At 72.4% G+C, this 56,902-nt stretch carries 46 protein-coding genes and 2 pseudogenes (1 of these 48 cut by a window edge); 20 read left to right on the forward strand and 28 right to left on the reverse strand.

Annotation, left to right across the window (positions count from 1 at the left end):
* The 4 genes from AB0P03_RS33545 to AB0P03_RS33560 all read right to left on the reverse strand — a co-directional run.
* Positions 1-250 (reverse strand): thiamine pyrophosphate-binding protein (locus AB0P03_RS33545; protein ID WP_363632352.1); only part of this gene is annotated, 250 nt, incomplete at its 3' end.
* A 258-nt stretch (positions 251-508) separates the two neighbouring features.
* Complete coding sequence (locus AB0P03_RS33550; protein ID WP_363632354.1) at positions 509-1,729, reverse strand: MFS transporter; 1,221 nt, start codon at positions 1,727-1,729, stop codon at positions 509-511.
* 78 nt (positions 1,730-1,807) lie between these two features.
* Positions 1,808-2,287, reverse strand: coding sequence for an Rrf2 family transcriptional regulator (locus AB0P03_RS33555; RefSeq protein WP_363587036.1), 480 nt, complete (start codon positions 2,285-2,287; stop codon positions 1,808-1,810).
* Between the two features lie 134 nt (positions 2,288-2,421).
* On the reverse strand, positions 2,422-3,408 hold the full coding sequence (locus AB0P03_RS33560) for an NADPH:quinone reductase (protein WP_363587037.1): 987 nt from the start codon (positions 3,406-3,408) through the stop codon (positions 2,422-2,424).
* Positions 3,409-3,681: 273 nt separating this feature from the next.
* Between AB0P03_RS33560 and AB0P03_RS33565 the strand changes: the two genes are divergently transcribed.
* Positions 3,682-4,911, forward strand: a complete 1,230-nt coding sequence (locus AB0P03_RS33565) for a transposase (protein ID WP_363632356.1) — start codon at positions 3,682-3,684, stop codon at positions 4,909-4,911.
* Positions 4,912-4,949: 38 nt separating this feature from the next.
* On the opposite strand, the gene AB0P03_RS33570 is transcribed toward AB0P03_RS33565, so the two are convergent.
* Entirely contained in the window at positions 4,950-6,878 is a 1,929-nt protein-coding gene (locus tag AB0P03_RS33570) for a helix-turn-helix domain-containing protein (RefSeq protein ID WP_363632358.1), read from the reverse strand.
* Positions 6,879-7,139: 261 nt separating this feature from the next.
* On the opposite strand from AB0P03_RS33570, the gene AB0P03_RS33575 reads away from it, so the two are divergent.
* The 6 genes from AB0P03_RS33575 to AB0P03_RS33600 all read left to right on the forward strand — a co-directional run bounded on the left by AB0P03_RS33575 (position 7,140) and on the right by AB0P03_RS33600 (position 13,943).
* The gene (locus AB0P03_RS33575; protein ID WP_363632359.1) at positions 7,140-7,889 is read left to right on the forward strand and encodes a 50S ribosomal protein L11 methyltransferase; all 750 of its coding nucleotides are present in this window, start codon (positions 7,140-7,142) and stop codon (positions 7,887-7,889) included.
* Between the two features lie 495 nt (positions 7,890-8,384).
* On the forward strand, positions 8,385-9,557 hold the full coding sequence (locus tag AB0P03_RS33580; RefSeq protein WP_363587041.1) for a 3-deoxy-7-phosphoheptulonate synthase: 1,173 nt from the start codon (positions 8,385-8,387) through the stop codon (positions 9,555-9,557).
* Between the two features lie 122 nt (positions 9,558-9,679).
* Positions 9,680-10,450: a 2,3-dihydro-2,3-dihydroxybenzoate dehydrogenase gene (locus AB0P03_RS33585; RefSeq protein ID WP_363587042.1), complete on the forward strand. Its 771-nt coding sequence runs from the start codon at positions 9,680-9,682 to the stop codon at positions 10,448-10,450.
* A gap of 42 nt (positions 10,451-10,492) precedes the next feature.
* Positions 10,493-11,122, forward strand: coding sequence for an isochorismatase family protein (locus tag AB0P03_RS33590; protein WP_063346539.1), 630 nt, complete (start codon positions 10,493-10,495; stop codon positions 11,120-11,122).
* A complete protein-coding gene (locus AB0P03_RS33595) occupies positions 11,119-13,050 on the forward strand; it encodes an anthranilate synthase family protein (RefSeq protein WP_363632361.1) in 1,932 nt (643 codons plus the stop codon). Before AB0P03_RS33590 ends, AB0P03_RS33595 begins: the two co-directional genes overlap by 4 nt.
* Before the next feature lie 35 nt (positions 13,051-13,085).
* On the forward strand, positions 13,086-13,943 hold the full coding sequence (locus AB0P03_RS33600; RefSeq protein ID WP_363632363.1) for an arylamine N-acetyltransferase: 858 nt from the start codon (positions 13,086-13,088) through the stop codon (positions 13,941-13,943).
* Between the two features lie 56 nt (positions 13,944-13,999).
* Here AB0P03_RS33600 and AB0P03_RS33605 read toward each other — a convergent pair whose 3' ends face one another.
* The 7 genes from AB0P03_RS33605 to AB0P03_RS33635 all read right to left on the reverse strand — a co-directional run bounded on the left by AB0P03_RS33605 (position 14,000) and on the right by AB0P03_RS33635 (position 22,639).
* A complete protein-coding gene (locus tag AB0P03_RS33605) occupies positions 14,000-15,568 on the reverse strand; it encodes a class I adenylate-forming enzyme family protein (protein ID WP_363587045.1) in 1,569 nt (522 codons plus the stop codon).
* Between the two features lie 73 nt (positions 15,569-15,641).
* Positions 15,642-17,129 (reverse strand): 3-carboxy-cis,cis-muconate cycloisomerase, encoded by a 1,488-nt coding sequence (pcaB, locus tag AB0P03_RS33610; protein ID WP_363632365.1) that lies wholly within the window; start codon positions 17,127-17,129, stop codon positions 15,642-15,644.
* Positions 17,126-19,117 carry an FAD/NAD(P)-binding protein gene (locus AB0P03_RS33615; RefSeq protein WP_363587047.1) on the reverse strand — a complete coding sequence of 664 codons (1,992 nt, stop codon included), beginning with the start codon at positions 19,115-19,117 and terminating at the stop codon, positions 17,126-17,128. The genes pcaB and AB0P03_RS33615 overlap by 4 nt, the downstream gene beginning before the upstream one ends.
* 73 nt (positions 19,118-19,190) lie before the next feature.
* Complete coding sequence (locus tag AB0P03_RS33620) at positions 19,191-20,762, reverse strand: class I adenylate-forming enzyme family protein (RefSeq protein ID WP_363587048.1); 1,572 nt, start codon at positions 20,760-20,762, stop codon at positions 19,191-19,193.
* Between the two features lie 228 nt (positions 20,763-20,990).
* On the reverse strand, positions 20,991-21,536 hold the full coding sequence (locus tag AB0P03_RS33625) for an SRPBCC family protein (RefSeq protein WP_363632367.1): 546 nt from the start codon (positions 21,534-21,536) through the stop codon (positions 20,991-20,993).
* Between the two features lie 181 nt (positions 21,537-21,717).
* On the reverse strand, positions 21,718-22,119 hold the full coding sequence (locus AB0P03_RS33630) for a GNAT family N-acetyltransferase (RefSeq protein WP_363632369.1): 402 nt from the start codon (positions 22,117-22,119) through the stop codon (positions 21,718-21,720).
* A 106-nt stretch (positions 22,120-22,225) separates the two neighbouring features.
* The gene (locus AB0P03_RS33635; RefSeq protein WP_363587051.1) at positions 22,226-22,639 is read right to left on the reverse strand and encodes a transcriptional repressor; all 414 of its coding nucleotides are present in this window, start codon (positions 22,637-22,639) and stop codon (positions 22,226-22,228) included.
* A 200-nt stretch (positions 22,640-22,839) separates the two neighbouring features.
* On the opposite strand from AB0P03_RS33635, the gene katG reads away from it, so the two are divergent.
* Positions 22,840-25,074, forward strand: coding sequence for a catalase/peroxidase HPI (gene katG, locus AB0P03_RS33640; RefSeq protein WP_363587052.1), 2,235 nt, complete (start codon positions 22,840-22,842; stop codon positions 25,072-25,074).
* Between the two features lie 181 nt (positions 25,075-25,255).
* Here the strand turns inward: katG and AB0P03_RS33645 are convergent.
* From AB0P03_RS33645 to AB0P03_RS33655, 3 genes and pseudogenes are all read right to left on the reverse strand, one after another.
* Positions 25,256-25,357, reverse strand: a pseudogene (locus AB0P03_RS33645) (DNA-binding response regulator); the annotation flags it as partial.
* A gap of 103 nt (positions 25,358-25,460) precedes the next feature.
* Positions 25,461-26,018 carry a histidine kinase dimerization/phosphoacceptor domain-containing protein gene (locus AB0P03_RS33650; protein WP_363632371.1) on the reverse strand — a complete coding sequence of 186 codons (558 nt, stop codon included), beginning with the start codon at positions 26,016-26,018 and terminating at the stop codon, positions 25,461-25,463.
* A 556-nt stretch (positions 26,019-26,574) separates the two neighbouring features.
* On the reverse strand, positions 26,575-27,159 hold the full coding sequence (locus AB0P03_RS33655) for a hypothetical protein (protein WP_363632373.1): 585 nt from the start codon (positions 27,157-27,159) through the stop codon (positions 26,575-26,577).
* 367 nt (positions 27,160-27,526) lie between these two features.
* Between AB0P03_RS33655 and AB0P03_RS33660 the strand changes: the two genes are divergently transcribed.
* The 3 genes from AB0P03_RS33660 to AB0P03_RS33670 all read left to right on the forward strand — a co-directional run bounded on the left by AB0P03_RS33660 (position 27,527) and on the right by AB0P03_RS33670 (position 33,470).
* Positions 27,527-27,706, forward strand: a complete 180-nt coding sequence (locus AB0P03_RS33660) for a hypothetical protein (protein ID WP_063346527.1) — start codon at positions 27,527-27,529, stop codon at positions 27,704-27,706.
* A 179-nt stretch (positions 27,707-27,885) separates the two neighbouring features.
* The gene (locus AB0P03_RS33665; RefSeq protein WP_363632374.1) at positions 27,886-31,113 is read left to right on the forward strand and encodes a type 2 lanthipeptide synthetase LanM family protein; all 3,228 of its coding nucleotides are present in this window, start codon (positions 27,886-27,888) and stop codon (positions 31,111-31,113) included.
* A 377-nt stretch (positions 31,114-31,490) separates the two neighbouring features.
* Positions 31,491-33,470, forward strand: a complete 1,980-nt coding sequence (locus AB0P03_RS33670; RefSeq protein ID WP_363632376.1) for an ABC transporter ATP-binding protein — start codon at positions 31,491-31,493, stop codon at positions 33,468-33,470.
* Between the two features lie 311 nt (positions 33,471-33,781).
* Here the strand turns inward: AB0P03_RS33670 and AB0P03_RS33675 are convergent, their stop codons facing one another.
* Together AB0P03_RS33675 and AB0P03_RS33680 are read right to left on the reverse strand one after the other, a co-directional pair.
* Positions 33,782-34,801 carry a cupin domain-containing protein gene (locus tag AB0P03_RS33675; protein ID WP_363632377.1) on the reverse strand — a complete coding sequence of 340 codons (1,020 nt, stop codon included), beginning with the start codon at positions 34,799-34,801 and terminating at the stop codon, positions 33,782-33,784.
* A gap of 39 nt (positions 34,802-34,840) precedes the next feature.
* On the reverse strand, positions 34,841-35,887 hold the full coding sequence (locus tag AB0P03_RS33680) for a cytochrome P450 (RefSeq protein ID WP_363632379.1): 1,047 nt from the start codon (positions 35,885-35,887) through the stop codon (positions 34,841-34,843).
* A gap of 473 nt (positions 35,888-36,360) precedes the next feature.
* Here AB0P03_RS33680 and AB0P03_RS33685 point away from each other — a divergent pair, with 473 nt between their 5' ends.
* Positions 36,361-36,813, forward strand: a complete 453-nt coding sequence (locus AB0P03_RS33685; protein WP_363587060.1) for a DUF5990 family protein — start codon at positions 36,361-36,363, stop codon at positions 36,811-36,813.
* 73 nt (positions 36,814-36,886) lie between these two features.
* Here the strand turns inward: AB0P03_RS33685 and AB0P03_RS33690 are convergent, their stop codons facing one another.
* Positions 36,887-39,172 carry a M9 family metallopeptidase gene (locus AB0P03_RS33690; RefSeq protein ID WP_363632381.1) on the reverse strand — a complete coding sequence of 762 codons (2,286 nt, stop codon included), beginning with the start codon at positions 39,170-39,172 and terminating at the stop codon, positions 36,887-36,889.
* 207 nt (positions 39,173-39,379) lie between these two features.
* On the reverse strand, positions 39,380-40,432 hold the full coding sequence (gene tsaD / locus AB0P03_RS33695; protein WP_363587079.1) for a tRNA (adenosine(37)-N6)-threonylcarbamoyltransferase complex transferase subunit TsaD: 1,053 nt from the start codon (positions 40,430-40,432) through the stop codon (positions 39,380-39,382).
* Positions 40,433-40,607: 175 nt separating this feature from the next.
* On the opposite strand from tsaD, the gene AB0P03_RS33700 reads away from it, so the two are divergent.
* Positions 40,608-41,210, forward strand: coding sequence for a superoxide dismutase (locus AB0P03_RS33700; protein WP_363587062.1), 603 nt, complete (start codon positions 40,608-40,610; stop codon positions 41,208-41,210).
* 55 nt (positions 41,211-41,265) lie between these two features.
* On the opposite strand, the gene AB0P03_RS33705 is transcribed toward AB0P03_RS33700, so the two are convergent.
* The 3 genes from AB0P03_RS33705 to AB0P03_RS33715 form a co-directional block, all read right to left on the reverse strand.
* Positions 41,266-42,426, reverse strand: coding sequence for an XRE family transcriptional regulator (locus AB0P03_RS33705; protein ID WP_363632383.1), 1,161 nt, complete (start codon positions 42,424-42,426; stop codon positions 41,266-41,268).
* A 226-nt stretch (positions 42,427-42,652) separates the two neighbouring features.
* On the reverse strand, positions 42,653-43,840 hold the full coding sequence (locus AB0P03_RS33710) for a methyltransferase domain-containing protein (protein ID WP_363632384.1): 1,188 nt from the start codon (positions 43,838-43,840) through the stop codon (positions 42,653-42,655).
* Complete coding sequence (locus AB0P03_RS33715) at positions 43,837-44,013, reverse strand: hypothetical protein (RefSeq protein ID WP_363587065.1); 177 nt, start codon at positions 44,011-44,013, stop codon at positions 43,837-43,839. Before AB0P03_RS33715 ends, AB0P03_RS33710 begins: the two co-directional genes overlap by 4 nt.
* A 268-nt stretch (positions 44,014-44,281) precedes the next feature.
* Between AB0P03_RS33715 and AB0P03_RS33720 the strand changes: the two genes are divergently transcribed.
* The 3 genes from AB0P03_RS33720 (at position 44,282) to cyaB (ending at position 46,672) form a co-directional block, all read left to right on the forward strand.
* Positions 44,282-45,394: a helix-turn-helix domain-containing protein gene (locus AB0P03_RS33720; RefSeq protein ID WP_363587066.1), complete on the forward strand. Its 1,113-nt coding sequence runs from the start codon at positions 44,282-44,284 to the stop codon at positions 45,392-45,394.
* Positions 45,395-45,407: 13 nt separating this feature from the next.
* Positions 45,408-45,989 carry an HD domain-containing protein gene (locus AB0P03_RS33725; RefSeq protein ID WP_363632386.1) on the forward strand — a complete coding sequence of 194 codons (582 nt, stop codon included), beginning with the start codon at positions 45,408-45,410 and terminating at the stop codon, positions 45,987-45,989.
* A 113-nt stretch (positions 45,990-46,102) separates the two neighbouring features.
* The gene (gene cyaB, locus AB0P03_RS33730; protein WP_363632388.1) at positions 46,103-46,672 is read left to right on the forward strand and encodes a class IV adenylate cyclase; all 570 of its coding nucleotides are present in this window, start codon (positions 46,103-46,105) and stop codon (positions 46,670-46,672) included.
* 21 nt (positions 46,673-46,693) lie between these two features.
* Here the strand turns inward: cyaB and AB0P03_RS33735 are convergent, their stop codons facing one another.
* The 3 genes and pseudogenes from AB0P03_RS33735 to AB0P03_RS33745 form a co-directional block, all read right to left on the reverse strand.
* On the reverse strand, positions 46,694-47,167 hold the full coding sequence (locus AB0P03_RS33735) for a hypothetical protein (protein WP_363587080.1): 474 nt from the start codon (positions 47,165-47,167) through the stop codon (positions 46,694-46,696).
* Positions 47,168-47,272: 105 nt separating this feature from the next.
* Positions 47,273-47,497 (reverse strand): annotated as a pseudogene (locus tag AB0P03_RS33740) (antibiotic biosynthesis monooxygenase); the annotation flags it as partial.
* 3 nt (positions 47,498-47,500) lie between these two features.
* Positions 47,501-48,841, reverse strand: a complete 1,341-nt coding sequence (locus AB0P03_RS33745) for a hypothetical protein (protein ID WP_363632389.1) — start codon at positions 48,839-48,841, stop codon at positions 47,501-47,503.
* A gap of 168 nt (positions 48,842-49,009) precedes the next feature.
* Between AB0P03_RS33745 and AB0P03_RS33750 the strand changes: the two genes are divergently transcribed.
* From AB0P03_RS33750 to AB0P03_RS33760, 3 genes are all read left to right on the forward strand, one after another.
* A complete protein-coding gene (locus tag AB0P03_RS33750; protein ID WP_363587070.1) occupies positions 49,010-49,489 on the forward strand; it encodes an ATP-binding protein in 480 nt (159 codons plus the stop codon).
* A 318-nt stretch (positions 49,490-49,807) separates the two neighbouring features.
* Positions 49,808-50,626: a hypothetical protein gene (locus tag AB0P03_RS33755; RefSeq protein WP_363587071.1), complete on the forward strand. Its 819-nt coding sequence runs from the start codon at positions 49,808-49,810 to the stop codon at positions 50,624-50,626.
* A 114-nt stretch (positions 50,627-50,740) separates the two neighbouring features.
* Positions 50,741-51,214, forward strand: a complete 474-nt coding sequence (locus tag AB0P03_RS33760) for a DIP1984 family protein (protein ID WP_363587072.1) — start codon at positions 50,741-50,743, stop codon at positions 51,212-51,214.
* Between the two features lie 297 nt (positions 51,215-51,511).
* On the opposite strand, the gene meaB is transcribed toward AB0P03_RS33760, so the two are convergent.
* Genes meaB through AB0P03_RS33775 form a run of 3 tightly spaced genes read right to left on the reverse strand, consistent with a single transcriptional unit; the run spans position 51,512 to position 56,595 of the window.
* Complete coding sequence (gene meaB / locus AB0P03_RS33765; RefSeq protein WP_363587073.1) at positions 51,512-52,513, reverse strand: methylmalonyl Co-A mutase-associated GTPase MeaB; 1,002 nt, start codon at positions 52,511-52,513, stop codon at positions 51,512-51,514.
* A gap of 12 nt (positions 52,514-52,525) precedes the next feature.
* A complete protein-coding gene (scpA, locus tag AB0P03_RS33770; RefSeq protein WP_363587074.1) occupies positions 52,526-54,730 on the reverse strand; it encodes a methylmalonyl-CoA mutase in 2,205 nt (734 codons plus the stop codon).
* The gene (locus AB0P03_RS33775; protein WP_363632391.1) at positions 54,727-56,595 is read right to left on the reverse strand and encodes a methylmalonyl-CoA mutase family protein; all 1,869 of its coding nucleotides are present in this window, start codon (positions 56,593-56,595) and stop codon (positions 54,727-54,729) included. The genes scpA and AB0P03_RS33775 overlap by 4 nt, the downstream gene beginning before the upstream one ends.
* Before the next feature lie 302 nt (positions 56,596-56,897).
* Here AB0P03_RS33775 and AB0P03_RS33780 point away from each other — a divergent pair, with 302 nt between their 5' ends.
* Positions 56,898-56,902, forward strand: partial view of an NlpC/P60 family protein gene (locus AB0P03_RS33780; protein ID WP_363632392.1) — the 5' end (the start) only. It continues 1,066 nt past the right edge of the window; the window shows 5 of its 1,071 coding nt (coding positions 1-5); its start codon is at positions 56,898-56,900; the stop codon falls past the right edge of the window.

Consider the following 56,902-nt stretch of genomic DNA (forward strand, 5'->3'; position numbering starts at 1 on the left):
CGTGCCGGACCAGGATGTGGCGCACCTTGGCCGAGTCCATCAGCGGGTCGTACGCGGGAAGGATGGCCCCGCCCGGGATGCCGAAGACGGTGTCCACTCCGACCTCTTCGAGTGAACGGATCAATGCCTGGGCGCCGGTCATCGCGGACTCCACGGGCCCGGTCCGGGCGTCGGGGGTGAACGGCGCTGGGGTCGATCCGGTGGTCTCGGTGCTGTGGGTGGTCACGGGGGACTCGCTCAACTGGGTCATCTGGCAATCTCTCGGTTTCGTCGACGTGGTGGTCCGGCGGGGAGTGCCGGGTGGTGTCCGTGGCCGGGGCCGCTGCGGTGCGCGGCGCCGTTGGGCGGCCAGGGACGTGTCGGGGAAACCGGGGCAGCAGGGTCTGTCTCCGCGCCGGTCGTCGGTCGTCGCGTGCTGAGGGGTGTTTCAGCGCTCGGTGCGACGCCGTGCCGTCAGGAAGCGTTGGCCGGAAGGGAGTTGCCCGGCCCGCAAGGAGTGTCTCGCGTCTCAGCCCTTGTTCGTGGGCGAGTGGTGGGTGAAGAGCAGGAAGACCAGGGCGATGGCGGCGATGGCCGCGCCGAGGCCGTACACGGTCGCGGCGCCGGCGCCGAGGGTGGCGCCGCCGATGATGGTGCCGAGGCCGATTCCGAGGTAGATGGAGGAGGAGTTGAGGGAGACCACCAGCGGGGCCTCCTGGGGGGCGACCTCGATCAGGCGGTGTTGCTGCGGGGGTGTCTGGCACCAACTGCTGGCGCCCCAGAGGAGGACCAGCAGGCCGACGACGGGCTTGAGGTCGGAGTCGGAGGCGGCGAGCCAGGCGAGGGACCCGAGGGCGACGACCATGGCGGTGTAGCCGACGATCAGGACCTTGGTGGAGCCCCAGCGGTCGGTGGTGTAGCCCGCGGCGAGGTTGCCGATGACGGCGCCGAGGCCGTACAGGAAGAGCATCCACAGGATGGAGCGCTCGGGCACCTTGACGGCTTCCAGCATGGGCACGCTGTAGGCGTACGCGGTGTAGCTGGCGCCCATGCCGAGGACGGTGAGCGGCAGGACGGCGAGGACGGCCGGCCGGCGCAGGACGGCGAGGCGGGTGCGTAGCGGCACCCGGACGTTGCCGGGGAGCCACGGCATGATCAGGCGCAGTATCACGGCGACGAGCAGGCAGAGTCCGGCGACGAGGCCGAGGGCGGTGCGCCAACCCAGCCAGTGGCTGGCGGCGTTGCCGAGCGGCACGCCGAGTGCGGTGGCGATGGTGAGGCCGCCGATGACCACGGCGAGGGCTCGGGCCCGCAGTTCGGGGCGGACGAGGGAGGCGCTGACGGCTCCGGCGTTGGGGGTGTAGGCGGCGGCGCCGGCGGCGGCGATGATGCGGCTGATGATCAGCACGGCCATGTTGGGGGCCAGTGCCGAGCCGAGGTTGGCGATGCCGAGCGTGAACAGTGCGGTGATCAGCAGGGTTCGGCGGGGAAGCCGGGCGAGGAGGGTGGCCAGGACGGGGGAGAGGACGGCGTAGGCAGCGGCGAAGACGGTGATCGACTGGCCGGCCGTGGCCGGGGAGACGTGCAGGTCCTGGGCCATGGAGGGGAGGAAGCCGGCCACGACGAAGGCGTCCGTGCCGACGGCGAACGTCCCTAAGGCGAGGACGAGGGTGGAGGACAGGCCGCCCTGGGGTGGTGAGCCGGGTTCGGCCGGAGCTTTCCGGTCGGCCGGAATCGAGACACTGGACATCCAGATTCTCCTTGCGGGTCGGTGCGCGTGCTGTGGTGTCGCCGCGCGGTGAGGCGGTCGGACCGTCGGGCGGTGCGGTCAGCCGGTCATGCGGGCGTAGTGGCGTCGGGTGCGGTCGGCGGCCCCGCCCGGCGCGGCGGCCATGAGGTCGGCCACCGTCTGCCCGGCGAGTTCGCGGCGCCAGGCCAGTTCGGCCTTGCGCATCGCGGTGGCGATCCCGCACGGCTGTCGGAACTCCCGTGCGATGGCGCCACCGCCGTCCGCGCGCTGGCGGATCTCGGTGCAGCGGAACACGTCGTCGGGGCCCTCGATGGCGGCGACCACGTCCATCAGGGTGATCTTCTCCGGCCGTCGGCCCAGCCGGAAGCCGCCCTTGGAGCCCGGTGTCGAGCTCAGGATGCCGGCCCGGACCAGTGCCTGTAGGCGCTTGGTCAGGTAGGCCGGCGGCAGGTCGAACCAGGCCGCCAGCCGTGCCGTCGGAACCGGTTGCTCACTGTCGAGCCATGCCAGGGTGAGGCAGCAGTGCAGGCCCCACTCGACTCCTTCACCCATTCGCATAACCAGGACAATACACGTCCAGGTTCTGCGACGCAGGCCGGACACGCCGGAGGTCCGGAATATGTCAAGTCGCGGCCCGACGAGGGCGTTGCGGCCCTGCCGGACCTCCGGTACAACGGTTAGCAGCCGACCGGTCAGGCCCGCGAATCGGGCCTGAGGACCACCCGTCTGCCGTGCAGCTCGCCGCGTTCCATTCGGCCGTGGACCTCGGCGGCGGCGCTCAGCGGAAGGGTCTCGACCACCAGGGGGCGCAGCCGTCCGGCCGCGAGCAGACGGTTGATGCCGACGGCGGCCTCGGCCAGTTCGGTGCTGGTCGCATGCGAGATCACGAAGCCGGCGATCGAGCAGTCCTTCATGTAGAGCGGCCCGACCGGGAGGATCGGCCGCGAGCGGGCGCCGGCCAGCAGGACGATCCGTCCGCGCGGGGCGAGCAGGTCGACGGCGGTGGCCAGGTCGTTCTCCCCGGACGTGTCGAGGTGGAGGTCGACGCCGCCGGGGCAGGCCTGGGCGAGCCGTTCGGCGAGGTCCGGATCGCGGTAGTCCAGGGCCTCGGCCGCACCCAGGGCGAGGCACTGTTCCAGGTCCCGGGCGGAGGCGGTGGCGACGACCCGGGCCCCGGCGTCGACGGCGAGGGTGACCAGCGCGGAGCCGACGTTCCCGGCCGCGCCGGCCACCAGGACGGTCTCACCGGCCCGCAGGCGGCCGTGTGTGAACAGGCCGAGGTAGGCGGTCGCGGCCGGATGGACGACGGCGACGGCCTCCTCGGGGAGGACGCCCTCAGGGAGGTGGTAGAGGCGGTCGGCGGGGACGACGACCTGCTCGGAGGCGGCGCCCTGGCGCCCGCCGTGGCCGAGGCTGTTGGTCCACACCCGGTCGCCGACGGCGAAGCCGGGGGCGGCCGGCCCGGCCGCGGCGACGGTGCCGACCAGGTCGCGGCCGATCACGAACGGGAACGCGACCGGGGTGCGGAAGAGGCCGGAGCGGACGAAGGTGTCCACCGGATTGACGGTGGTGGCCGTGACGTCGACCAGGATGTCGGTCGGCCCAGGACGGAGGGAGGGAAGTTCGCCGTAGCGGATGTTCTCGGGCGGCCCGAGGGCCTCGATGAAGGCTGCTCGCATGCTCGGAGAGTCTTCCACCGGTCAACGCCGGGGTGCCGCACGGAAGCCGTTTGTTCGTCAACTCGCGCGCGGTCGGCCCGCCCCTGATGGCCCCGGCACACCCCACCGGGCGGCTCCGGGGGCGATCGCGCCTGCTCGCGCGCTCTGTCCGGTGGTCCGGCCATAGGCCGCGCGTGCAGCCGTGTGCCCGGTGCACCTGGGCCCGGCCTGAGCCCTCTGCATACCGTCGACCCATCTGAAGATGCGTCTGCCATGTAGAGGTTGGGGATCTCGATGAGCGACTTCGCCCTGCACATCAGGGACACGCGAACACCCGGGCGCACGCCGGGCGTTGGCAGTTCCCACGACATCGTCCTCTCGGAGCTGTGCCCGGCGCTGTTCGCGTCGCTGCCCCGGGCGGACCAGCGCCGCAAGGGTGTGGAGTACCTGCGCGGACTGCTGGGCGCGGAGGGCCGCAAGTCGGTGCGCAACATCGCGCGGCTGATCGGCGGGCAGGCCACGGAGCAGAACCTGCACCACTTCATCAGCAGCTCCACCTGGGAGTGGGACCCGGTGCGCGCCGCGCTGGCGCACTACGTGACGTCCGTCGCGCCGCCGCAGGCCTGGGTGGTGCAGCAGACGGTCATCCCGAAGGCCGGGGAGCACTCGGTGGGCGTGGATCGCCGGTTCATCTCCTCGCTCGGCCAGGTGCTCAACGCGCAGCAGGCGGTGGGCGTCTGGGCGGCGTCCGAGGAGGTGAGCATGCCGGTGAACTGGCGGCTGCACCTGTCCCGGGCGTGGCTGGACGACGTGCCGCGGCGCAGCCAGGCGTCCATCCCGGCGAGTGTGGACACCCGGACGCTGGGCGACTGCTCGGTCGAGGCGGTGCTGGAGCTGACCTCGGACTGGCGGCTGCCCACGCTGCCGGTGGTGATGGACGTCCGGGAGCTGGACGGGATGAAGGCGCTGCGGCGGCTGCGCGCGGCGGGGGTGCCGTTCCTCGTGCGGATCAACAGCACGCTGCCGCTCCGCCCGGCCGAGGGGGCCGGGCACGGCGCGGAGGCGATGCCGGCCCACCGGATCATCGGGGCGTGCCGGGACCGCAGGCGGATGGTGACCTGGACCGACCACGGCCAGGACGCCGGGCTGCGTACCGCGCTGGTCGGTGCCGTCCGGGTGCGGACGGTGACCGGGGCGGCCCGCTCCCTGGGAGTGAGCCGCAGGCCGGACGGCCCGGCCCGCGACCTGCTGCTGCTCGGCGCGGGCAGCTCCGGCCGGCGCTGGCCGCAGGAGCTGTGGCTGGCCGACGTCCCGGACGCCACGCCGGCCCAGCTGTTCCGGCTGAGCCTGCGGATCGGCCGGGTCGAGCGGGACTTCGACGAGATCGCGGACCGCACCGGCATCCGCGACTACACCGGCCGTTCCTTCAACGGCTGGCACCGCCATGTCACCCTCGCCTCGGCCGCACACGCGGTCGTGGCCCTCTCCCACACCGGCGGCCGCTCGCTCCGCCGCGTGAGCTAGGGGCACTCTTCCGGATCACGCCCGCGCCCCGACAGGCACTAGGTCGCTTGGTCGACTCCCGCCGACGGGCCGTCCTTGACGAGGAGGTCGCGGACGCGCGAGAGCCGTAGGGCGAGCTGGACTTCGAGCGCTTGGCCGGGGTCCTGCCAGTCGGGGCCGAGCAGTTCCGCGACGCGTTCCAGGCGGCGGGCGACGGTGTTCGGGTGGACGTGCAGCTTCTGGGCGGCCCGGGTGGGGCTGGCTCCGGTCTCGAAGTAGGCGTCCAGGGTGCGGCCGAGGTCGGTGAACCGCTGCCGGTCGTACTCGAGCACCGGACCGATGACCGAGTCGACGAAGGAACGGACGTCCCGGTTGTCGGCGAGCAGGACACCGAGGAAGCCCAGCTCCCGGGGGGAGGCCGAGCGGCCGGTGGCGTCGAGGGCGATCATCGCCTCCAGGCAGCGCAGCGCCTCCTGGTGGCAGTGGTAGACCGAGGCGGCGTCCGCGACCGGCCCGGCCGCCGCCACCGTGACCGGTTCGCTCAGCAGCGGGGCGAGTTCGTTCAGGACGGCCCGGGCCGTCGTGCCGGCGTCGGTGCCGGGCAGCAGCAGCACGGCGTTGCCGCCGTGCCCGACCCGCAGCCCGTTCAGTCGCTGGGCCAGGCCCGTGGCCAGGGCGCAGGCCCGGCCGACCGCTCGGGCCTCGGGACGGACGACCACCACCACGTGCGGCGTGGCCAGGTTGATGCCGAGCCGGCGGGCGCGCTCCTCCAACTGCTGCGGCGGGCGCTGGGCGCTGGTGAGCAGGTCCTCCATCAGCTCGCCGTGGGCGCGGCCCTGCACGACGGTGGTGTCGCCGGTGCGCAGCAGCTGCACCGCCACCGCCTGGGCGGCCAGGTGCAGCAGTTCGTCGATGCCGGCCGCGGGGAGGTCCTCGGGGCGGAACACCAGGGTGCCGAGTATCTCGCCTCCGGCGGTGACCGGGGCCGCCCAGAGGCCGTCCGCGGTGTGGACCGGGCGTTTGGCGGCGTGCACCTCCGCGGCGGCGGGTCCGGTCTCGGGCATCCGGCCGGTGGTGGTCAGGACGGTGCCGTCCGCCGCGTGGATCCGCAGCGCGCCACCCAGGTTCCGGCTCACGGCTTCGGCGAGACCGTGGAGTTCGCAGTCGGTCAGCGCCCGTTCGATCAGTTCGTGATGGATGCGCCGGTGCTCGCTGAGCTCCCGCAGCGACTCGGTGGTGCGTCCGTGCTCCTCGCGCAGGGTCTGCGCGGTGGCCTTGGCGTCGTCGAGGACGAGGGCGCGCTGGACGGCCAGGCCGGCGAGCTCGCCGAGCAGGTTCGTGGTGGAGATCTCCTCCGGGGTGTAGTGCCGCACGTTGCGGTCGGCGACGTAGAGCGCGCCGAAGGGGTGTGGGCCGTAGCTCAGCGGGACGGCCATGATCGCGCGCAGCGCCTCGGCCCGGACCACCTCGTCGATGTCGGTGCTGTGCTGGATCCGGTTGTCGTCGAGGTAGTCCGGGGTCCAGACCGGCGCGAGGTTGGCGACGGCGGCGTGGCCGAGTCCGGAGCCGCCGGTCAGCTGGAGGCCGACGTTGAGCGTGGAGGTGTGGCCGTCCGACGCCCGGATGTAGGACAGGCCGTCCTCTGGTCCGGGGAAGCTGACGTACGCCATGTCCGAGCCGAGGAGCAGGCGCGAGCGCCGGGTGACGACCTTGAGCACCCCGTCGAGGGTGTCGGGGACGAGGAGGTCCCGGGCGGTGTCGAGCAGCGCGGACAGGCCCGCCTCGCGTTGCTGGCGCCCGCGGCGCTGGGCGCAGATGTCCAGTCCGAGCCGGACGGCCCGCTCCAGTGCGGCCGTCTCGGCCTCGCGGGCGCCGCCGCGGGCGGCCTCGGCAAGCAGTGACTCGATGCGCGCCGGTGGTGCCTCCGCCACCAGCAAGGTCAGTACCGTCAGCGCGTCAGGCCGCTTACGGACCCCCTGTTGGGCCATGCCCTACCCCCACCCGTGCACATCAGCCTTTTTGCCTGGCACATGCCAGGTAATGCAAAGTGTTTATCATGTCACTTTGGGTGGGGCTCGGATGATTCCACGGTTTGGACGGTGGAGGGGGCACCGCCGAGTGGCCCCGATGTGTTGCCGGGTCACCTTCCCGCCGCCCGTGCCGGTTGAGGAGGATGACGTGGTGGCCACCGGGGAGGTGGTCCGGGCGACAACGCCCAGCTGGCGCGGTGGGGGGCACAGGCGGACGACATGAAGGCGCTACAGGACTACCGCCGTTCGCTGGAACGGAGCAGGGCCGCGCTGGAGCACCCGCACCGGCCCGCGACCTTCCGGCTCTGCGGCCGTGAATGGGACCTGCTGCCAGGGATTTTCGCCCCGGTCTACTCGCCCACCAGCGAGATCTCCATGCGCCTGCTCGGTCTGGACGACCCGCGGGCCGCCGGGCGCTCCGGCTCGCTGCTGGAGATCGGCTGCGGCACCGGCGTCATCGCGGTGGCCGCAGCACTGGCCGGGCATGCACGGGTGGTGGCCGGCGACATCAACGAGGCCGCCGTCCGCAACACCGAGATGAACGCCCACCGGCACGGCGTCGCCGACCGCGTCCACAGCGTGCACAGCGACCTGTTCGCCGCGCTCGCGCCCGAGGAGCGCTTCGACACCGTCTTCTGGCACTCCAACTACGTGCTCGCGCCGGAGGACTACCGCTACCGGACGATGCACGAGCGCGGCTACGTCGACCCGGGCTACGCCGCCCACCGCCGCTTCCTCGTCGAGGCTCCGGGCCGGCTGGCTCCGGGCGGCTCGGTGCTGCTGCACTTCAGCGAGCGCGGCGACCTGACGGCGCTCCTCCGGATCGCCGAGGAATGCGGGCGCACCCTGCGGGTGGTGCGCAGCGGCGTCTTCCCGGAGGGCGAGGAGGAGGTCGCGCACATGTTGATCGAGGTGACCGTGGCGCGCGGCCGGTCCGGCGGCGAGACGGCACCTGGTACCGGCTTCTGACGTCCGAGCCCGGCGGCCCGATCTGCCACGCCGACTTCGGCACATGCCACGAGGTGCCGGCGCACGGTGGTCCGCCCACCCCGGGGGATGCGTGGGCCACCGGAGTCCGGCCGTGCTGTACGGCGTCCAGATGGGGCGCGCGCCCGAGCCGTTCCATGGCCGGATCTCGCCGGTCCGCCACCTCGGGACGGACCTCGTCGAGGGTCCGCCGTCACCGTTCTCGGTCGCGCCGGGGCGACATCTGACGGAGTGTGCCGCCACCTGATGGAGTATCCGCCACCTGACGAAGTGCGGGGGCGGGCGTTGGCGACACCTGGTGGCACGCCACAAGATCTGGAAGAGCCTCAGCCGTTCGGCGGCCGGCGGACCGCTGCCGGACCGGGACCCGGCCCGCGGGCCGGCCGCTCCTCCCTGACCCGTGCCATCCACAGCCTCGCCACGACGCCCTTCCGTGCGCGCCGCCGAGCCGGCGCACCTTCGCCCCGGGAGACCCCCATGGTCACCGCCCTGTCCGCGCTCCTGTCCCGGCCCGCACTCCATCAGCCCGACTGGGCCGACCACGAGCACCTTCCCGACATCAAGGACCGGCTGGCCGGTCTGCCGCCGCTGGTCGGCCCGGCCGACGTCCGGCGGCTGCGCTCCGTGCTCGCCGACGTCGCGGCCGGGCGGGCCCAGGTCGTACAGATCGGCGACTGCGCCGAGGACCCGGCGGAGTGCACCGCGGGCGACGTCGCCCGCAAGACCGGCCTGCTGGACGTCCTGGCCGGCATCGTCACGATGGCCACCCACCGGCCGGTGGTCCGGGTCGGCCGGATGGCCGGCCAGTTCGCCAAGCCCCGCTCCAAGCCGACCGAGTTCGTCGGGGGCCTGGAGATCCCGGTCTTCCGCGGCCACCTGGTCAACAGCCCCGAACCCGACCCGGAGCTGCGCCGCCCCGACCCGCGGCGGCTGCTCGGCTGCTACTGGGCGGCGGCCGAGGCGATGACCCACCTCGGCTGGTCGGATCCGGACCGTCGCTCGCCGCTCAGCCCGCCGGTGTGGACCAGCCACGAGGCGCTGCTGCTCGACTACGAAATTCCGATGATCCGTCAGATCGGTTACACCGAAAGCCTCTTGACGTCCACACACTGGCCGTGGATCGGCGAGCGGACCCGCGACGTGGCCGGCGTCCACGTCACGATGCTCGCGTCCGTGGCCAACCCGGTCGCGTGCAAGGTGGGACCCGGCATGGCACCCGAGGAACTGCTGGAGCTGTGCGCGCGGCTCGACCCGCACCGCGAGCCCGGGCGGCTGACCCTGATCGCCCGGATGGGCGCCGAGGTCGTCGCCGACCGGCTGCCCGCGCTGGTCAGGGCCGTCCGGGAGGCCGGCCACCCGGTCATCTGGCTCACCGACCCGATGCACGGCAATACCGTCACCACGCCCGGTGGGCTGAAGACCCGCTTCGTGGAGACCGTCGTCCGGGAGATCCAGCACTTCCAGTACGCCGTCCGCTCCGAGGGCGGCGTGGCCGGCGGCCTGCACCTGGAGACCACGCCCGACGACGTCACCGAGTGCGCCCACGACGCCTCCGGGGTGGCGCACGTCGGCGACAAGTACACCAGCTTCTGCGATCCCCGGCTCAACCCCGGCCAGGCCATCACCGTGGTCTCCGCCTGGGAGGGCTGACCCGCCGGGCCCGGAACGGCGCCACACGCCACCACGCCGAGAGCAACCGAGAGCAACCGAGCAACCGAGAGCAACCGAGAGCAACGGGCCGGCCACGCGTCGGCCCCGAGGGAGGTCCGGCAGTGACGAACACGATCGCCCTGGTCACCGGGGCAGCAGGCGGCATCGGCGCGGCCGTGGTCCGCGCCCTGGCCGAACAGGGCACCGCGGTGGCCGCGGCGGACCGCGACGAGGAGGGCCTGCGCAAGACCGTGGCCGCCCTCGCCGAGGAGGGCCTGCGGGCCGAGGCCTACCCGGTGGACGTCAGCGACCACCGCGCCGTCGACCTGCTCGTCGACCGGGTGGAGCGCGAACTCGGGCCGGTGGACCAACTGGTCAACGCCGCCGGGGTGCTGCGCCTCGGCGAGGTCCGGGACTTCTCCGTCGAGGACTGGACGGCCACCTTCGCGGTCAACGTCAACGGCGTCTTCCACGTGTCCCGCGCGGTGGTCGACCGGATGATCCCGCGCGGGCGCGGCGCCATCGTCACCGTCGCCTCCAACGCCGCCCGCACCCCGCGCACCGAGATGGCCGCCTACGCCGCTTCCAAGGCCGCCGCGACGATGTTCACCAAGAGCCTCGGCCTGGAGGTCGCCAGGTACGGCATCCGCTGCAACCTCGTCGCCCCCGGATCCACCGACACCCCGATGCTCACCTCGATGTGGCACGACGAGTCCGGCCCGCAGGGCACCCTGCACGGTCGCGCGGACGCTTTCCGGGTCGGCATCCCGCTCAACAAGCTGGCCAGCCCTGCCGACATCGCCGCCGCCGTGCTCTTCCTGCTCTCCGACGCGGCCGGCCACATCACCCTGCACGACCTCACCGTCGACGGCGGCGCCGGCCTCGGCGCCTGACCGGCCCGCCCAACTCACCATTCCCCCAGGAGAGTCCACCGCATGGCAGGCATTCCGACCATCGAGCCCTATCCGATGCCGACCGCGGGCGAGCTGCCCGACAACACCGTGTCGTGGACCGTCCGCCCGGACCGCGCGGTGCTGCTCGTGCACGACATGCAGCGCTACTTCCTGCGCCCCTTCCCGGCGGACGAGGCACCCGGCCGGGAGCTGCTGCACAACGCCGCCCTGCTGCGCCGCCAGGCCGCCGAGCTCGGCGTGCCGGTCGCCTACACCGCCCAGCCGGGCGGCATGACCACCGAACAGCGCGGGCTGTTGCTGGACTTCTGGGGCCCCGGGATGCGGATGGACCCGGTCGACCGCGAGGTCGTCGAGTCGCTCGCCCCGGCCCCCGGCGACTGGCTGCTCACCAAGTGGCGCTACAGCGCCTTCTTCCGCTCCGACCTGCTCCAGCGGATGCGCGAGGAGGGCCGCGACCAGCTGATCCTGTGCGGCGTGTACGCCCACGTGGGCGTACTGATGACGGCCGTCGACGCCTTCACCAACGACATCCGGCCGTTCCTGGTCGCCGACGCCGTCGCGGACTTCTCCGCCGCCCACCACCGGCTCGCCCTGGAGTACGCCGCCGCGCGCTGCGCGATGCTGATCACCGCCAAGGAGACCTTCGCATGACCGACCGGACGACGGGCCGGGCGAGCGGGCGGACGACGGACCGGACGACCGAGGAGCTGCTGCGCCGGGTGCTCGCGGAGCGGCCGCCCGCCTTCGCCCTCCTGCACCGGCCCGAGACCACCGGCCCGGGCACGCTGGACGTCCTGTTCGGCGAGGTCGCCACCGCGGACACGCTGGACGGTGTCCCGCTGGGCCCCGAGCCCGGCCGCCCGGGCCCGGAGGTCCTGGTCCTGGTCCCGTACCGGCAGATCGCCGAGCGCGGCTTCGAGGCCCAGGACGACGGTGCCCCGCTGCTCGCCATGACGGTGACCGAGCACGCCACCGTCGACCTCGGCGAAGCGCTGGCGCTGATCCCGGACCGGCCCACCGAGCTGACCGGCGCCCGCTTCGACCTCGGCGACGAGGAGTACGCCGACATCGTCCGCCGGGTGGTCGCCGAGGAGATCGGGCAGGGCGTCGGCGCCAACTTCGTCGTCCGCCGCACCTTCCTGGCCGAGATCAGTGACTACACCCTGCGCGCCGCGCTGGCCTTCTTCCGCCGGCTGACCGAGCGCGAGGCGGGCGCCTACTGGATCTTCGTCGTGCACACCGGGGAGCGGACCTTCGTCGGCGCCAGCCCCGAGCGGCACATCAGCCTGGCCGACGGCGTCGCCGTGATGAACCCGATCAGCGGCACCTACCGCTACCCGCCCTCCGGCCCCACCCTGGCCGGCGTGATGGACTTCCTCGCCGACCGCAAGGAGGCCGACGAGCTCTACATGGTGGTCGACGAGGAGCTCAAGATGATGGCCCGGATCTGCGAGGGCGGCGGCCGGGTGGTCGGCCCGTACCTCAAGGAGATGGCCCGGCTCGCGCACACCGAGTACCTCATCGAGGGCCGAACCGACCGCGACCCGCGCGAGATCCTCCGCGAGACGATGTTCGCCCCGACCGTCACCGGCAGCCCGCTGGAGAGCGCCGCCCGGGTCATCCGCCGTCACGAGCCCGCCGGGCGCGGCTACTACAGCGGCGTGGCCGCGCTGATCGGCCGGGACGAGCGCGGCGGGCGCACGATGGACTCCGCGATCCTGATCCGCACCGCCGACATCGACACCGCCGGCCGGATCCGGATCGGGGTCGGCGCCACCCTGGTGCGCCACTCCGACCCGGCCTCCGAGGTCGCCGAGACCAGGGCCAAGGCGGCCGGGCTGCTGGCCGCGCTGGAAGCCGGAGGCCCGCGCACCTTCGCCGGCCACCCCCGGGTACGGGCCGCGCTGGAGCGGCGCAACACCGTCATCTCGGATTTCTGGCTGGCCGAGGACGCGGACCGCGGCCGGCGGCTCGCCGAATTCGCCGGGCGCCGGGTGCTCGTGATCGACGCCGAGGACACCTTCACCGCCATGATCGGCCACCAACTCCAGTCACTCGGGCTTGAGGTGACGATCCGTCGGTTCGACGAGCACTACGCCTTCGACGGCTTCGACCTGGTCGTGATGGGCCCGGGGCCGGGCGACCCGCGGCAGGCCGACCACCCCAAGATCGCCAGTCTGCGCGCCGCGGTGGCCGAGTTGCTCGCCCGGCGGCGCCCGTTCGTCGCGGTCTGCCTCAGTCACCAGGTGCTGTCGACCCTGCTCGGCCTGCCGCTGCGCCGCCGGGACGTCCCCAACCAGGGTGTCCAGCGCGAGATCGACCTGTTCGGCGCTCGTGAGCGGGTGGGCTTCTACAACACCTTCGCCGCCGTCAGCCCGCACGACACGGTCGACGTGGACGGCGTCGGCACCATCGAGGCCGTCCGCGACCGGGAGACCGGTGAGGTGCACGCCCTGCGCGGCCCGCACTTCGCGTCCATGCAGTTCCACGCCGAGTCGGTGCTCACCCAGGACGGCCCCCGGATCGTCGGCGGCCTGATCGCCGAGGTCCTCCGTGCCGGAGCGATCCTTGCCGGGTAGTCTCCGGGAGACCGCACGGGAGAGGGGCCGACAGGATGGGCGATGACCGCGCCACCGGCGAATGGGGAGCGGAACTGCTCGACGTCGGGGCCTACCTGGCCCGCACCGGTGTTTCCGGTCCGCTGCCCCCCGAACCCGGGACGCTGCGCCGGCTGCACCGCGCCCACCTGCTGGCCCTCCCGTTCGAGAACCTCGACATCCCGCTCGGCCGCGGCGTCCCGCTCGACCTGGACCGCGTCCAGGCCAAGCTGGTCGCCGGCGGCCGCGGCGGCTACTGCTTCGAACAGAACCTGCTCTTCGCCGCAGTGCTGGAACGCCTGGGCTTCCAGGTCACCAGGCTCGCCGCCCGAGCCCTGCTGAACGCCGGCCGACCGCTGCCACGCACCCACCTGGTGCTGCTGGTGACGGTCGGCCGGACGCGTTTCCTCGCCGACGTCGGCTTCGGCGACAAGGGGCCGCTGGAGCCGCTGCCGCTGACCGACGGCGCCCTGGCCGAGCCCGACGGCTGGACTCACCGGCTCCGCCGGGTCGGCTCGGAGCCGGACTGCTGGGTGCTCGAACTCCTTCGCCCCGATGGGTGGTTGCCGCTCTACCGGTTCCAGACGGGCCTGCCGCTGCACCAGGTCGACTGCGTGGTGATGAACCACTACACCTCCACCCACGAGCGCTCCCCGTTCACCGGCCGGGCCTACCTGTCCAAGATCACGTCGCAGCGCCGGCTCTCCCTCGACGGCCGGCGGCTGGTCGTCGGCCGCGCCGACGGCACGACGGAGGCCGCGGACCTCACCGACGAGCGGTACGCCGCCGTCCTCGCGGAGGACTTCGGTGTCCGGCTCGGGCCCGGGGACCTGCGGTCCGTCCTGCGGAGCCTGCCGGCCATCGGCTCCTCCTGACACGCGTCGGCCCCGGCGGGTCTCACGACACCGCCGGGGCCGACGCCTTCCTCGGCTCAGGCCTCCTCGGCCGCGGCCAGCTCCCTGGCCAGCTCCAGCCGCTTCACCTTGGTCGTGGCGGTGTGCGGCAGTTCGTCCAGCCGGCGCTGCACCGGCGGGGCCAGCGTGGGCAGGCCGGCCACCGCGCGGTTCCAGCGGGCGAGGTCGAGCGGCTGGTCGTCCCGGGTGCAGACCACGGGCACCGGGGCCTTGTCCCCGCCGGGCACGATGATCACCTCCAGCAGCTCGGGCAGCCGGGTGAACAGCTTGTCCTCCAGGTCCAGGGTGCTGTTGATCCCCGGGATCTCGTCGACCTCGCGGTCCAGCAGATGCAGGCAGCCCCACCGGGTGCGGTAGCCGAGGTCGCCCATCCGCCACCAGCCGTCCCGCGAGAACTGGCCCTCGAAGCGCTCCCGTTCGCCGAAGTAGGTGACGATCTGCCCGCCGCTGCGCACCTCGATGTGGCCGGGGGAGTCCTTGGCCACCGGCCGGCCGTCCCGGCTGACCACCCGGACCTCGGTCATCCCGGGGAAGGTCCGCCCGACGCAGCGGCCGTCGGCGCCGCTGCGGCGGTGCCGGGTGTAGGTGCGGGCGGCGATGGCGCCGGTCTCGCTCTGCCCGTACGTCTGGGCGAAGAACGGCAGGCTGCGCTCGGACGCGCCCAGCAGGGTGTCGACCGTGCGCGGGTGGATGGCGTCGAAGGTGTTGCTGAAGCAGCGGACCTTGGCCAGCGGCTTCGCCGGGTGGTCCGCCAGGACCTCCCAGCTCAGCAGGGTGTTGGGGTGGGACTCGATCACCCCCGGGGGGATCCGGGCGAACAGCTTCGCGACGTGCTCCGGCTCGTCGTCCCGCAGGATGATCATGGGATGGCCGCGCAGCGCGAACAGCGCGGCCCCGCTGATCATCCGCGAGTGGACGAAGGAGACGTGCACGGCGATCGGCTCGTGCCGCCCGACCGGGGCGAGCAGCACCGACTGCGGGCGGCAGCGGGCCTGGATCGTGATGCCGGTCTGGACGGCGAGCTTGGGCAGGCCGGTGGTGCCCGAGGTGTGGGTGATCAGGGCCGGCCGGTCCTGCGGCATGGTCACCGGCGCCACCCGCTCGACCCCGGCCAGCCCGGCCAGCGCGGTCGCGCCCGGGAACTCCCCGGTGGCCACCAGCACCCGCTCGGTCAGGTCGAACACCTCGGACGGGAGTGCCTGCTCCAGCTTCGCCGCGTCGGTGAGCAGCGTCGGCCGGGACAGTCGCCCCAGCAGGCGGGCGACGGTGGCGCCGTCCAGCTTCGGGGACAGCAGCACCGGTACCCCGCCGACCCGGGCGACGCTGTAGGCGAGCAGGGAGATGTCGAAGCTGTCCGACTTGTGGATCACCACGTGCGAGCCGGGGCGGACCTGGGAAGCCCACAGCCGGGCGGCGAAGTCATCGACCAGGTCGGCGAGTTCGGTCAGGGTGACCCGCCGGCCCAGCTCCGGGGCGATGTCGAGGTCGTGGTCGAGGTAGACCGGGCTCGCCGGGTGACGGGCGGCCGCGCGGTCCCAGACCGTGCCCAGCCGGATGCCTCGATTGCCGACGCGTTGCAGGAACATGCTCCTCTTCCCCTTCGGTTGGTCGCGGATCGCTCGGGCGCCCGGTACCGGGGCGCCGGACGCCGGGCCGGCCTCACGGCTCGCGCAGGGCCCGGTCGACGAGGGGGCCGGCCGCTCCGGTGTACGTGGTCGGATCGCACAGCCGAGAGAGCTCGACCCTGCCGAACATGCCGCCGAGAGCGGGCAGTTCGGCGAGCACCTGCTCCAGCGGCCGACCGTCGCGGTCGGCCTCGCCGGACGCCTCGGTGAGCAGCTGCTTGGCCGCCGCCTTGCCGAGCCGGGGTGCCAGGACGGCGACGATCCGCTCCGAGACGATCTGACTACCCGTCAGTTCGAGGTTGGTGCGCATCCGTTCGGGCTTGACCTCCAGCCCCTCGGCGAGCTCCACCGCGGTGTGCGCGGCGCCCCCGGTCAGCCGCAGCGCCTCGCGCAGCAGCTGCCACTCGGCGTGCCAGGCGCCCCCCGAGCGCTCGTCCTCGGCCAGCAGGCACTGGGTGAGCCCGGCGGCGATCACCGGCACCTGCAGCGCGGCACTGCGGATCAGGGTGGCCAGCACCGGGTTGCGCTTGTGCGGCATCGCGGAGGAGCTGCCGCGCCCGGCCGCGGTGGGCTCGGCCACCTCGCCGACCTCCGTCCTGGTCAGCGACTGCACGTCGATCGCGATCTTGCCGAGGGCGCCGGCGGTGAAGGCCAGCGCGCCCGCGAGGTCGGCGATCGGGGTGCGCAGCGCGTGCCAGGGCAGCACCGGGCGGGCCAGCCCGGTCTCGGCGGCGAAGGCGGTGAGCAGTCGGTCCAGGTAGTCGCCCGGGTCCGGCGCCGCCCCGTTCGCGGCCGCGCCGTCGATCCGGGCGTACTCCAGGTACCCGGCGAGGGTGCCGGCGGCGCCGCCGAGCGAGACCGGCAGACCGTGCTCGGCGACCCGTCCGAGCCGCTGCTCGGAGTCCAGGACGAGCTGGCGCCAGCCGGCTGCCTTGAGGCCGAAGGTGGTCGGTACGGCTTGCAGGGCGAGCGTGCGGCCGGGGAGGACGGTGTCCCGGTGCCGTTCGGCGAGGACGGCCAGGGCCCGCGCGGTGCGGGCGAGGTCGGCGCGGATGATCCGCAGGGCCTGGGCGGCCACCAGCATCGCGCCGGTGTCCAGGACGTCCTGGCTGGTGGAACCGCGGTGGACGTACTCGGCGGCGGCCCGGTCCTCGGCCGCCACCACCCCGGTCAGCGCCCGGACCAGCCCGACCACCGGGTTGGCGGTCTCCCGGGACTCGACCGCGAGGGCCCGCAGGTCCAGCAGCTCGGCGCGGGCCAGGCGGGTGATGGTGTCGGCGGCGGTCTTCGGCAGGGTGCCCAGCCCGGCCTGGGCCCGGGCCAGCGCCGCCTCGGCGTCCAGCATGGCCTGTAGCCAGGCCCGGTCGCAGACGGCGGCCTCGACCGGCGTCCCGGCGCGGACCGGCGACAGCAGCCCGGCGTCGGTCAGGATGTCGGCCGCGTCGTGCGGGTCGTGCGGGTCGTGCGGGTCGTGCGGGCCGCCGGGTTCGTCCGGCGCGGCCGGCTCGTCAGGGTCGGTCATATCAGCACTCCGGTCAGGTCGGTGACGGCCGCGTCCGGCCGGACGCCGAAGGGCAGCTGGGTGGTGGGCGGCAGGGCGAGCAGCGAGCGGGCGATCGCGTCCGAGTCGCCGAGCGTCACCGAGTCCACGCCGGGCCGGATTCCGGCCGCCGTCACCCAGTGCACCGACTCGGTCGGCACCCCGTAGGCGTAGCGCCGCGGGTGCGCGCGGCCCCGGGTGTCCAGCAGCCGGTACGGCCGTTTGGTGACGGCCAGGCCGCCGGTCTCGTAGTCGGTGCCGCCCGTGCCCGGGATCCGGTACGCGGTGGCCTGTTCGGTGCTCAGCAGGTGCTGCAGCAGCGGGTCGGTGGTGCGGCGCAGGTCGGGTTCGGGCAGCCGGGCCTCGATCAGGACGGTGGCGCGCACCGGCGGCTGGGGCACCGCCCGGGAGGTGAGCACGTAGGCGGCCGCCTCGGTGTCGATCCGGATCTCGGTGCCCGGGCCGGTGAGTTCGACCACCCCGGCCTCGATCAGGGCGATCAGCTCCTCGATCCGGGAGACCGGCGGGCCGATCGACAGGAAGGCGTTGAGCGGGGTGTACCAGCCCTCCAGGTCGTCCCGGTGCGAGTTCCCCTCCAGCCCGCCGTGGTCCACTGCGAGGCGGATCTCGTTGCGCAGGTCGCGCAGGATGTCCAGGGCGGCCTTGAGCGGGCCGCTGAGGTTGCCGGCGCGGGCCGCCTCGACGTCCTCGGCCAGGTACCCGAGCAGCCAGTCGCGGAAGTCCTCCGGCCCGCTGAACTCCCGGTCCCCGTAAGGGCGGAAGAGCCGCTCCCAGTCCCACCGCTCCGACTCGGGGATGCCGTACTCGTCGAGCAGGGCCGCGAAGCCGCCGCCGTGGGCGACCGTCAGGTACCGCTGGACGAAGGGCTCCCGCTCGGCGCCGCGGCCCTTCGCGTCGAGCAGCGTGCCGTAGTAGACGCTCTCCACCTCGCGCGCGATCAGCGGCCACAGGTCGGTGCGGAACTGCACCGGCTCGCCGGCCGCGGACTGCTCGCGCAGCCCGGCGATGTACTCGGCGGTCAGCAACCGGGGGAAGTAACGGCCGTACGCGCCCTTCTCGTTCTCGCCGCGGGCGTGGTACGGGATGCCGCGGCGCGAACTGGCGAACAGTTTCGGCTCCCGGCCCGACGGCCGGTACACCAGCCGTCCGTCCGCGCGGACGAAGGCGCCGCCCCGGCCGACCGTGAACAGGGCCATGTGGTCGAAGAAGTTCAGCCCGAGGCCGCGCAACAGTACGTGCTGGCCCGGCAGGATGCCGCTCAGGTCGAGATCCGCCGGGTTGGCCGGGGTGATGTAGGTGAGGTGGTGGATCCGGGACAGGCTCGCCGTCCGCTCCTCGTGCGGGGTCGGCCGGGCCGCGACGTGGCCCTGGGCGAGCACGATGGCGTCCAGGTGGTTGAGCCGGCTGCCGTTCTCCAGGCGGATGCCCTGCGGGCCGCCGGGGACACCGTGGGTGTCCGCCATCGCCACCGCCCGCGAGCGGTGCACCTGGACGGTGACGTGCGCGGGCGCGCCGTCCACCACCCGGCGGAAGCTCGCGTTCAGGTAGCGCCCGTAGAACGCCCGGGTGGGGTAGCTGTCGGCTCGCAGGGTGCGGGCCTCGGCCACGCACTCCTCGTCCTGCCCGGAGGCGGCGCCGGCCTCGGCGACCTCCACCGCCCACTCCCACAGGCTCGGACCGGGCTCGATCGGGCCGTCGATCCGGGAGCTGTCGTCGGTGTACACGGTGATCTGCGAGGCGACGGTGTTCATCAGCAGGTGCCGTGACTGGTCCTGGCGCCAGACGGCGCCGGCGCCGGGCGCGGCCGGGTCGACCATGTGCACCGTGATGGAGCCGTGCGAGGGCGCCGCGCGCTCGTTGGCGCAGAGCCGCTCCAGAACGGACAGGCCGCGCGGGCCGGCCCCGATGACGCAGACCTCCAGTGCCGCCTTGCTGCCCACTCCGCTCATGCGCCCGCCCCGCTTCGCTCGGCAGGGGCATTCGCCCGCGCGCACCTCTCGATGACGAGATGGCTTCGCTCACTCATGGCTTCACGTCCTCCACGTCTTCCACGTCCGCCCGGGTGCCCTGCGGGGCGTCGGCGAGCAGCAGGCGGGCGAGTTCCAGGCGCTTGATCTTGGTGGTGGCGGTCCTCGGCAGCTCGTCCAGCCGTCGGTGGACCGGCTCGGCCATCGGCGGCAGCGACGCCGTGGCGCGCCGCCAGGCCGCCAGGTCCAGTGGTTCGTCGTCCTTGGTGCACACCACCGGCACGGCCCGGCCGTCCGGGCCGGGGATGATGATGACCTCGGCGAGGCCGGGCAACTGGCCGAACAGGGTGTCCTCGGCCGCGAGGGTGCTGCCGAAGCCCTCGATCAGGTCGACCTCGCGGTCCAGCAGGTGCACGCAGCCCCACTTGGTGCGGTAGCCGACGTCGCCCATCCGCCACCAGCCGTCCGCCGACACCTGGGCGTCGTAGCGGTCCTGCTCGCCGAGATAGGTGACGATGCGTCCGTCGCTGCGCACCTCGATGAAGCCTGGGTTCCGCTCGGACGGCGGGTTGCCGTTCCGGCTGACGACCCGGACGTCGGTCATCCCGGGGAACGGCATGCCGACGCAGCGGCCGTCGTCGTCCAGGGTGCGGCGTCGGGTGAAGCCGCGGACGATGGCCGGGCCGACCTCGCTCTGCCCGTACAACTGGCCGAAGAGCGGCGAGCGGCGCCGGGTGGCGCGCAGCAACCGGTGCACGGTCCGCGGGTGGATCGCGTCGAAGGTGCTGCTGAACAGCTTGACGTTGGACAGTGGGCCGCGCGGGTCCTGCGCCAACTCCTCCCACTCCATGAAGGAGTTGGGGTGCGCCTCCAGGATGCCCGGCTTCAGCCGCGCGAACAGGTCGCCGACGTGCTTCGGGTCCGACTCGCGCAGCACGACCAGCGGGAAGCCGCGGTAGAGCGAGATCGCCAGCGCGGTGATCAGCCGGGAGTGGACGAAGGAGACGTGGATGGCGATGGTCTCCCGGCCCGGGATCAGCGGGGCGATGACGGAGGCCTGCGGGCGGTAGCGGGACTGCAGGCTGAACCCGGTGTGCACGGCCAGCTTGGGCGTCCCGGTGGTGCCCGAGGTGTGGGTGATCAGCGTCGGGTGGTCGGCCGGCATGATGACGGGTTTGACCCTCTCCACCCCGGCCAGCGCCCGCAGTTCGACGGCGTCCCGGTACGAGCCGGAGGTCAGCACCACCCGGTCGGCGAGGTCGAAGACCGTCTCGGGCAGCACGTTGTCCAGCTTCTCCTGGTCGGTCACCAGGAACGGCCGGTCGGTACGGCGGACCAGCTCGGCGACGGTCGCGCCGTCCAGAGCCGGCGACAGCAGGACCGGGACCGCCCCGATCCGCGCCGCCGCGCACGCGAGCAGCGTGATGTCGAAGCCGTCGGCCTTGTACACCACCACCCGCCGGCTCGGCCGCACGCCCGCCGCCCAGAGCCGGGACGCCAGGTCGTCCACCAGGTCCGACACCTCGGCGACAGTCGCCCTGCGGCCCAACTCCGGTGCCGCGTCGAGGTCGTGGTCGAGGATGAGGACGTTCGCGCCGTGTCTGGCCGCGGCGCGTTCGAAGAGCATCCCGAGCTGAATTCCCCGGTTTCCGATACGTTGAAGAAGCACCTGTACGCCTCCCGGGCCGCGGCTGTGCGCCGTCGGCGCCTGACGTGAATGGAATGGACACCACCCGCGGTGAAAGGGACACCGTCCGAGGTGAATTGGCGTGCCCGGGCGTCCGAATGGCCGCGTGCCCGGGTACGAGCCCGGGAATTCCGGGCGAATCGCGGAAAGGCCGGATACCGCCCGGCGTCACGCCTCTTCGATGACGGCCTTGATGCGCTGCAGGGTGGCGGCCAGATCGCCGGAGATCTTGTCGCCCCACTCCGCGAAGAAGCGCTGCTTCTCGGCCGCGTCCATCTCCGCGGTGATGCCCTTGATGCCCTGGGTGGCCGAGTCCATGCGGAAGTGGTGGGTCAGCAGGCTGCCGCCGCCCTCGGCGGCTTCGATGTCGAAGCCCCAGATGCTCTCCTGCTTCTGGCCGTCCGAGTTGTGTATCGCCCACCGGAAGGTCCGGCCCGGCTCCGCGGTGACCACCTCGGACTGGGTCGTCCACCGGCCGCGGACCACCGGTGCCCAGGCGACGATGTCGTCGCCGCGGAGGTTGTCGCCGCGGAACACGGACCCGACGGCGGCCGGCTCGCCGACCGTCCATTCACCGCCCAGGCATTCCGGGCTCCATTCGCCGCTGCGCGGCAGGTCGCTGATCACCGCGTAGACCTCGATCGGTGTCGCGGAAATTCGAATGTCGGCGTCGGCGGAGAATATCGGCTGCTTCTCGTTGATGGTTTCGCCCATGCCGGGGATCGTCCCAGCCCGGCCCCGGCGGGGGTCAAGGGCGGGCCGGCGGGTCCGTCAACTCCGTGATTCCGTGTCAACTCCGCCCCGGTGCCGCGGCGAACGGCCGCGAACCGACCGGCATCGCGTACCACGAACCGGCCGGCACCGCGGGCCGCGAACCGACCGTCCCCTCGAACCGCTACGAACCGGCCCGGATCTCGCGGGCGAAGTGCAGGGCGACGATCGACATCCGGGCCGTGTGATAAAAGCGGTGCGCGCCGTGGTTGGTCACCCCCGAGTCGAGCTCGATCCGGGCGCACCCCGCCCGCCGGGCCCGCTCCTCCAGCTCCGCCATCAGCCGCCCGCCGACCCCCGCCGACCGCACCGCGCGGTCGGTCACCAGGTCGTCGACGAACAGCAGCCGGCCGCGGCTGGTCGCCAGCACCCGGTGGGTCGCCACCCCGACGCACCGCCCGCGACCGTCGTACGCGGCGGTGAAGGCCAGCCCCTGCGCGTGCGCCTCGGCGGCGAAGGCGGCGAACCCCTCGGCGGTCAGGGCCGGCCTCAACTGCCGTATCAGCGGCCCGACATCGGCCGCCATGGCGGCGCTCCCCGGTGTGACGTCAACCATCGTCAGTTCCATCCCTCGATCTTCGCAGGGAATCCCGGTCCTCGGTCCGGGCGGGGATGTGAGTCCGGGCCCGTGGTCAGCCCGCGCAGGCCGGGCAGAGGCCGCGGTAGGTGACGGCGGCGTCGGTGACGGTGAAGCCGAAGCGCTGGTCGGTGGGCAGGGCGGTGAGGGGGTCGTCGGTGGGGTGGACGTCGCGGATGGTGCCGCAGTGGGTGCAGACGAGGTGCTGGTGCGGGTGGTGGGCGTTGGGGTCGTAGCGCTTGGCCCGGCCGTCGGTGGAGACCTCGATGACCTCGCCGAGGGTGACCAGTTCGCCGAGGGTGTTGTAGACGGTGGCCCGGGAGATCTCGGGCAGGCGTTCGGCGGCTCGGGCGTGGACCTCGTCGGCGGTGAGGTGAACGTGCTCGCCGTCCAGGACCTCCGCCACGACACGCCGCTGGGAGGTGAGGCGCCAGCCGCGTCCGCGCAGTCGCTCCAGCAGGTCACTCATATCGGTTCACCTATTCAGGTCAATGGGAAGACCGGATTTTACCAAGTGATTGCGGCTTCTCTCCGGTTCCCGATCGGATATGGGTTTGGTGTCAATCTTGACGTGGATCGAGTCCATCGTAGGATCGGCTCCGGCGATAGCCTGGGTAGCAGGAAGTAGCAGTCAAGACACCGTGATCCGCCTTGTAGGGAAGGATTTCCATGTCTGAGAACCACGATCCCATCGTTACCGAACCCGAGCCGCAGGCGGAGGGCACGGGTGGCTGCCCGGTGGCCCACGGGCGCGCGCCGCACCCCACCCAGGGCGGCGGAAACCGCCAGTGGTGGCCGGAGCGGCTCAATCTGAAGATCCTCGCGAAGAATCCGGCCGTGGCGAACCCGCTCGGCGCGGACTTCGACTACGCCGCGGCGTTCGGATCCCTCGACCTTCCGACCGTGAAGCGGGACATCGAGACGGCCCTCACCACCTCGCACGCGTGGTGGCCGGCCGACTACGGGCACTACGGCCCCTTCATCATCCGGATGGCGTGGCACAGCGCGGGCACCTACCGGATCAGCGACGGCCGAGGCGGCGCCGGCGCCGGGCAGCAGCGCTTCGCCCCGCTGAACAGCTGGCCCGACAACGCCAGCCTGGACAAGGCCCGCCGCCTGCTGTGGCCGGTGAAGAAGAAGTACGGCCGCAACCTCTCCTGGGCCGACCTGATGATCCTGGCCGGGAACGTCGCCCTGGAGTCGATGGGCTTCGAGACCTTTGGCTTCGGCGGCGGCCGGGTGGACGAGTGGGAGCCGGACGAGGACGTCTACTGGGGCCCGGAGACCACCTGGCTCGGCGACGAGCGCTACACCGGCGACCGCCAGCTGGAGCGCCCGCTCGCCGCCGTCCAGATGGGCCTGATCTACGTCAACCCCGAGGGCCCCAACGGCACCCCGGACCCGCTCGCCGCCGCCCGCGACATCCGCGAGACCTTCTACCGGATGGCGATGAACGACGAGGAGACCGTCGCGCTGATCGCCGGCGGCCACACCTTCGGCAAGACCCACGGCGCGGGCCCGGCGGACAACGTCGGCCCCGACCCGGAGGACGCCCCGATCGAGCAGCAGGGCCTCGGCTGGAAGAGCACCTTCCGCACCGGCAAGGGCGGGGACGCGATCACCAGCGGCCTGGAGGGCGCCTGGACGGCCACCCCGGTGACCTGGGACAACAGCTTCTTCGAGACGCTGTTCGGCTACGAGTGGGAGCTGACCAAGAGCCCGGCCGGCGCCTTCCAGTGGAAGCCGAAGGGCGGCGCCGGAGCGGGCACCGTCCCGGACGCCCACGACCCGTCCAAGCGGCACGCCCCGACGATGCTGACCACCGACCTCTCGCTGCGCCTGGACCCGGTCTACGAGCCGATCTCCCGGCGCTTCCTGGAGCACCCCGAGGAACTCGCGGACGCCTTCGCCCGCGCCTGGTTCAAGCTGACCCACCGCGACATGGGCCCGGTCGCCCGCTACGTCGGCGCGGAGGTCCCGGCCGAGCAACTGGTGTGGCAGGACCCGCTGCCCGCGGTCGACTACCGGCAGATCGACGCCGCGGACGTCGCCGCCCTGCGGGAGCGGATCGCCGCCTCCGGGCTGTCGGTCTCCGAGCTGGTGTCCACCGCGTGGGCGGCGGCCTCCTCCTTCCGCGGCAGCGACAAGCGCGGCGGCGCCAACGGCGGCCGGATCCGGCTCCAGCCGCAGATCGGCTGGGAGGTCAACGAGCCGGACCGGCTGGCCTCGGTGCTGCGCACCCTGGAGGGCGTGCAGCAGGAGTTCAACGCCCGGTCCGGCGCCAAGCAGGTCTCGCTGGCGGACGTGGTGGTGCTGGCCGGCGGCGTCGGCGTGGAGAAGGCCGCCCGGGCGGCCGGCCACGACGTGGTGGTGCCGTTCACACCGGGCCGGGTGGACGCGACGCAGGAGCTCACCGACGTCGACTCCTTCGCGGCGATGGAGCCGACCTCGGACGGCTTCCGCAACTACGTGGGCAAGGGCAGCCGGCTGGGCGCCGAGTACCTGCTGCTCGACAAGGCGAACCTGCTGACCCTGAGCGCGCCCGAACTGACCGTCCTGGTCGGCGGCCTGCGGGTGCTGGGCGCCAACTACCAGCAGTCTCCGCACGGCGTCCTCACCGAGACCCCCGAGGCCCTGACGAACGACTTCTTCGTCAACCTGCTGGACCTGGGCACGGAGTGGAAGGCCACCTCGGAGGACGGGCACACCTTCGAGGGCCGGGACGCGGCCACCGGCGCGCTCAAGTGGACCGGCACCCGGGCCGACCTGGTCTTCGGCTCCAACTCCGAACTGCGCGCCGTCGCCGAGGTCTACGCGAGCGACGACGCGAAGGAGAAGTTCGTGGCCGACTTCGTCGCGGCGTGGGTCAAGGTGATGAACCTGGACCGGTTCGACGTCGCCTGATCCCGCGCCCGCCCGATCCCGTGATCCCGGGTTCCCGGGCGGCCGACGGGAGTTGGCGTCAGCCGTCCGGAGGGCGGTGAGGATCCGCCATCGGCCCGGAGGTGTACGCCTCCGGGCCGATGGCGGACCGCTACCGGGGTTGCGCCGCCGTGCCGACGTTGACCAGCCCGGTCTCGTAGGCGGCGACCACCTCGATCCCCTCCGATTCGAGGATCAGCCGGAACCCGGTGCGGACCAGGGCCTGGTCGTCGGCCACCACCACGCGCAGCGCCCGCTCGCTCATGAACTCTCCAGGGGGATAAGGGCCTTGACGCGGTAGCCGCCGCGCGGCCGGGGGCCGGTGTGCAGGGTGCCGCCGTAGACGGCGAGGCGTTCGCGCAGGCCGATCAGGCCTCCACCGCGGCCATCGCCTCGCGGGCCTTGTCCGGGGCGGTGTCCAGGATCTTGCGGGCGGCCCCGGCCTGGATCGTCATCATGCTCACGTTGTGCGTCACCACGTCGTGCAACTCCCGAACGATCCACGCCCGTTCGAGCTCCACCGCGTGCTCCAGCGCGGCCAGCCGCCCGCGCTCCAGGGCGGACAGCCGTTCGCGCTCCTCGTCCACCCGGCGGCGCCACATCCGTAGTTCGTAGGCGACCGCGAACACCGGGACCAGGACCAGCAGCGCGATCACCGCGTTGGGGAAGTGCGGCAGCTTGGCGTCGTCGAAGAGCACCACCAGCGTCGCGGCGGCCGCCGGTAGGCTCGGCAGCAGTGCCGCCGGGCGGCGCCCGTAGGCGGCGGCGCTGTAGGCGGCGATGATGACGGCCACGCCGGCCGCGTACGCGATGTCCTCCGACTGGTGGCGCACCAGCAGCGCGGCCGGCATCACCGCCCACAGCACCGCCAGCGGCAGGCGGCGGCGCAGCACCAGCGGCAGCGGCACGAGCGGCACCAGCAGCATCAGCCCGTACCAGTCGGTGCCGTGACCCTTGCTCGCGGTGGTGGCGTAGCGGGCGCAGGCGAAGGCGAGGAACAGGGCCGGGGCCAGGTCGAAGGCCTGGCCGCGCCGGGTCGGCCGGACGGGGGAGCGGAGTCGCCCTGGGCAGCGTCCCCGGCGCGCCGCCCGTCCGTGCCTTCGTGCCGTCCACCAGGCGGGAACGTACGAGGAGCGGGGGACGAGCAGCGAACCGGTGATCGAACTGAGCGGTGTGAGCCGCCACTACGAGGGCGCGCGGGCGGCCCTCGCCGAGGACTGCGCCACCGCACGGTCCGGATGCGGGACGGCCGGATCGCCTCGGACTCGGCGGTGGCGGCATGACCGCGCTGGGCAGGGTGGTGCGCGCGGGTGTCCGCCGGCGCCGCACGCAGTCCGTCGCGATCGGGCTGGCCGACCTGGTGGCCGCCACCTGCTCCGCTTCCCCGCCTCGGCCCTCGACGTGTTCGGCACGCCGGTGCTGGCGCTGCTCGGGCGCGGACGATCGAGGCGCTGCGGGCCGAGTGAGGGGCCGGGCGGCGGGTCAGGCGCCCTCGCCGGGCCGGTGACCCTCCGCCTTGGGCTCCTCCGCCGTGTCCTGTTCCGCCGCGTTCCGCGCGGCCGTGTCCTGCTCCGCCGGGTCCTGCTCCGCCTTGTGTTCGGCGGTCCGGACCTGCTCGGCGAAGGCCTGCGCGTCGATCCGCTCGACCGTGGCCCCGTGCCGGGAGGCCAGGTCGTCGGCCCGGTCGGGGGAGGACTCCCGGAGCTCCAGGACGAGCAGCGCGCCGCCGTCCGGGACGCGCGGCGAGAGCATGATCAGCCCGGCGCCGCCCTCCGTCGCCCGGCCCTCCTCGGCGGCGTTGCCGAGCGCCGCACCGGCCGCGAAGCCGAGCAGGACGCCGATCGGCCCGCCGACCAGGCCCACCAGGCCGCCGAGGACGCCGGAGCTGACGGTGGTCACGCCCGCGCCCCGGGTGAAGGTGTCCTGGATCTCCAACAGGCCGTCGGCGCTGCGCTCCAGCGCCGCCAGCTGCCGCAGGCCCGGCAGGTGCTGAGCCTCGTCGAAGGCCGTCCGCCACGTGGCGGCGTCCGGGAAGGTCAGCAGGACGACGTTGTGCTGCTCGCTCATCGCGCTCCGATCGGGCCGGGGGCGGGGGTTGCCGGATTCCATCGTGACCTTCGGTGCCCGGCCCGGCCACAGGAGCGACGGGCGGTGCGGACTGCCCGGGGCCCGGCCGTTCAAACGTGGGGCCTGGTTCAGGCCCCCGTCACTGCCCGGATTCCGGACAGGTGTAGGGCGACGGGAGGTTCGACGGCTGGCCGGGGGAGCGGGCGCGGCCTGCGGAAGCAGGACGGGCGGGGAGGCCTCGTCCCTATTTCGACCCTGGCCGAAATTGTGCCCGGTGCGCGGCACACCCCTGGTGCGGCGGGTGGGGCGGTGCCAGGATCCCGACCCGGCACGACCGTGCCAGACCCGAATGTCTGAAGGAGGCACCATGCAGCCCACGGCAGAGCAGGTCCGCGCGCTCAAGGACGAGGACTTCCGGCTCACCCTCGGCCAGGGCCACCAGGTCCACCCGGCCGGCGACCTGTCGGACGAGGTCTACGTGACCGCCGCGGTGCAGGCCAGCACCTGTGGCGGTTGGAGCAGCTGCGCCCACGTCTGCAGCTTCTGAGTCCGCCGTCCGCGGCGCGGACCCCGGTCGCACCGCCGGAGCCCGCGTCGCGGACGCACGATACGGCCGGTGAGCGCGCGCCCCGGCCGCATCGCCGGGGCGCGTACGCCCGGTACCGCGACCGTCGAGCGCACAGCACCGCAACCGTCGTGCACGAACCGAGCATGGAGAGACCGTCCGTGGTTGACGCGTCCGAAATCCGTCGGGCCGCCGCCCGAGCCGTCCCGCTCGCCGCCCGCAGTCCGCTGCCCGACCCGGACGCCCAGCGCGCCGAACGGACTGAACGGGCCGACCGTGCCGGGCGGATCCTCGACCGCTGGCGCGCCCAGCCGCCCTTCGACCGGGACGACTGGTTCGAGCGCCGCCTCGCCGCCGACCGCCTCGACCCGGACGGGCTGCGCGCGCTGCTCGCCGAACACCCGGCCGACCTCGCGGACCGCCTCGGCACCCCCGACTGGGCCGAACGCCTCGCCGCCGCCTTCGAGGCCGGGCACACCCTCGACCTCCCCGAGGAGCACGCCTTCGCCCGGCTCGTCGCCCCGCTGCTCGCCGACGCCCGCGACCGCCTGCGCACCGGCCTCGCCGAACTCGGCCCCGCCACCCCGGGCGCGGCTTCCCCCGGTCCCGCCACCCCCGGCCCCGCCACCCTCGGCACCCCCGACCAGCTCGCCGACCTCGTCCTGCCCGCACTCACCGCGACCGCGCACACCACGGCCGTCCGCACCGTCATCACCGAACTCCACGTCGCCCGCCTCTCCGGCGAGTTGACCGGAGACACCCCCGAACAGCGCTACCGGAACTTCCTCGACCGGCTCACCGAACCCGGCCGCGCCGTCCGACTCCTCGCCGAATACCCGGTGCTGGCGTACCGGCTGGCCACCGCCGCCGAACAGTGGACCGCCACCTGCCTCACCCTGTACCGCCGCCTCGCCGCCGACCTCCCCGCCCTCGCCCGCACCTTCGCCGACGGCCGCCCGCTCGGCCGCCTCACCGAACTCGCCACCGGCCTCGGCGACCCGCACCGGGGCGGCGCCAGCGTCAGCGCCCTGCGCTTCGAACACGGCACCCGCATCGTCTACAAGCCGCGCCCGCTCGGCGCCGAGACGCACTTCCAGCACCTCCTGCGCTGGCTCAACCCCATGCTCCGGCTGCCGCTGCACGACCTCGCCCACCTGGCCCGCGACGGCTACGGCTGGGTTGCCCACGTCGCCGCCGAACCAGCCCGCGACGACGCCGAGTTGAGCGACTTCTACCACCGCGCCGGCACCCTCGCCGCGCTGCTCCACACCCTCGACGCGGTCGACTGCCACGCCCAGAACCTGATCGCCGTCCGCGACCAGCCGGTCCTGATCGACCTGGAAGCGCTGTTCCACCCCGACCTGCCCGAACCCGCCAAGGACCTCTCCGAGTCCGAACGGCTCGCCCGCCACCAGGCCCGACACTCGGTGCTGCGCTCCGGCCTGCTGCCCGAGCGCATGTGGGACGAGGGCAACGGCGGCACCGACCTCTCCGCCCTCGGCTGGGATCCGGGCAGCCTCCCGCCGCGCCCCGCCCCCGTCCTGGTCGACCAGGGCACCGACCGGCTCCGCCTGGAGTACCACCGGATGCCCGTCGCGGCGCCCGGCAGCCGTCCCGTCCCGCCCGGGCGGCCGCTGCGCCTGGCCGACCACGTCGGCGAGCTCGAAGCCGGCTTCACCGAGGCCTACCGGCTGCTCGCCGCCCACAAGGGCGAACTCCGGGAACTCATCCGGGCGTTCGCCGCCGACGAGACCAGGATGCTCCGCCGCGACACCTTCGAGTACCGCAGCCTGCTCGCCACCGCCTGCCACCCCGACCTGCTCCGCGACGGCCTCGACCAGGACCGCCACCTCGACCGGCTCTGGGCGCTCCCCGCCTGGGAGGACCACGCGCTCGCCTACGTCGACCACGAGCGCGCCGACCTCTGGCGCGGGGACGTCCCGGTCTTCACCATCCGCCCCGACAGCGTCGACGCCCGCTCCTCCACCGGCGTCCTGATCCCCGGTGTCACCGACCGGCCCGCACTCGACCTCGCCCTCGCCAAGGCGGACGCCCTCGGCGAACCGGACCTGGCCCGCCAACTCCAGCTGCTGCGCCTGTCGGTGACCACCGCGGACGGCGCCCGCGAGCCGCGCCGCCACCCGGTCACGTCCCCTCCCGCGCCACCCGGGAGGCCGGCCGAAGGCCCGGACCTGGCCGCCCGCGCCCTCGCCAAGGCCGTCGACGCCGGCGAACAGCTCCTCCGGGAGGCCTACCGGGGGAGCGCGGACCTCGCCTGGGCCGGCCCCAACTGGGCCCCGCCCGGCCGCTGGGCACCCGCCGAACTCGGCCCCGACCTCTACAGCGGGACGGCCGGCGTCGCCCTCTTCCTCCATCAGCTCGCCACCGTCACCGGTGATCGCGAGCACCGAAGCACCGCCCGGGCAGCCGAACTGACGTTACGTCACCAAATTCGCCGGCGCGCCGACCGCCTCGGCGGCGGCCTCGCCGGAGTCGGCGGCATCCTCTACGCCCTCGCCCACCTCGCCGCCCACCACCCCGACGCCGAACTCGACGCCCTGGCCGCCCAGGTGGTGCGCCGCAGCGCCGCCACCGCCGCCGACGACGCCCAGCACGACCTCCTCGCCGGCAACGCGGGCACCATCGGCGGACTGCTCGCCTGGGCGGCCGTCCGCCCCGGCCCCGCCGTCACCGACGCCCTCGCCGCCTGCGCCGAACGCCTCGTCCGGGCCGCCGCCCCGCACCCCGAAGGCGGCGCCGGCTGGCTGCCCGCCTCCCTCGCCGGCACCGTCAAGCGCCCGCTGGCCGGTTTCGCGCACGGCGGCTCCGGCATCGCCTGGGCGCTCGCCCGTGCCGGCCGGCATCTCGGTGACCCCCGGCTGCCCCAACTCGCCCTCGCCGCCGTCGAGTACGAACGCACCCTGTTCGACCCGGCCGCCGCCAACTGGCGCGACGTCCGCGAGGACGACGGCCCTGACGCGCCCCACTACCCGGCCCTCTGGTGCCACGGCGCCTCGGGCATCGCGCTCGCCCGCACCGAACTCGCCGAACTCCTCCCCGAAGCCCGCGAGTTGCTCCTCGCCGAACGCGACACCGCCCTGACCACCGTCCTCCGCGAGGGCTTCGGCCACAACTTCTCGCTCTGCCACGGCGACTTCGGCAACCTCGAACCCCTCCTGCTCGCCGGCGACCGCTGGCGCACCGCCGCCCTGCGGCAGGCCCACGCCACCCTCGACGACCTCGACACCCGCGGCTGGACCTGCGGCCTCCCGCACGGCGTCCACAGCCCCTCCCTGATGGTCGGCCTCGCCGGCACCGGCCACGGGCTGCTCCGCCTCGCCGCCCCCAGCACCCCCTCCCTCCTCGCGCTCCACCCGCCGACCCCCTGAGACGGCCGGCGAGGTCGGCGAGGCCAGCGAGGCCGGGCAGCGCGGGCTCGGCCGGGATGTTCCTGTGATCGTCGGACCGCGTGCCCGGAGCGTGCCGCAACCGGCCCCCGAATCGAACATCGCGGACCCTCCCGGTGATCGATTGCCACCAACTCGCCGCCGCCGACACGGAATCGCCCGGATCGAGTGAGACCGGCCGGGACACGCCGGACGGCCCGGCGGACCGCTGCCAGGATCGGGGTCCGCACCGCAGCCGGCCCTTCGCAGCGTGCCTTCCGGCACCGCTGCCGACCCCACACGCCCACTCGGCGGTGAGGGCTGCCCGCGCGCGGATCCGCTGCGGCCACAGGCCGCCGTACCAGGGAGCAGGGAGCACTGTGTCCGAACAGATCGTGAAGCCCGAGAGGCCCCACACCCCGCCCGACCGCACCCCCTCCGACCACGACCAGCCCGACCAGCACGACCAGGACCACGACCAGCACGACGAGGAGCTGCGCCTGCGCTTCCCCGGCGACCGCCGCGCCGAGGCCGGCGCGTCGATGTCGGCGAACGCGATGCTGCGCCGCCTCCCGCACCTGGTGCGCCGCGCGGTGGCGCTGGCGTGGGCGGCGGACCGGACGTCCACCGTGTTGCTGCTGGTGTGCCAGGCGCTGGCGGGCGTGTTCGGGGCGTTGGCGCTGTACGCGACGACCGGCGCCCTGGGCGCGCTGCTGGTGGCGGGCCCGGTGGGGGAGCACCTGCGGACCGCCGCGCCGTCGCTGCTCCTGCTGACCGTCTCGGCCGCGCTGCGCGCGGTGCTGGGGGTCGCGGTGGTGGGGCTGTCCGGCCGGGTGTCGCCGAGGGTCACCCGGGAGGCGGAGCTGGCGCTGATCGCCGCCGGGTGCGCGGCCGAGCTGCGGGCGTACGACGAGCCCGCGTACAACGAGCAGTGGGAGGCGGCCGATCGGGGTGCCTCGACCACGCCGGACCTGCTCTCCAACGCCCAGGACGTGATCGCCTCGACGGTCTCGCTGGCCGCTGCGGCGGGTGTCCTGGCGACGCTCCACCCGTGGCTGGTGCCGCTGCTGCTGCTGGGTTCGGTGCCGACCGGGGCGGCGGCCGTCCGGACGGCCCGGATCCACTACCTGGCGGCCGTGGTCACCAACGAGGACCGTGGCGCGCTGCGCGTCTACCGCTGGTTCCTGATCGACAAGACCCGCGCGGACCAGGTCCGTTCGGACCAGGTCACGCCGTTCCTGATGGCCAAGTACCGCCGCGCCGGGGAGAAGATCGTCGAGGCGACGGACCGGGCGACCAGGGAGGCGGCGAAGGTCTCCCTGCTGGCCTCGCTGGGCACGGGGGCGGGCAGCGCGCTGGTCTGGGGCACGCTGCTGTACCTGGTGGCGAGCGGCCGGATCGACCTGGCGGCGGCGGGTACGGCGACGTTCGCGCTGCGGACGGCCTCGTCCGGGTTGCAGGGCCTGGTCGGCAACGGCGCCCGGCTCTACCGGATGGGCCTGTACCTGGACGACTACTTCACCTTCCTGGACGAGGCCGGCGGTCACCGGATCCGGCGCGGCGGGATCGTGCCGGACGCGCCGCGACTGGTGGAGGTCGCGGACCTCGGGCACGCCTACCCCGGCGAGCAGCAGGAGCCGGCGCTGCGCGGGGTGAGCATGACGCTGCGGGCCGGGGAGGTGGTGGCGGTGATCGGGCAGAACGGCAGCGGCAAGTCGACGCTGCTGAAGCTGCTGTCGGGCCTCTACCTGCCGCAGTCCGGCCGGATCTGCTGGGACGGCGTGCCGGTGGAGGAACTGGATGCGGACGGCATGTGGTCGCGGGTGGCCCGGGTGCCGCAGGAGTTCGCGCGCTGGCCGCTGGGGGCGGCCGAGAACGTCCACCTGGGACACCTCACCGAGCAGGTGATGGCGGACGTGGAGCGGGCGGCCGCGCGGACGGGCTTCGACGAGATCGTGGCCCGGCTGCGGTCGGGCTGGCGCACGCTGCTGGCCCAGGGCTGGTGGGGCGGCGCCGAGTTGTCGGGCGGCGGCTGGCAGCGGGCGGCGGTGGCCCGGGCGCTGTACCGGACGGTGCGCAGCCCTGGGCTGCTGATCCTGGACGAGCCGACCTCGGACCTGGACCCGCGCGCCGAGCACCGCATCCTGCACGCGCTGCGCGCCCTCGCCCCGGGGCGGATCACGCTGCTGGTGACGCACAACATCGCCAACGCGGCGGTGGCGGACCGGGTGATCGTGATGGACCGGGGCCGGATCGTGCAGACCGGCACCTGGGCGGAGCTGGCGGCGCGCCCGGACGGGCTGTTCCGTGAGCTGCTGGACCTCCAGCGGGACCGGACGGTCCCGGCGCAGCGGGTTTAGGGCGTGTCTGACAATTCCCGCCGGGCGCGCGACGCCGGGCATCCCGCCTGGACGCACCGCCGAAACGCCCAAGTACGACCCAGTACGAGGACGCTTCGCCGGCACGCCCGGCCGGGCGCCCAACGCCGCGCGCTGATCCGCCGCGAATTGTCAGACACGCCCTGACGTCCTCGGCCGTCGAGGGCCGGTGCTGACCGTCCTCCGTACCGTCGTCGTCACGGCGGTACGGAGGACGGGCGGCTCCCGCCGGACGCGCGGGGTCTCGTTGACGGCCCTGCGCCGGTGCGTCGGTGCGCCGGTGGGGCAGCGCGTCAGTGGGTCGTGCGTGCCGCGTCGCGCAGCCGGCGCCAGGTGCGGCTGACGGACGCCAGCCCGGCCCGCCCGGCGGCGGTCCCGCCGCCTTCCCAGGCCCGGGCCGCCTCGGCGAACGTCTCCGCGCGCTCCGCGTTCTCCGCCGCCGCCCGGGCCGCCCGTGCCTGCGCGGCCCGGGCGGTGAGCCGCACGTCCTCCGGTTCGATCATGTCGAGCCTCGCCCGGACGTGGTCGAGCAGCGCGGCGCAGGAGTCGTCGATCGCGGCCTCGCCCAGCGGGCGCGCCGGGAGGTCCAGCCCGTCCGTCAACCGCTGCTCCAGGGCGGCCCGCAGGTCCGGCACGGAGATGTCGCGGATCGTGAGGGAGAGGTGGGCGGAGAGGCCGGCGGCGCCGACCGCGCGGTGCGCGAAGCCGCGCGGGACGTAGAGCACGCTGCCGGGTTCGAGGACGCCGTGCAGGAGCCGCGGGGAGTGCTCGTCGTCGGGGAGTTCTCCCGGCGACCAGTGCGCCACGGTCGGCGCGTCGTGGACGTACCAGGTCTTGCGTCCGGCCGCCTGGAGGACGAACACGTCGGCGTCGTCACGGTGCACCGCGAGACCCTGGCCGCCGGCGGGCGTGACGAAGAAGAACGCCTCGACGCGCCGGTCGAGTTCTTCGGACAGCCGCGCCACCAGCTCGCCCGTCGGGCGGTGCCACTGGTCGACGCAGCGCAGCAGCAGCGTCGCCCCGGCGCCCAGGAGCGCGAGGACCTTCGCACGGTCGGCGAAGCCGTGGTACGTGGTGCCGTTGACCACGCGTGACGTGGTGTAGGCCTCGGGCGGGACGGTCACCTTGGTGGAGCGGACCATCTCCAGGTAGGGGGTGCGCAGCAGCCCCGTGTCGAAGGCGGCGTCCAACGCGTCCAGGTCGAACGGCGGGGCGAGTTCCTCCGGCGTGAAGACCGCGGGCTTGCGCTGCCACTGGTGGCCGGTGAAGCTCCGGACGTCGCCGACCCAGTCGGCCAGCGTGGGCGATTCCATGGTGTGTCCCGTGGTGTCAGGGTGTTCGGGGCTCGTGGGTCAGGCCCTGGCCGCGGCGTCGAACCGCACGGAGAGCAGGGAACGCAGGGGGACGTGCGTCTCCTGCCGCGGGCCGCGAATGGCGAGCCGGTGGTCGAAGGCGACGTTCAGCAGGCGTTCGGCCAGGGGTACGACCAGGTGCTTGGCCCAGCAGCGGGCTCCGTCGAAGCCGAACGGCATGAACCCGGGCGTCTTCTCCGGGTCCGCCACCCCGGCCCACCGTTCGGGCCGGAACTCCAGCGGGTCGGACCAGTGCTCCGGGTCGCGGTGCATCAGGAGCGGGAAGAGCGCGACGCGGTCCTCGGGGCGGATCTCGGGGTGCAGTCCGGTGTAGGCGTGGCCGTCGTTGCGGAACAGCATCCACGCGGGTGGGAGCAGCCGCAGGGTTTCCCACAGGACCTCGGTGAGGTCGGCGCGGGCGCCCTCCCGCTCCCGGTCCGGCCCCATGAGCCACAGGGCGTTGCCGGCCAGCGCGGCGACCCCGTCGCAGAGGGTGGCCGTCGATCGCCGGTACAGCGCGATGGCCTGCCTCCGCTCCCGGGCGCCGGAAGCGTCGCGGATCTGCCCGGCCAGCGCGGTGCTCCTGCCCTCGGCAGCGGATCCCGGCCAGACGGTGACGGCGCGGTCGACGATCCGGGAGAGCCTGTCGGAGCGGGTGACGCCGCGTTTCGACAGGAGGGAGACCGGCAGGGGGTCGGACGCGAAGAGCCATCGGCGCAGGTAGGAGGTGGCCGCGTAGGGCCAGGCGCCGGACAGCCCGCGTGCCGGGGGCGGCGGGGTCCTGATGCCCGCCATGACGTCCTGGCCCAGCGCGCGGATCGTCCGGGTCGCGTTGTCGTGGTGGATGTCCGCTCCCGCGGCGGGCTTGTAGACCGAGCGCTCCGCCGACCGCACGGGGCGCGCCGCGACGATTTCGGCCATCAGCTCGCAGTCGGAGACGCCGACCGTGCGGGCGTCGATCCGGAATACCTTTTCTTCCCTGGTCAGCAGGTCCTGGATCTTCGGGGCGTAAACGATGGAATGGCTGCGCCCGGCTGTCGGCGCCATTTCCTCCACGAGAATCCCGCCTCCAATGAAATGGCGATGAAATGAGTTCTCCGCAGCCGGTGGAGAACTCCGGACAGGGAGCGGGTGGGGCACTCCGCCGCGCCGGCGGGGGCCACGGCATGCCCGGGGCCCCCGCCGCCGACGGTGCATCAGATGACGTGCAGGACCCACGCGTGGTTGGCGAGGTCCTCGTCACGCTTGAACTTCTTCACGATCGCCTTGATCATCTTCATGGGTATTCTCCCTTTCCGAGATTGCGGGCACAACGGAACAAGCGCCCGCGGCTTGGCGGAAATCCGACATTCCGGCCTGGAAGTCGAACTGGCTTTCATCTAACTCCGGACCTCAAGCGAAAGCTAGGTCCCTGACGGTCTTTTGACAAAGGATTCCCTGTGCCCCTGGTCGAGTGTGCGTCGCATTAGATGGCCGATCGTTATAACTTCCCGAGGCGCGCGGTGGGGGACCATATCGGTATGGAACTGAGGATTGAGGCCACCGACCTGCCGGGGCGTGAGTGTGCCGCCGCGCCGGGCTTCCCGGGCTACCGGGACCTGCACGTCGCCGTCCAACGCCGGGGTCGCCCGGCCGAGTTGCTCGACCTGTTCCCCGGTGACGCGCCGCGCGCCCACTGGTCGCTGGAGTGCGAGGCGAGGCCGACACCCGGAGGAGTGGACCTCACCGGCCGGTACGTGCAGGGCGGTCCCGGCGCCCGGTTCGTCTACCTGAACTGGGTGACCGGGAACGGCGACGGCCGGGCGCTGTTCCGCCGGGCCAAGCTGCTGCTGGCGGCGGTCGACCGGGAGGTCGCCGAGGCGGCGGTGGAGCGCGGCGTCCTGGTGGCCCGGCTGCGCCTGACGGACGCCAAGGGCCACCCGTTGTGCGCCGCCGTCCGCCCGCCCGTGGTGACCTGGTCGGCGGAGGGCTGAGTACGCGGCGTCCGAACGCGCGAGGAGGGCCCCGCCGCACGCGGGGCCCTCCTCAACGTTCGGTATGCGCAGGTCAGTTGTACGTGGTGGTGACGGTCACGCCGCCGAAGCCCTGCTGGGCGTAGAGGCTGAAGTACACCCAGCCGGACGGCGGGTTGGTGATGGTGAGGGTCTCGCCGTTGCCGGCGTTGGTGGACTTGGCCAGGTTCGACCCGGTGGTGGCCCACGCACCCCCGTTGTAGTAGAGGTCGGCGTTGCCGGTGCCGCCGCTGGTGGTGATGGTCAGCTGCTTCACGCCGGCGGGCAGGTTGAGGAAGCTGTAGCTGTAGTTGCCGGTGGTGGCGGCGACGCCGTCGCGGCGGCAGTTCTTGTCGTACTGCCGGGTGTCGCCGGCGGTGCAGAGCGGGGCCTGGCTGGTGGGCAGGCTGCCGCAGTTGTCGGCGCCGCAGGCCTTGAGCCAGGTGGCGAAGTCGGCGTCGTACGAGGTGCCGATGGTGGTCTTGAGGAGGGCGCGGGCGCCGTTCCAGTCGCCGACGCGGTACTTGGCGAGGAGTGCGTCGACGTCCTGCGGGTGCGACTGGAGCATGTAGCGCACCGCCAGGTAGCCCCAGTTGTAGACCTTGGTGGAGTCGGAGTTGTCGTAGGTGTTGTCGAAGAGGGTGCTCAGCGCGTAGGTGCCCTTGGCGGCCTGCGCGACGGCGTCGTCGTAGTGGACGCCCCGGTAGCTGTACGAGACGTACTCGGCGAGGCCCTCGACCCACCAGACGGTCGGGGTGGTCATGCCGGCGGCGAAGTCGCCGTAGAAGTCGTAGCGGCCGTCGAGGTAGTGGGTGTACTCGTGGTTGAGGTTCCAGATCTGGAAGGCGGGGCGCAGCCAGGAGGCCTCGTGCGCGATGAAGCGGGCCTGGTTGCCGGCCTTGGCCGGGTCGCCCTCCTCGTACATGCCGCCGTTGTCGACGGCGATGCCGTACATCTCCCAGGCGTAGAGGCTGTACTCGTAGTAGTCGTCGAAGACGACGACCTCAAGACTGGTGTTGTTGTCGTTGGCGACCGGGCCCTTGTCCTTGACCACCTGGTGGAAGAACTGGTCCTCGTTGATCAGGCTGGTGCAGGTGTCGGCGAGCTGCTGCGCGGTCATGTCCTGGGCGCGGATGCGCAGGTTGGCGTTGCAGGTGTGGTCGACGGTGAGCACGAGCGGGACGAGCCGGACGGGCAGGTCGCAGGTGCCGTAGTAGCTGCAGTTGCCGGTGTCCTTCTTCTCCGCGAACCAGACCAGGTTCATGGTGAGCGGACCGGTGGCGCCGACCAGCGGGTAGCGGTTGATCAGGTCCTTGACGATCGGCCGGCCCTGGGCCTTGGTGGCGTCGTTGGCGACCAGGTTGCCGATCTGGATGCCGATCGAGGTGACCAGGTCGGAGCCGTTCAGCTGGGAGCTGTTGCGGGTGACGAAGGACGCCATGGCGGTGGCGAAGGAGGGGTCGGCCTGGAGGGCGGCGGTGAAGGCCGGGAGGTCGAAGCCGCGCTCGATGACGGTCTTGGTGTTGCCGACGGCGTCGGCCATCGAGCCGGTCCAGGAGCCGGTGTAGTCGTTGAGCAGGCCCTTGACGACGCCGGTGTAGCGGGCGTTCTCCTGGGCGCTGTCGATCAGGGTGACGGCCTCGGCGAGGGTCGCGCCGTTCGCCTCGGTGACGTCCTTGCTGTGCGGGGCGGCGAAGAAGCCGTCCAGGGCGCCGCGGATGGCGGTCTGGAGGGTGGTGCCGTACGGGCCGACCACGTCCGAGTGGTTCCACTGCACGTAGTAGCCGGCGCGGAGGTAGACCACCAGCTGGCCGGCCGAGGTGGAGTCGTCGCCGGGGTAGGCGGCGGACACGTCGCGCAGGGCGTTGGCGACGGTGGCCATCTGCGCCTCGTTGAACGCGCCCTTGGCGTCGTTGCCGGTCAGGTTGTACAGGGTGTTGATGCAGCCGAGGTCGGCGGCCTTGACCTGCTGGACGAGCGCGGCACCGGTGTTGCCGGTGAAGGCGGACACGTTGCAGGCGGCGGCGGGGGCGGCGGAGAGCTGCTTGGCGGCCTTGGCGGCGTGCGCACCGGTGGCGCTGCCCGCCGCCGGGGCGGTCGCCTTGGCCTGCTGGTCCGCGGCCAGCGGGCGGGCGTCCTTCGGAGTGTCGGGGGACTTGGGCACCGGGACGGAGCGCGGCGCCGCCGCCTTGCCGGCCTGGGCCTGGGCCTTGAGGGTGGTGGTGGAGTCGGCCGTCGCGGCGTGTGCCTGCGGGGCGAACAGGCCGAGAGCGAGGAAGAACGCGGCGCCGAGCGCGGGCAGTTTCCGCGCCTGGGCCGTGGTTATCCGGAAGGGACGCATCTGTGGGGGCCTCCGGGGCCGTTGAGGGTTGCCGTGCGGTTGGGGGCACACGGGTTCCTGATGTGTGACATGTAAAATGGCACAGCGATTGCGGCCGGGGGAAGGCTTGGGAACGGATTCGCGTCGGGCGAGATCGAACCGTTGCCGGATCAACACGCCGTCAGGCCGGCGACGGGGGTGCGATCCGGAGCAAAAGCGGTGAAACCCTCAGGCGGCGGCAGTCCGCGCCAACGGCGTCAACGCCGCGAACTCCAGCGGCGCCGACGGATCCACCGACAGCTCCGCCGGAGCCGGCTCGGCGCCGGAGCGGACCAGCAGGTCGCCGATCGCCGCCACCATCGCCCCGTTGTCCGTGCAGAGCCTCAGCGGCGGCACCCGCAGCGTGATCCCGGCCGCCGCACAGCGCTCCTCGGCCAGCGACCGAACCCGGGAGTTGGCCGCGACCCCGCCGACCACCACCAGGGTGCCGATCCCGTGATCGGTGCAGGCCCGCACCGCCTTGCGGGTCAGCACGTCGGCGATCGCCTCCTGCAACCCGGCCGCCGCGTCCGGGACGTACGGGTCGGAACCGCCCGAGCGCTGCGCCTCCACCCAGCGGGCGGCGGCCGTCTTGAGTCCGGAGAACGAGAACGCGTACGGGTCGTCCCGCGGTCCGGTCAGCGGCCGCGGCAGGCGGACGGCCGTCGGGTCGCCGTCCCGGGCGGCCCGGTCGATCGCCGGCCCGCCGGGGTAGGGGAGGCCGAGGATCCGGGCGACCTTGTCGAAGCACTCGCCGGCCGCGTCGTCCAGGGTGTCGCCGAGGTGGACGATCGGATCGCGGGCGAGGTCGCGCACCAGCAGCAGCGAGGTGTGCCCGCCCGAGACGATCAGCACCACGCAGGGGTTCGGCAGCGGCCCGCCGTCCAGCGTCGCGGCGGCGACGTGTCCGGCCAGGTGGTGCACCCCGTACAGCGGGACGCCGAGCGAGAACGCGTAGCCCTTGGCCGCGGCCACCCCGACCTGGAGCGCCCCGGCCAGCCCCGGACCGGTCGTCACCGCGACGGCGCCGACGTCATCGAGCGTCAGCCCGGCCCGCGCCAGCGCCTCGCCGACCACCGGCGCCATCGCGTGGACGTGCGCCCGGGCGGCGATCTCCGGCACCACCCCGCCGAAGCGGGCGTGCTCGTCCATCGACGACGCCACCGCCTGCCCGAGCAGTACGCCGTCCCGGACCAGACCCGCGCCGGTCTCGTCGCAGGAGGACTCGATCCCCAGCACCACCGGTGACCCTGTCACAGTCACTCACCCTCATCACTCATTACATGCACTCGCGACCATTGTGCCCGACGAGACGTGAGGAATAAGCAGGAGCCCATGCTTCGTTCCTGCAACTCATACGCAATAGTGTTGTCCCGGCACGATCATCACTGTTCATCGAAAGGGGCTGTGTCCCAGCATGGGCACCTACTCGCTTCCCGACCTGCCGTACGACTACTCCGCGCTTGAGCGGGCGATGTCCCCCGAGATCCTCGAACTGCACCACTCCAAGCACCACGCCGCCTACGTCAAGGGTGCGAACGACACCCTGGACCAGCTGGCCGAGGCGCGCGACAAGGAGCAGTTCGGCGGCCTGGTCGGCCTGCAGAAGACCTTCGCCTTCCACCTGTCCGGCCACGTGCTGCACTCGCTGTTCTGGCAGAACCTCTCCCCGGAGGGCGGCGACCGCCCCGAGGGCGAGCTGGCCGACGCCATCACCGAGCACTTCGGCAGCTTCGAGGCCTTCCGCAAGCAGCTCACCACCGCCACCACCGGCGTGCAGGGCTCCGGCTGGGGCATCCTCTCCTGGGAGCCGCTGGCCAAGCGCCTGATCGTCGAGCAGGTCTACGACCACCACGGCAACGTCGGCCAGGGCACCACCCCGCTGCTCGCCTTCGACGCCTGGGAGCACGCCTACTACCTGCAGTACCGCAACGTCCGCCCCGACTACGTCGAGAAGCTCTGGGACGTCGTCAACTGGCAGGACGTCTCGTCCCGCTTCGCGGCCGCCAAGACCGCCTGACCCGCACTAGGTGAACGGCCCCGGACCGGTCGGGCGGTCCGGGGCCTTCCTCGGGTCAGGAGAGCTGCAACAGCGCCTTCCGGTGCCGCCAGGCGAGCCGCAGGAGCGCCGCGCCGGCGGGCTGCATCGGCTCCGCACCGGTGAGGCGATCCACCTGCTCGGCTGTGAACGGGATGCCGGTCGAGCGCCCCGTCGCGTCGTCCAGCCCGACGCGGTGGCCCTCGTCGTTGGTCGAGACGATGCGCCGGAACGTCTCGTCGAACAGCTCGGCGTCGAACACGGCCACGGTGAGCATGTCGGTGACGAAGGTCAGCGGATCCATCCCGAGGCCCAGCCAGAACACCCGCAGGCGGCCGGCCTCATGTGCTGCGGTGAGCGACCTGTTGAGCGGCCAGGCGGCGTAGTCGATCGGCGCCCTGTCGCTCCCGTAGTCCTCGGCGTCACCGAGCAGTTCCTCGCTCAGCTCCCGCAGGATCGCCCGCCAGAGGTCGAAGTCGTTCCCCTCGTTCCACGGCGCGTCGTGCGAAGCCTGGAACATCCCGACCGGCATCACCTGGAAGAGACCCCCGCCGCTGGCGACCTTCTCGGGATCACGCCAGTGCAGCACGAACTCCGCTTCGCCGGTCCTGCGATCGTGCCGGATGGTCAGCGTACTGATGGCCGCCATGACCGGTCGGCGCGCGAGGTCGGTCGGATCGCCGATGGCAGCGCGGAAGGGCGTGGCGGCCCCGCCCGCCAGGACCGCCGCCGCGTACTCGTGCGCAACGGCCTCACAGATGTCGATCACGTCGAAGTACCGGCCGCGGCCGAAGGCCAGCGTCGGACCGCCCGCAGACGTCCCGACATCCAGCAGGCGGTAGCAGCTTCGATCCTCGAACAGCCTGGGCCTGGCAAGCTCCCGCACCGCGTCGGCGTAGCGGCGGTAGGCCGTTCCGCCCCTCCGGCGCGGGCGGATGCGGTCGAGCTCCGGCTCACCGCCGTCCAGGTCGGCCTCCGGCGCGTCCGGCTGCCAGCGCAGTCGGACGCGTTCCAGCGGCACCGGCTGCTCCGGAATCCAGTGCCGCCGAGCCAGCAGCGGAGTCCCCGGGACCAGCCGTTCGGGATCGCTCTCGGCAAGGAGCCGATTGGTCAACTCGAAGCGGTGGTCGTTCAGGAAGCTCCGCACCCATCGCCAGTGCTCCCGGCTGTCGGACGGGCCCGGTCGGTCGTCTGCCACGGTTCACCCTAACGCCGAGGCTCGTTCGTCGAGTTCCTCGACGCCCCGGCGATCCACCACGTCCCTCCGGCTCAGCTCGACAGCCGATCCACGGTAACGCCAATTCCACTCTCTACATGCCCAGTTGTCGGCTTGTTGACCACCTGGAACATCCGATCGGTTCCAGGCAGGCAGCCCCGGACCGGCGGTCCGGGGCCGTGCCGAATGAGACGGGCAATCCACTCCGCTACGGCAGGGGCCACGTATTCGTCGGGTCGTCCAGCCAGGCCTGATGGCCTCCGGGGCCGATGGTGAGGCCGAGGCGGCTCGGCCCGGGGCGGCCATTGTCCAGCCACCAGCGGTGGGCGGTCTCGACTTCGTCCCATAGGCGGCGCGGGCCGTGCTGCCACACCGTGTACCGCTCGGTGTTCTCGGTGCCGTCCCAGTCGACGGCGGCCCAGGAGCCGCCGTCGGTCGTGGCCACCCAGAGGCGGGTCTCGACGTCATCGAGATCGGGGTCGTGGTGCCAGGCGTACCAGAGGTCGCCGAGGCGGTGCCCGAGGGCGAACTGGGTCTCGAACTCCGAGTCGGCGACGGCCCAGGGGTCGAGCGTGGTCGTGGACTCGTCCGGTACGTGCTCGTCCATGACGACGTCCCGGAAGAGGCGGAGGTCGCGGCGCTGGGTGCGCATCAACATGAAGGCACTGTCGGCGGTGTACCGCCCGATGGCGGTACCGTCGCCGGTGACGGTCAGGCGGAGGAGCCCGCCGCAGCTCCACTCGTCGTACCAAGGGGTGAGGATTTGCCCGCCGGGCCTGGTCTGGCTGATCCATTCGCCCGGAACGCGCTTCACGGAGCAGGTGGCCATGATCCGGTCGAACGGCGATGCGACGTTCCAGCCGAGACTTCCGTCGCCGCAGACGACGGTGGGTGCGTAGCCGGTGGCGTCGAGGTTGGTCCGGGCGCGGTGGGCCACGGCGGCGTCGATCTCGATCGTCGTCACGTTCGCCCCACCGAGGCGGTGGGAGAGCATGGCTGCGTTGTACCCGGTGCCCGCGCCGATCTCAAGAACCCGCATCCCCGGTGCGATGTCCAGGAGTTCGAGCATCTGAAAGACGACCGACGGCTCGGAGGCCGAGGACGAAGGCCACGCATCGCGTACATCCGTCGGCTCGTCTCCGTCGTTGACCTGTGTCACTACGGGAATGTCCGAACTGGCGGCGGCGAACCAGCGGTCGGGCTCACGGTCACGGTCGCAGAGCTGGTAGCCGTCACCGTCGGCAAGCCAGATCCGGTCCGGGAGGAAACGATGGCGCGGGGTCGCCTGTGCGGCCCTTCGCCACTCATCGGACACATCGTGGCCGAGAGAGCGGGATACGGCCCGGAGCAGGCCGTTCGTGGCGGCCTGCTCCAGGTCGTTCTGCTGGCTCTTCACTTCCCGTCGCCGTCCTTGCGGTGCTTGCCGGCAGACGACCCGGACGAGGTGTCCGGGGTCGACTTGTCCTTCCCGAAGTCCTTCCGGTCCTTGTTCGCGTGCTTGCCCTGCCCGCCGTCGTTGCCCCCGCTGCCGCCACCGGAGCTTCCGTCCTTGCCGGTTCCCCATCCCATGGGTGCCTCCTGCCTGTTTTCTTCACGATGGTTGTCGCGTGGAGCGCTTGCCCAGGTGTACGGACGTGACAGTTACCGACTGGCGTGCCCCCGGGCCGGTACGCTCCTTGATGAGAGCGGGGCCGCCGTCGCAGGGAGCGAGACCCACCGACGGGTCTCCGACCGCTCTCGGTCGGGGACGCCTACGACGGTAGGGTCCCGGAGTCAGAACCTGAAGTGACCACGAGTACACGTACGTCGGCACGGACTCCCGAGGTGGGGGGCTCTCATGCAGTCAAGCCAACAGCCTTCCCTGACTGTCGGTCAGGGAAGGCCTCGGCGCCCGCGCGTGGGCATCATCTCCGGGTACGTCTTTCGGGTGATCCGAGAACAGCACGGTGCCACCCAGGACGAGTTCGCCGAGCGGCTGGCCGTGTCAAGCGACACGATCGCCGGGTGGGAGAGTGGTCGGCGCCCACTCACGGCCTTACCTGTCGGGCAGATGCTCACCTACCGCCATCGGCTGATGCAGATGGGCACAGCGCCCGCACTCCTCCAAACACTGGAGCGATCCTTCGAGGCGGACATCCTGCTCGCCGGCATCGTTGAGGAGAAGTCGTCGGCTGCCGGGAGCCCCCTCGGGGCGATGGTGATACGGCGCGACCTCGTGGAGATTCTCATGTGGCCGCTCAGCGGTGCAGCGCCGAAGGCCGTTCGCGACCTCCCGACCCCGCCGCGTCCACGAAAGGGCCCAGCGCCGACCGGACCGGAACTTCCCGCCCCCGACCGCCCCCGGTTCTACGCCCACCTGCGGCGCGCGGCCGAGGAAGCGCGTGGAACGGACCAGTTCCTCGCCCGCCGCCAAGCGCTGTACCTGGCCGGATACGATGAGCAGGGCGACACGCGGGAGTGGCTCGCGCACCAGCAGCGCTCCGAGCAGCCGAGCGACTGGCTGAGCCGCTGGCTCAACTCCCGTTCCGTTGCCATGGTCTCCGCCCGCCACGGTGACCGCGATCGGATCAGCCACTTCATCGAAACGGCCCTCGCCGATGAGGCGGGCGCGCTGGCGAACCTCAACTACTGGGCGTACTGGATCGGCGAGGCCCCGTACCTCGAACTCTCCGACGACTTCATCGCTGCCCGGTCGCCGGGCCCGTGGCCCGGCGACAAGCTCCTCGCGCACCTCGTTCAGGGGCTCGGCCCGCACTGCGGGTACGCCGAGTTGAACATCCACAGTGTGTGGTCACTGCTCCAGATCCGGCCGGATCTGCTGCGCTCCGGAACTGCGGCCCGCGCCCTGCGCGAACGGCTCCCGGTGCTGTTGGATGGTCGGGAGCTGTCGCGGCGAGGGCGACGCGAGCTCGACAGCATCCGCTACGCGATCCGCCTTGTCGAGGCGTGAGAGGAGCCAGACAGTGACAGACGACCTGACGCCGGTGGCCAGGTTCCTGTTCGAAGCCGGGACGCTCAAGCAGACCAAGCGCACGGGCTGGTGGATGGCCGGCGTCCGCGATCCCGAATCGGTCGCCGAACACTCCTGGCGAACCGCGTTGATCGCTTCGATCATCGCCAAGCTGGAAGGCGCGGACCCGGCGCAGACCGCCTTCCTCGCGGTCTGGCACGACTCCCAGGAGACGCGCACCGGGGACGTCAACCATCTGGGCAAGAAGTACGCGCCCGGCGCCGATCCGGCGGCGGTGACGGCCGACCAGGTCGGCGGCATGCCGGAGATCCTCGCCTCCACCATCCGGGATCTCGTCGCGGAGTACGAAGCGAAGGACTCTCCGGAGGCGGTCTGCGCGAGGGACGCCGACAAGCTGGAGTGCCTGATCCAGGGCGTCGAGTACAAGGCGCAGGGCTACGCGAACGCCCAGCGCTGGATCGACAACAGCCGTGGCCGTCTCACCACGAAGACCGCCAACGCACTCGCCGACGCCGTCCTGGCAACCGACTCCCTCGGCTGGCTCCGTGCTGCCCTCGGCGAGAAGTCGAGCTGACGCGGGTCGTGGATCACGCCTTGAAGGCGGCACCTCGCAGGTGTCGGTCTCAAAGCGGAAGTTCGATGTGATGGTGGACGGCGCCGAGCGCGTGATCTGACGGAGGGGCGAGGATGGCGATCGAAGCGGAGCTCAAGGCGGTCGTGCGCGACCCGGAAGGCGTGCGCGAGCAACTGGAGGCCCGGCACGGTGCCGGCCGCGCCGAGGTCTACCGCGACACGTACTACGACGCGCCGGACGGCAGCCTGATGGGCACCGATCGCGAGTTGCGGATCCGTACCGTGCACAGCCCGGACGACACGCGCACGGTGCTCACGTACAAGGGGGCCCGGGTAGACGAGGCGTCCGGGGCGAAGCCGGAGTCCGAGACGAAGGTCGAGGACGCCGATGCCGCGCACGAGATCATGCGGGGCCTGGGCTTCACCCCTCGCATCGCGTTCGAGAAGCGGTGCCGCAACTACGGCTTCCAGCGCGACGGGAGGCGCCTGCTCGCCACGCTCGTTCGCGTTCCCGAGTTGGACGACGCCACGTTCATCGAGGTCGAGGCGACGGCCGCCACGGAGGCTGACCTCGCGCCGGCCCTCGCCCTCGTCCGTGCGGTGCTGGCCGAACTCGGCATCAGGAAAGTCGACTTGACCACCGATCTGTACACCGACACGGTCGCGGCGGCGCGACCTGCCTGACTGGCAGGCCTCATTCCGCATTCACCGGCGCGCTCCCTGAGGCCACAGCACCTCAACCGGCACGCCGCGCTGGCGGGCGTAGGCGACCACGTCCGCCGTCCCGCCGTAGCCGCGGGCCGGCAGGCCGTCCCAGACGGCGAGGAGCTTGTCGACCTGGGCTACCAGGACCTCGCTCCCCGCCATGTGCGCGGCTTCGTCGGACTCCACCCGGCCTGTTCGGTGAACGGCGTTGGCACTGCTCAACAGCCGGTCGTAGACGGGGTGATGCCAATCTGGTAGCCCGTCCCGGTACTGATCCGCGGGAATGACGACCTCTAGCCGCGCCCCCCGTTCGAGCGCGATCTCCGCGATCCACGCGTCCGGCCCGTCCGCGATGCAGGACACGATCGTGAGCCGAGGCGGGTCCTCTCCCGCGAGAGCGTCTTCGAGCAGCCGTCGAACCTGCTCCTCCACCCCGGCCGCCAGCCCCCGGTGCCCGGTGACTCCGATTCGCAGACCGCTCCGGTCGGCCTTCACGGTGTACGCGCCCTTGCCGGATGTCTCATCCAGGAACGTCACCTCGAACGATTCGAGGTGCTGCGCGCGTTCGGCCAGGAACCGGCGGACGTGAGGTTGCCGTTCGTGCTTCTCGAAGGCCGCACGGTCCGCGTACAACTCATAGAAGACCCGGACGTGTGGCTCGCCCGGCACGGTGTGAGTGACGTAGAGGAGTGTGCCGGGTTCCTTGGCGCGGATCTCTTCGAGGGCCGCAGCTGCCAGCTGGTCGAAGGCGTGAGCTGCTGCGGCGTCGTGGGCGATGAAACGTACGACCAGACCGAATCCCACGGGTCACGCGGCCTTCTGGCCGGCGACCTCGCGGGTGCGCTGGTGGAGCTGGCGGACCGCACGGTTGGTGGCTCGTGCCGGGAGGCCCTTGCCCAGAACCTGGAAGTGCTCGTCGCCACGGACGGAGCTGATCGTGACGTAGTCGTCCAGGAACGCGTTCCAGGTGGCGCAGGCGGCCTCGACGTGCCCGAGTTCCATCTGGCGGCGGGCCAGCAGGCCGTTGCCGTGTACGCGGCCCTGTTTCTCGTTGGCGGGGCGAGCCCGGTTGGAGAGTTGAAGTTCCTTGATCGCCCCCGGGAGGTCGCCGAGTTCGTACAGCACGTGCGAGACGTGAAAGTGGTAGGCGGCCTGGTCGTAGCCGCCGACGGAGTCGTTGCGGCCCTCGGCCTGGGTCAGCGCGGTTTCGGTCTCGGCAAGGCGCGCGAATGCCTGCCGCTGGTCCTTCACCATGGCGGCGCCGTGCGCCTGTTGGCCGGCGAGGAAAGCCCGCAGTCGCGGGCCGGAGGCCGGAGCCGCTTCGGCGGCCGAGTCGGCGAGTTCCAGCGCCTTCGGGCCGTATCCGAGATTGGACGCCTGGAGCGCCATACCCCGTAGGGTGCGGCAGTAGGTCACGTGGTCCTGGGCTTCGCGTGCGAGCTTGAGGGCCTGGACGTAGTACTTCTGGCCGAGACCGTGGGCAGTCTCGTACATCGCCATCCACCCGGTGAGGTAGGTGAGATCGGCGGCGGCCGACAGCAGGCCGGCCTTCACTTCCGTGGTGCCGGATGCCTGGAGCCAGGGACCGACCGAGTTGACCAGGAAGGCCGCCGCCATCGGGCGGGCGTGGGCGGCGCCGAGCTCGTCGAGGATATCGGCGATCCGGTCCGTCATTCTCTGAACGGTCTCGACCTCGCCCTGGCCGACCCGTACGGTACGGCCCGCCGCGGCATGGCTCATCCGGTCAGCGGTCTCGTCGAAGACCGGCAGCGTCAGAGCGAGCGAGTAGAGCCCGGAGGCGAGTACACCACGGCGCGAGGGGTCCATGTCGGCTTTGCCGATCGACATCAGATCGGACAGGACCCCCTGGCTGCCCGCCTGCTCGGCACCGCGCCCGAAGCCCGTCTCCTCGGGTGTCACCGGTCGTCCGAGCCGACGTGAGAGCGTCTCGCGGACAACTTCCTGTACGTCTGCCCGGGGTTGAGTGCCCGAGAGCCAGTGCGAGATCGCCGACTTGTCATAGGTCAGCTGGTGCCCCGCCTCGCCTCCGACGCGATTCACGGCTCGGGCGAGCTGGCCGTTGCCCCACCCCGCCTGCTGCATGAGTGTCGCGAGCGCGGTGTTGGGTGTGCGCGGTCGGTGGGTCATCGCGATCCCGTCCTCTGTTCAACCGGTTCAACGCCTGGACCAGCTTCGTCTGTTCTCCCTTCCTATGTACCCGCGTTGACTTGATGTCAGCCATTTGGACGGTGGGTGTGGGGCCGAACGATCCGACATGGCTGCCGAATTGTCGATATGTGACCGAATGGATTTCCAGTGATCGTCAGCCCGCTCAACACCGCTCGATTCCCGGTTCCGCTGGAATGGGGTGAGCCGCCTGGGGCCGACGCGGTGCCGGCGGCGCGGCGGTTGGTGGGGGCGATCGTGCGGGAGTGGGGTGTGCCGCTGTCGGCGGACGGGCTTCAGGAGGTGGAGCTGTGCGCCAGCGAGGTGATCGCCAATGCGCTCGTGCACACCAAGGAGCGCTGTGCTGTTACCGTCCGGTGGTGTGCCGGGCGGGTGCGGGTGGAGGTCGCCGATCGGTGCCCGGAACTCCCGAAGCGCGAGCGCGACGTCGGCTCGACCAGCGGGCGTGGCCTCCTGCTCGTGGAGGCGCTGGCGCACGCCTGGGGCTGGCATCCGGCGGGGGTGGGCAAGGTGGTGTGGTTCGAGTACCTGGAAGCCGCCGAAGCACCGTGCCCCACGCATGGGTGGGGCACGGCGCTGGACCTTCACACTCTGCGAGAGGTGGCGTAGTGGCGACCTTCGGGAGTCTGTCGAGGCGACCCTTTCGCGTTCAACAGTCCACCCAGCCACGTCGCATGATGCAATCCGACGCGTTCCTCGCATATCCATTTGCGGGCGCCGCATGATCAATGACCTCATGACTGTGAAGGGTTGTCGACTGACAGCAGGAACGTGGCTTGTGCGTTGGTGTCTCGGCTGCTGCCGAGACACCGACGTCTGGCCCTGTGCTGGCAGTTGTGCCCGGATGGCTCGGAGGGTTCGGTTCGGTGGTGGTCAGTCCACACAAATGTGGTGGCGGCCCGTGCCGGGGGTGGTCATTCTGGGCGGATGGGTGATCGTGCGAACTTCGTCGTTGTCCGCGAGAGCGGTGAGTTCGAGCTGTACCTGTCGCGGTTCGGGGCGGTAGGAATCGACCTCGACCTCCTGGCCGGGCCGGCGGAGGCTCTCTCGATGGTCCGGCACCTGAGAGCGGTCGACTGGTGGCTGGACGATGTGCACTGCCAGGGTGCGGCACTGATCGACCTCGGCCGGAAGGTGTTGATGCTGTTCGCCTGGGAAGGGCCGAGCGCCGAGATGCGCCACCGGGCAGCCACGCTGGAACTGTTGCAGGAGGCGTGGGCGGGGTGGGACGTCCGGTGGATGTACGACGGCCCGGCCGAGCTGCGGACGTACCTGGGGCTGGACCCCGAACACGTCCGTGCCCGTGGGTGCGGGATTGCGGTGGGGCCGCTGCTCGAACCGGGCGACGAGGAACTGGCTGACCCCGAGCCGATGGTTGCGGTGGTGACGGTCGGGACGGAGCACTGCTACGTGTTGGCGAACGTCAACGACCATCCGGTCCGGGAGGGGGCTGCGCTGCTCGACCGACTGGCGGGCGGCCCCGAGCACGGGGTCTGCCGGGCGTCGGCCGATGCCGGCATCCACGTCGATCCGCTGCGCCGGTGGGTGGGCTGGTGGGTGCTCGGGGCGGCGGCGGAGGCGTACGAGATGCCGCGGCGATGGCCCGGTTGGACGGTGGAGTTCTGGCAGGACCGCTGGGAGGAGCACGTACTGGCGGCGCCCGGACGCTTCTCGCCGCCGCCGGTCGACCGCGCGAGGGCGCTGGCGGACGTACGGGCAGCGGCCGAACGCTGTCGAGGGGCGTGAACCCGCCCGGCGCCCGCCGGGTCGGTCCGGCCGGCTCCACCCCTCTTGCCGAGCCGTCAGGCACCGATGTGCATACTTGCCGGACGATCAGCAGGACGTAGAGGTGATGACGCGGTGAAACTGGCTGAAGCGCTCGCGCAGCGCGCGGCTGCGGTGCGGCAGGTGGAGCAGTTGCGGGCGCGCGTCGTCGGCAGTGCGCGCTACCAGGAGGGCGAGGAACCGGCCGAGAGCGCGGCGGAGGTCCTGGCCCAGGCCGGGGAGGCGCTGGACGAGCTGGAGCGGCTGATCCGTCAGATCAACCGGACCAACTCCACCTCGCTCATCGAGGGCGGCGGCACGCTGACCGACGCCCTCGCCCGCCGGGACGTCCTGCGGCTGCGCCACTCGGTGATCACCGCGGCCGCCGACGCCGCCTCCGGGCGCGACCAGCGGGGAGCCGTACGGCAGTTGCGGTCCGAACTCAGGATCCTCTCCGCCCTGCCGGTCGCCGAGCTCCATGCCCAGGCGGACGCCCTGGCGAAGGAGATCCGCGAGGTGGACACCCTGATCCAGCGCACCAACTGGGAGATCGACCTGATCGAGGACTGACCCCACAAGCTGGGTGTGGGAAGCAGGTAGTCGCCACGGAGGCGTGCACACACCGCGGGCCGGCGGTTCATCCGGCCCCTGGCGCGTGAAGAGCAACGCAGGGGTTCGATTCCTCACCGAACAATGCAGCTCAGCATCGCGTACAGGTGACAGAGCACACCGCACAGCTCACCACCACGTGCAGATCCGGGCGGCGAGGGCGGGAACGGGGCGCCCCACACCCGGTGCGAGGGCCGTGCACACCAGCACGGCCCTCGCACCTGTTCCTCCCCGGAGCCACCCGAGAAGCGCCTCCCGTCAGGGCGTGCCGAACAAGCCGAAGAAGCTGTCCAGGATCTGCTGCGCGGCGAGCCCCGCCGGCATGGTGCCGGCGCGGACCCGGGCCTCCAACTCGACCGAGAGCCGCCGCACTTCGGGGTGTTCGTGCAGCCGCGCGTAGAGCTGGTCGTGGACCATCGTCCAGGTCCATTCGACCTGCTGGTCCCGCCGCTTCGCGGCCAGCGCGCCGGTGGCGTCCAGGACCTTGCGGTGTTGCTGCAGCCGCTCCCACAGCACGTCGAGTCCGGCGCCGTCCCGCCCGCTACAGGTCAGCACCGGGGGCGTCCACGCCGCGTCGGGAGCCTGCAACAGCCTTAGGGCGCCCGCGAGTTCGCGGGCCGCGGCGCGAGCATCCGTCTCGTGCGGCCCGTCCGCCTTGTTGACGGCGATGACGTCGGCCAGCTCCAGGACGCCCTTCTTGATGCCCTGCAACTGGTCGCCGGTGCGGGCCAGGCTGAGCAGCAGGAAGGTGTCGACCATCCCGGCGACGGCGGTCTCGGACTGGCCGACTCCCACCGTCTCGATCAGGACCACGTCGTAGCCGGCGGCCTCCATCACCACCATGGACTCCCGGGTGGCCTTGGCGACGCCGCCCAGCGTCCCGGAGGTGGGCGAGGGGCGGACGAAGGCGTGCGGGTCGACGGCGAGGCGTTCCATCCGGGTCTTGTCGCCGAGGATGGAGCCGCCGGTGCGGCTGGAGGTGGGGTCGACGGCGAGCACCGCGACCCGGTGGCCGAGCCCCGTGAGCATGGTGCCGAAGGAGTCGATGAAGGTCGACTTGCCGACACCGGGCACGCCGGTGATGCCCACCCGGACCGCGCCGCCCGCGTGCGGCAGCAGCCGTTGGAGCAACTGCTGCGCGAGCGCGCGGTGGTCGGGCCGGGTGGACTCGACGAGGGTGACGGCGCGCGCGATCCAGGCGCGCGAGCCGTCGAGGACACCCGTCACATAGCTGTCGAGGTCGATCGTCCGCGGAGGCATACGATCAAAATCTCACAGCTCGTGGCCGAGGTCGGCCGCCAGCGAGGTGAGCAGGTCGTAGGCGGCGTCCGGGATGACGGTGCCCGGCGGGAAGACCGCCGCCGCTCCCGCCTCGTACAGCGCGTCGAAGTCCTGCGGGGGGATCACCCCGCCGACCACGATGGTGATGTCCTCCCGGCCGGCCTCGGCGAGCGCGGTGCGCAGCGCGGGGACCAGGGTGAGGTGCCCGGCGGCGAGCGAGGAGACGCCGACGATGTGCACGTCCGCCTCGACGGCCTGGCGGGCGACCTCGTCGGGGGTCTGGAAGAGCGGGCCGACGTCCACGGTGAAGCCGAGGTCGGCGAAGGCGGTGGCGATCACCTTCTGGCCGCGGTCGTGGCCGTCCTGGCCCATCTTGGCGACCAGGATCCGCGGGCGCCGGCCGTCGGCCCGCTCGAACCGCTCGACCAGGTCGCGGGTGCGCTGGAGGGAGGCCGAGGGGCCCGCTTCGTCTCGGTACACACCGGAGATGGTACGGATCTGGCCGCTGTGCCGGCCGTACACCTTCTCCAGGGCGTCCGAGATCTCGCCGACGGTGGCCTTCGCCCGGGCCGCGTCGACGGCCAGGTGCAGCAGGTTGCCGTCGAGCGAGCCGCCGCGCTGCGGGCCGGCCTCGGCGGCCCGGGTGAGCGCGTTCAGCGCGTCCTGGCAGACCGCCTCGTCGCGCTCCTCGCGCAGCCGGCGCAGCTTCTCGATCTGGCGGGCGCGCACCGAGGAGTTGTCGACCTTGAGCACGTCGATCTGCTCGTCGCTGTCCACCCGGTACTTGTTGACGCCGATGACCGGCTGGCGGCCGGAGTCGATCCGGGCCTGGGTGCGGGCGGCGGCCTCCTCGACGCGCATCTTCGGGATGCCCGCGTCGATGGCCTTGGCCATGCCGCCGGCCGCCTCGACCTCCTGGATGTGCTGCCAGGCACGGCGCGCCAGGTCGTGGGTGAGCTTCTCGACGTAGGCGGAGCCGCCCCACGGGTCGATGACCCGGCAGGTGCCGGACTCCTGCTGGAGCAGCAGCTGGGTGTTGCGGGCGATCCGGGCGGAGAAGTCGGTGGGCAGGGCCAGCGCCTCGTCGAGCGCGTTGGTGTGCAGCGACTGGGTGTGGCCCTGGGTGGCGGCCATCGCCTCCACGCAGGTGCGGGTCACGTTGTTGAACACGTCCTGGGCGGTGAGCGACCAGCCGGAGGTCTGCGAATGGGTGCGCAGCGACAGCGACTTGGCGTTCTTCGGGTCGAACTGCTTGACCAGCTTCGCCCACAGCAGCCGGGCCGCGCGCAGCTTGGCGACCTCCATGAAGAAGTTCATGCCGATCGCCCAGAAGAACGACAGCCGCGGCGCGAAGGCGTCCACGTCCAGGCCCACGTCCAGGCCCGCGCGCAGGTACTCCACCCCGTCGGCCAGGGTGTAGGCCAGCTCCAGGTCGGCGGTGGCCCCGGCCTCCTGGATGTGGTAGCCGGAGATGGAGATGGAGTTGTACCGGGGCATCTTCTGCGAGGTGTACGCGAAGATGTCCGAGATGATCCGCATCGACGGCTGCGGCGGGTAGATGTAGGTGTTGCGGACCATGAACTCCTTGAGGATGTCGTTCTGGATGGTCCCCGCCAGCTTCTCGGGTGCCACCCCCTGCTCCTCGGCGGCCACGATGTACAGGGCCAGGACGGGCAGGACGGCGCCGTTCATGGTCATCGACACCGACATCTTGTCCAGCGGGATGCCGTCGAAGAGTTGGCGCATGTCGTAGATCGAGTCGATCGCCACGCCCGCCATGCCGACGTCGCCGGTGACGCGCGGGTGGTCGCTGTCGTAGCCGCGGTGGGTCGGCAGGTCGAAGGCGACCGAGAGGCCCTTCTGACCGGCCGCCAGGTTGCGGCGGTAGAAGGCGTTGGACTCCTCGGCGGTGGAGAAGCCCGCGTACTGGCGGACGGTCCACGGCTGGTTGACGTACATGGTCGGGTACGGCCCGCGCAGGTACGGGGCGATGCCCGGGTAGGTCTCCAGGAAGTCCAGGCCGGCCAGGTCCGCCGTGGTGTACAGCGGCTTGACGCCGATGCCCTCGGGGGTGTCCCAGACCAGCTCGTCGACGTCCTTGCCGGTGGACTGCCGCCAGGCGGCCCGCCACTGGCCGTCGGTGACGTCCCCGGAGGGATCCCCGTTCAGCCCGATTCCGGTGAAGTCGGGGATCATCGTGCCACTCCGATCTGGTCGAGCAGGGAGGTGAGGACGGCGATGGCGTCCCCGCCCGCGTGGATGAACTCGTCTACTCCTGCCGGGGTTTCGCCGAGCCGACCGGCCAGCAGCACCCGTTGGGCTCCGGCCGCCCTCAGCGCGCCGGCGACGGCCTCGGCGTGCTCGCCGTACTGCGCGTCGCCGGAGCACAGGCAGGCGGCGGTGGCGCCGGAGGCGGTGAAGGCCTCGGCGAAGGCGGCCGGGTCGACGGACTCCAGCGAGGTCGTCGCGATGCCGCCGGCCTGGAACAGGTTGGCGGCGAAGGTGGTGCGCGCGGTGTGCGCGGAGGCGGTGCCGATCGAGGCCAGGAACAGCTTCGGCCGCTCGCCGGTGGCCGCGAGCTGCGCGTCCGAGCGGTCGCGCAGCGCCTCGTACGCCTCGGCGCGGCGCACCTGCGGCAGCCCGCCGCCCGGTGCGGCCGGGGCCGGCTCGCGGACCAGCGGCTGTTCGTCCAGGTGCGGGAACTCGCTGACGCCGGTGACGGGTTCACGCCGCTTGGCGAGCTTGACGGAACGCTCCGCCCAGGTCGCGGCGATCCGCTCGCGGACCGTCCCGTCGGTGAGCGCCGCCTGCTGGCCGCCGGCCCGCTCGATCTCCTGGAACCAGGCCCAGGCGGCCGCCGCCAGCTCCTCGCTCAGCTGCTCGACGTACCAGGAGCCGCCGGCCGGGTCGATCACCCGGGCCAGGTGGGACTCCTCCAGCAGGATCGACTGGGTGTTGCGGGCGATCCGGCGGGCGAAGGCGTCCGGCAGGCCGAGGGCGCTGTCGAAGGGCAGCACGGTGACGGCGTCGGCGCCGCCCACGCCGGCGGCGAGGCAGGCGACGGTGGTGCGCAGCATGTTCACCCACGGGTCGCGGGCGGTCATCATCACCCGGGAGGTGACGGCGTGCTGGCGCTGCGCCGAGGCCGCCGCGGAAGCCCCCGACACCTCGGCGACGCGGGACCAGAGGCGGCGCGCGGCACGGAACTTGGCGATGGTGAGGAACTGGTCGGCGTCGGCCGCGTAGCGGAATTCCAGCTGGCCGAGCGCGGCGTCCACCGACAGCCCGGCGGCGGTGAGCGCCCGCAGGTAGGCGACGCCGGTGGCGAGCGAGCAGCCCAGCTCCTGGGCGGGCGAGGCGCCGGCCTCGTGGTAGGGCAGGGCGTCCACGGTCAGTGCCCGGACGCCGGGGTACTCGGCGGCGCAGCGGGCGGCCAGCGCGGTGGCCTCGGCGAGCAGCGCGGTGGTGCGTCCGGTCTCGCCGGTACGGGCCTGGAGGCCCAGCGGGTCGGCGCCGAGGTTGCCGGCGGCGGCACCGGGGGAGACCTCGCGCTCCTCGTACAGGGCGAACAACTGCTCGGCGGCGGCGGTGAATTCGGGCCCGGCGTCGAGTGCCACGGCGGCCAGGTCGAGGTACACGCCGGCCAGCGTCTCGGGCAGGGCCGTGACGGGCAGGCCCGCGCCGCCGAGCTCCAGCCAGAGCGAGCCGACGCCGTTCTCCAGATCGGCCAGGACCGCCTCGTTGGTGCGCCGCCGGTCCGGGTCGGTGTGCCGCTGGCGGACGTCCCAGCCGGCGACGGCGGCGCCCTGCGGCCGGCCGCCGCGGACGAACGGGGGGAAGCCGGGGTAGCCGGCTTCGGCCGGGGCGTCCTCGGCGGTGTACAGCGGGCGGGCGCGCAGCCCGTCCGGGAGTTCGGTGGTGAGCGCCCGCTCGGCGGCGGCGCCGTCCGCGGGGTGCGCGCCGGACTTGCGCAGCACGCCCTCGACGAGCTGCTGCCACTGCTCGCGGTGTGCGGCCGGGAATTCGGCGGCGAGGGGGAGCCCTTCGGGCAGGACGTTCATGACCGCAGGTTAGCGCTCGTTCGCAGGCCCGCAGGAGGGGCGGTCCGTGTGACCTTTCCCTCGATTTGGCACGTTCTCAGCACTCCGGGCGGCGAGGAGTGCCGCGGACGGCGGCACCCGAGGTCAACGCCGGTGCCGGGGGCCACGATCGATCGCCAGGGACGGCCCGGAACAGGGGGATTGCGGAACCCCTCCACTCATCTATTAAGTTACTTCGAAGAAGGTGGGTGGGGACCGAACCCCCGTAGGTCCTCGCCCGCCTTCGCCGTCCCCTGCCGTCCCCCGAAGGAGAGCCCCCCGCCATGGG

The sequence above is a fragment of the Kitasatospora sp. NPDC088779 genome (assembly GCF_040685395.1).
Classification (GTDB): Bacteria; Actinomycetota; Actinomycetes; order Streptomycetales; family Streptomycetaceae; genus Kitasatospora.

Bases quoted from the DNA above. Each gene is read 5' to 3' on its own strand.
- AB0P03_RS33550 (WP_363632354.1), bottom strand. From the start codon at position 1,729: ATGTCCAGTGTCTCGATTCCGGCCGACCGGAAAGCTCCGGCCGAACCC.
- AB0P03_RS33555 (WP_363587036.1), bottom strand. From the start codon at position 2,287: ATGCGAATGGGTGAAGGAGTCGAGTGGGGCCTGCACTGCTGCCTCACC.
- AB0P03_RS33560 (WP_363587037.1), bottom strand. From the start codon at position 3,408: ATGCGAGCAGCCTTCATCGAGGCCCTCGGGCCGCCCGAGAACATCCGC.
- AB0P03_RS33565 (WP_363632356.1), top strand. From the start codon at position 3,682: ATGAGCGACTTCGCCCTGCACATCAGGGACACGCGAACACCCGGGCGC.
- AB0P03_RS33570 (WP_363632358.1), bottom strand. From the start codon at position 6,878: ATGGCCCAACAGGGGGTCCGTAAGCGGCCTGACGCGCTGACGGTACTG.
- AB0P03_RS33575 (WP_363632359.1), top strand. From the start codon at position 7,140: ATGAAGGCGCTACAGGACTACCGCCGTTCGCTGGAACGGAGCAGGGCC.
- AB0P03_RS33580 (WP_363587041.1), top strand. From the start codon at position 8,385: ATGGTCACCGCCCTGTCCGCGCTCCTGTCCCGGCCCGCACTCCATCAG.
- AB0P03_RS33590 (WP_063346539.1), top strand. From the start codon at position 10,493: ATGGCAGGCATTCCGACCATCGAGCCCTATCCGATGCCGACCGCGGGC.
- AB0P03_RS33595 (WP_363632361.1), top strand. From the start codon at position 11,119: ATGACCGACCGGACGACGGGCCGGGCGAGCGGGCGGACGACGGACCGG.
- AB0P03_RS33600 (WP_363632363.1), top strand. From the start codon at position 13,086: ATGGGCGATGACCGCGCCACCGGCGAATGGGGAGCGGAACTGCTCGAC.
- AB0P03_RS33605 (WP_363587045.1), bottom strand. From the start codon at position 15,568: ATGTTCCTGCAACGCGTCGGCAATCGAGGCATCCGGCTGGGCACGGTC.
- pcaB (WP_363632365.1), bottom strand. From the start codon at position 17,129: ATGACCGACCCTGACGAGCCGGCCGCGCCGGACGAACCCGGCGGCCCG.
- AB0P03_RS33615 (WP_363587047.1), bottom strand. From the start codon at position 19,117: ATGAGCGGAGTGGGCAGCAAGGCGGCACTGGAGGTCTGCGTCATCGGG.
- AB0P03_RS33620 (WP_363587048.1), bottom strand. From the start codon at position 20,762: ATGCTCTTCGAACGCGCCGCGGCCAGACACGGCGCGAACGTCCTCATC.
- AB0P03_RS33625 (WP_363632367.1), bottom strand. From the start codon at position 21,536: ATGGGCGAAACCATCAACGAGAAGCAGCCGATATTCTCCGCCGACGCC.
- AB0P03_RS33630 (WP_363632369.1), bottom strand. From the start codon at position 22,119: ATGGCGGCCGATGTCGGGCCGCTGATACGGCAGTTGAGGCCGGCCCTG.
- AB0P03_RS33635 (WP_363587051.1), bottom strand. From the start codon at position 22,639: ATGAGTGACCTGCTGGAGCGACTGCGCGGACGCGGCTGGCGCCTCACC.
- katG (WP_363587052.1), top strand. From the start codon at position 22,840: ATGTCTGAGAACCACGATCCCATCGTTACCGAACCCGAGCCGCAGGCG.
- AB0P03_RS33650 (WP_363632371.1), bottom strand. From the start codon at position 26,018: ATGCTGCTGGTGCCGCTCGTGCCGCTGCCGCTGGTGCTGCGCCGCCGC.
- AB0P03_RS33655 (WP_363632373.1), bottom strand. From the start codon at position 27,159: ATGAGCGAGCAGCACAACGTCGTCCTGCTGACCTTCCCGGACGCCGCC.
- AB0P03_RS33660 (WP_063346527.1), top strand. From the start codon at position 27,527: ATGCAGCCCACGGCAGAGCAGGTCCGCGCGCTCAAGGACGAGGACTTC.
- AB0P03_RS33675 (WP_363632377.1), bottom strand. From the start codon at position 34,801: ATGGAATCGCCCACGCTGGCCGACTGGGTCGGCGACGTCCGGAGCTTC.
- AB0P03_RS33680 (WP_363632379.1), bottom strand. From the start codon at position 35,887: ATGGCGCCGACAGCCGGGCGCAGCCATTCCATCGTTTACGCCCCGAAG.
- AB0P03_RS33685 (WP_363587060.1), top strand. From the start codon at position 36,361: ATGGAACTGAGGATTGAGGCCACCGACCTGCCGGGGCGTGAGTGTGCC.
- AB0P03_RS33690 (WP_363632381.1), bottom strand. From the start codon at position 39,172: ATGCGTCCCTTCCGGATAACCACGGCCCAGGCGCGGAAACTGCCCGCG.
- AB0P03_RS33700 (WP_363587062.1), top strand. From the start codon at position 40,608: ATGGGCACCTACTCGCTTCCCGACCTGCCGTACGACTACTCCGCGCTT.
- AB0P03_RS33715 (WP_363587065.1), bottom strand. From the start codon at position 44,013: ATGGGATGGGGAACCGGCAAGGACGGAAGCTCCGGTGGCGGCAGCGGG.
- AB0P03_RS33720 (WP_363587066.1), top strand. From the start codon at position 44,282: ATGCAGTCAAGCCAACAGCCTTCCCTGACTGTCGGTCAGGGAAGGCCT.
- cyaB (WP_363632388.1), top strand. From the start codon at position 46,103: ATGGCGATCGAAGCGGAGCTCAAGGCGGTCGTGCGCGACCCGGAAGGC.
- AB0P03_RS33745 (WP_363632389.1), bottom strand. From the start codon at position 48,841: ATGACCCACCGACCGCGCACACCCAACACCGCGCTCGCGACACTCATG.
- AB0P03_RS33755 (WP_363587071.1), top strand. From the start codon at position 49,808: ATGGGTGATCGTGCGAACTTCGTCGTTGTCCGCGAGAGCGGTGAGTTC.
- meaB (WP_363587073.1), bottom strand. From the start codon at position 52,513: ATGCCTCCGCGGACGATCGACCTCGACAGCTATGTGACGGGTGTCCTC.
- scpA (WP_363587074.1), bottom strand. From the start codon at position 54,730: ATGATCCCCGACTTCACCGGAATCGGGCTGAACGGGGATCCCTCCGGG.
- AB0P03_RS33775 (WP_363632391.1), bottom strand. From the start codon at position 56,595: ATGAACGTCCTGCCCGAAGGGCTCCCCCTCGCCGCCGAATTCCCGGCC.